This is a genomic window from Aurantiacibacter sp. D1-12 (genome assembly GCF_028858515.1).
In the GTDB taxonomy this organism is placed as follows: domain Bacteria; phylum Pseudomonadota; class Alphaproteobacteria; order Sphingomonadales; family Sphingomonadaceae; genus Alteraurantiacibacter.
Genome location: NZ_JAPJZJ010000002.1, coordinates 1 through 55,450, shown reverse-complemented (window position 1 = coordinate 55,450; position 55,450 = coordinate 1). Strand labels below are relative to the sequence as shown.

Annotated in this window: 60 protein-coding genes (1 of these 60 cut by a window edge); 42 read left to right on the top strand and 18 right to left on the bottom strand. The window is 60.2% G+C overall.

Annotated features, from left to right (window positions below):
- The 3 genes from OOZ52_RS04390 to OOZ52_RS04380 form a co-directional block, all read right to left on the bottom strand.
- Positions 1-140 carry the beginning of a S9 family peptidase gene (locus OOZ52_RS04390; protein ID WP_274697289.1) on the bottom strand. 1,816 nt of this gene lie to the left of the window's left edge, so the window shows 140 of its 1,956 coding nt (coding positions 1-140); it begins with the start codon at positions 138-140; the stop codon falls past the left edge of the window.
- A 156-nt stretch (positions 141-296) separates the two neighbouring features.
- Complete coding sequence (locus tag OOZ52_RS04385) at positions 297-530, bottom strand: hypothetical protein (protein ID WP_274697288.1); 234 nt, start codon at positions 528-530, stop codon at positions 297-299.
- A gap of 112 nt (positions 531-642) precedes the next feature.
- Positions 643-1,260, bottom strand: coding sequence for a DNA-3-methyladenine glycosylase family protein (locus OOZ52_RS04380; protein WP_274697287.1), 618 nt, complete (start codon positions 1,258-1,260; stop codon positions 643-645).
- A 75-nt stretch (positions 1,261-1,335) separates the two neighbouring features.
- On the opposite strand from OOZ52_RS04380, the gene OOZ52_RS04375 reads away from it, so the two are divergent.
- The 30 genes from OOZ52_RS04375 to OOZ52_RS04230 all read left to right on the top strand — a co-directional run bounded on the left by OOZ52_RS04375 (position 1,336) and on the right by OOZ52_RS04230 (position 33,533).
- Positions 1,336-1,653: a 2Fe-2S iron-sulfur cluster-binding protein gene (locus OOZ52_RS04375; protein ID WP_274697286.1), complete on the top strand. Its 318-nt coding sequence runs from the start codon at positions 1,336-1,338 to the stop codon at positions 1,651-1,653.
- 63 nt (positions 1,654-1,716) lie between these two features.
- Positions 1,717-2,730, top strand: coding sequence for a cysteine synthase A (locus OOZ52_RS04370; protein ID WP_274697285.1), 1,014 nt, complete (start codon positions 1,717-1,719; stop codon positions 2,728-2,730).
- An 18-nt stretch (positions 2,731-2,748) separates the two neighbouring features.
- Positions 2,749-3,114 carry a hypothetical protein gene (locus OOZ52_RS04365; RefSeq protein ID WP_274697284.1) on the top strand — a complete coding sequence of 122 codons (366 nt, stop codon included), beginning with the start codon at positions 2,749-2,751 and terminating at the stop codon, positions 3,112-3,114.
- Positions 3,098-3,943, top strand: coding sequence for a Gldg family protein (locus tag OOZ52_RS04360; protein WP_274697283.1), 846 nt, complete (start codon positions 3,098-3,100; stop codon positions 3,941-3,943). Before OOZ52_RS04365 ends, OOZ52_RS04360 begins: the two co-directional genes overlap by 17 nt.
- A 210-nt stretch (positions 3,944-4,153) precedes the next feature.
- Positions 4,154-4,663 carry a division/cell wall cluster transcriptional repressor MraZ gene (locus OOZ52_RS04355; RefSeq protein WP_274697282.1) on the top strand — a complete coding sequence of 170 codons (510 nt, stop codon included), beginning with the start codon at positions 4,154-4,156 and terminating at the stop codon, positions 4,661-4,663.
- Positions 4,660-5,610 (top strand): 16S rRNA (cytosine(1402)-N(4))-methyltransferase RsmH, encoded by a 951-nt coding sequence (gene rsmH / locus OOZ52_RS04350; RefSeq protein ID WP_274697281.1) that lies wholly within the window; start codon positions 4,660-4,662, stop codon positions 5,608-5,610. The genes OOZ52_RS04355 and rsmH overlap by 4 nt, the downstream gene beginning before the upstream one ends.
- Positions 5,607-6,131, top strand: coding sequence for a hypothetical protein (locus tag OOZ52_RS04345; RefSeq protein ID WP_274697280.1), 525 nt, complete (start codon positions 5,607-5,609; stop codon positions 6,129-6,131). The genes rsmH and OOZ52_RS04345 overlap by 4 nt, the downstream gene beginning before the upstream one ends.
- The gene (locus tag OOZ52_RS04340; RefSeq protein WP_274697279.1) at positions 6,128-7,897 is read left to right on the top strand and encodes a peptidoglycan D,D-transpeptidase FtsI family protein; all 1,770 of its coding nucleotides are present in this window, start codon (positions 6,128-6,130) and stop codon (positions 7,895-7,897) included. Before OOZ52_RS04345 ends, OOZ52_RS04340 begins: the two co-directional genes overlap by 4 nt.
- A complete protein-coding gene (locus OOZ52_RS04335; RefSeq protein WP_274697278.1) occupies positions 7,897-9,369 on the top strand; it encodes a UDP-N-acetylmuramoyl-L-alanyl-D-glutamate--2,6-diaminopimelate ligase in 1,473 nt (490 codons plus the stop codon). Before OOZ52_RS04340 ends, OOZ52_RS04335 begins: the two co-directional genes overlap by 1 nt.
- Positions 9,366-10,826 carry a UDP-N-acetylmuramoyl-tripeptide--D-alanyl-D-alanine ligase gene (locus OOZ52_RS04330; protein ID WP_274697277.1) on the top strand — a complete coding sequence of 487 codons (1,461 nt, stop codon included), beginning with the start codon at positions 9,366-9,368 and terminating at the stop codon, positions 10,824-10,826. Before OOZ52_RS04335 ends, OOZ52_RS04330 begins: the two co-directional genes overlap by 4 nt.
- 12 nt (positions 10,827-10,838) lie before the next feature.
- Positions 10,839-11,909 (top strand): phospho-N-acetylmuramoyl-pentapeptide-transferase, encoded by a 1,071-nt coding sequence (mraY, locus tag OOZ52_RS04325; protein WP_274697276.1) that lies wholly within the window; start codon positions 10,839-10,841, stop codon positions 11,907-11,909.
- On the top strand, positions 11,906-13,273 hold the full coding sequence (murD, locus tag OOZ52_RS04320) for a UDP-N-acetylmuramoyl-L-alanine--D-glutamate ligase (RefSeq protein WP_274697275.1): 1,368 nt from the start codon (positions 11,906-11,908) through the stop codon (positions 13,271-13,273). Before mraY ends, murD begins: the two co-directional genes overlap by 4 nt.
- Positions 13,270-14,502 (top strand): FtsW/RodA/SpoVE family cell cycle protein, encoded by a 1,233-nt coding sequence (locus tag OOZ52_RS04315; protein ID WP_446698109.1) that lies wholly within the window; start codon positions 13,270-13,272, stop codon positions 14,500-14,502. Before murD ends, OOZ52_RS04315 begins: the two co-directional genes overlap by 4 nt.
- Positions 14,499-15,695, top strand: coding sequence for an undecaprenyldiphospho-muramoylpentapeptide beta-N-acetylglucosaminyltransferase (murG, locus tag OOZ52_RS04310; RefSeq protein WP_274697274.1), 1,197 nt, complete (start codon positions 14,499-14,501; stop codon positions 15,693-15,695). The genes OOZ52_RS04315 and murG overlap by 4 nt, the downstream gene beginning before the upstream one ends.
- Positions 15,692-17,128 (top strand): UDP-N-acetylmuramate--L-alanine ligase, encoded by a 1,437-nt coding sequence (gene murC, locus OOZ52_RS04305; protein WP_274697273.1) that lies wholly within the window; start codon positions 15,692-15,694, stop codon positions 17,126-17,128. Before murG ends, murC begins: the two co-directional genes overlap by 4 nt.
- 14 nt (positions 17,129-17,142) lie before the next feature.
- Positions 17,143-18,090 (top strand): UDP-N-acetylmuramate dehydrogenase, encoded by a 948-nt coding sequence (murB, locus tag OOZ52_RS04300; protein ID WP_274697272.1) that lies wholly within the window; start codon positions 17,143-17,145, stop codon positions 18,088-18,090.
- 4 nt (positions 18,091-18,094) lie between these two features.
- On the top strand, positions 18,095-19,054 hold the full coding sequence (locus OOZ52_RS04295; RefSeq protein ID WP_274697271.1) for a D-alanine--D-alanine ligase: 960 nt from the start codon (positions 18,095-18,097) through the stop codon (positions 19,052-19,054).
- Positions 19,054-19,965, top strand: coding sequence for a cell division protein FtsQ/DivIB (locus tag OOZ52_RS04290; RefSeq protein ID WP_274697270.1), 912 nt, complete (start codon positions 19,054-19,056; stop codon positions 19,963-19,965). The genes OOZ52_RS04295 and OOZ52_RS04290 overlap by 1 nt, the downstream gene beginning before the upstream one ends.
- On the top strand, positions 19,965-21,260 hold the full coding sequence (gene ftsA / locus OOZ52_RS04285; protein WP_274697269.1) for a cell division protein FtsA: 1,296 nt from the start codon (positions 19,965-19,967) through the stop codon (positions 21,258-21,260). Before OOZ52_RS04290 ends, ftsA begins: the two co-directional genes overlap by 1 nt.
- 108 nt (positions 21,261-21,368) lie before the next feature.
- Entirely contained in the window at positions 21,369-23,102 is a 1,734-nt protein-coding gene (gene ftsZ / locus OOZ52_RS04280) for a cell division protein FtsZ (RefSeq protein ID WP_274697268.1), read from the top strand.
- Positions 23,103-23,170: 68 nt separating this feature from the next.
- The gene (locus OOZ52_RS04275; RefSeq protein ID WP_274697267.1) at positions 23,171-24,787 is read left to right on the top strand and encodes a tetratricopeptide repeat protein; all 1,617 of its coding nucleotides are present in this window, start codon (positions 23,171-23,173) and stop codon (positions 24,785-24,787) included.
- Between the two features lie 157 nt (positions 24,788-24,944).
- Complete coding sequence (locus tag OOZ52_RS04270) at positions 24,945-25,451, top strand: YbjN domain-containing protein (protein WP_274697266.1); 507 nt, start codon at positions 24,945-24,947, stop codon at positions 25,449-25,451.
- A gap of 60 nt (positions 25,452-25,511) precedes the next feature.
- Entirely contained in the window at positions 25,512-26,327 is an 816-nt protein-coding gene (locus OOZ52_RS04265) for a pyrroline-5-carboxylate reductase family protein (protein ID WP_274697265.1), read from the top strand.
- A 143-nt stretch (positions 26,328-26,470) separates the two neighbouring features.
- On the top strand, positions 26,471-27,250 hold the full coding sequence (locus tag OOZ52_RS04260) for a Bax inhibitor-1/YccA family protein (RefSeq protein WP_274697264.1): 780 nt from the start codon (positions 26,471-26,473) through the stop codon (positions 27,248-27,250).
- A 161-nt stretch (positions 27,251-27,411) separates the two neighbouring features.
- Complete coding sequence (locus OOZ52_RS04255) at positions 27,412-28,368, top strand: hypothetical protein (RefSeq protein ID WP_274697263.1); 957 nt, start codon at positions 27,412-27,414, stop codon at positions 28,366-28,368.
- A gap of 48 nt (positions 28,369-28,416) precedes the next feature.
- Positions 28,417-29,493 carry an Obg family GTPase CgtA gene (cgtA, locus tag OOZ52_RS04250; protein WP_274697262.1) on the top strand — a complete coding sequence of 359 codons (1,077 nt, stop codon included), beginning with the start codon at positions 28,417-28,419 and terminating at the stop codon, positions 29,491-29,493.
- Between the two features lie 47 nt (positions 29,494-29,540).
- On the top strand, positions 29,541-30,674 hold the full coding sequence (gene proB, locus OOZ52_RS04245; RefSeq protein ID WP_274697261.1) for a glutamate 5-kinase: 1,134 nt from the start codon (positions 29,541-29,543) through the stop codon (positions 30,672-30,674).
- The gene (locus tag OOZ52_RS04240; RefSeq protein WP_274697260.1) at positions 30,671-31,579 is read left to right on the top strand and encodes an NAD-dependent epimerase/dehydratase family protein; all 909 of its coding nucleotides are present in this window, start codon (positions 30,671-30,673) and stop codon (positions 31,577-31,579) included. Before proB ends, OOZ52_RS04240 begins: the two co-directional genes overlap by 4 nt.
- Before the next feature lie 105 nt (positions 31,580-31,684).
- Entirely contained in the window at positions 31,685-32,248 is a 564-nt protein-coding gene (locus OOZ52_RS04235; protein ID WP_274697259.1) for a hypothetical protein, read from the top strand.
- A gap of 88 nt (positions 32,249-32,336) precedes the next feature.
- A complete protein-coding gene (locus tag OOZ52_RS04230) occupies positions 32,337-33,533 on the top strand; it encodes a cupin domain-containing protein (protein WP_274697258.1) in 1,197 nt (398 codons plus the stop codon).
- A 3-nt stretch (positions 33,534-33,536) separates the two neighbouring features.
- On the opposite strand, the gene OOZ52_RS04225 is transcribed toward OOZ52_RS04230, so the two are convergent.
- The 9 genes from OOZ52_RS04225 to OOZ52_RS04185 all read right to left on the bottom strand — a co-directional run bounded on the left by OOZ52_RS04225 (position 33,537) and on the right by OOZ52_RS04185 (position 41,396).
- A complete protein-coding gene (locus OOZ52_RS04225; RefSeq protein WP_274697257.1) occupies positions 33,537-34,322 on the bottom strand; it encodes a phosphoadenylyl-sulfate reductase in 786 nt (261 codons plus the stop codon).
- Positions 34,315-34,770, bottom strand: a complete 456-nt coding sequence (locus OOZ52_RS04220; RefSeq protein WP_274697256.1) for a DUF934 domain-containing protein — start codon at positions 34,768-34,770, stop codon at positions 34,315-34,317. The genes OOZ52_RS04225 and OOZ52_RS04220 overlap by 8 nt, the downstream gene beginning before the upstream one ends.
- Positions 34,763-36,397 (bottom strand): nitrite/sulfite reductase, encoded by a 1,635-nt coding sequence (locus tag OOZ52_RS04215; protein WP_274697255.1) that lies wholly within the window; start codon positions 36,395-36,397, stop codon positions 34,763-34,765. The genes OOZ52_RS04220 and OOZ52_RS04215 overlap by 8 nt, the downstream gene beginning before the upstream one ends.
- Positions 36,397-36,693 carry a DUF2849 domain-containing protein gene (locus tag OOZ52_RS04210; protein WP_274697254.1) on the bottom strand — a complete coding sequence of 99 codons (297 nt, stop codon included), beginning with the start codon at positions 36,691-36,693 and terminating at the stop codon, positions 36,397-36,399. Before OOZ52_RS04210 ends, OOZ52_RS04215 begins: the two co-directional genes overlap by 1 nt.
- On the bottom strand, positions 36,690-37,445 hold the full coding sequence (gene cobA / locus OOZ52_RS04205) for a uroporphyrinogen-III C-methyltransferase (protein ID WP_274697253.1): 756 nt from the start codon (positions 37,443-37,445) through the stop codon (positions 36,690-36,692). Before cobA ends, OOZ52_RS04210 begins: the two co-directional genes overlap by 4 nt.
- 95 nt (positions 37,446-37,540) lie before the next feature.
- Entirely contained in the window at positions 37,541-38,761 is a 1,221-nt protein-coding gene (locus OOZ52_RS04200) for a mechanosensitive ion channel family protein (protein WP_274697252.1), read from the bottom strand.
- Positions 38,758-39,972 carry a cystathionine beta-lyase gene (gene metC / locus OOZ52_RS04195; protein WP_274697251.1) on the bottom strand — a complete coding sequence of 405 codons (1,215 nt, stop codon included), beginning with the start codon at positions 39,970-39,972 and terminating at the stop codon, positions 38,758-38,760. Before metC ends, OOZ52_RS04200 begins: the two co-directional genes overlap by 4 nt.
- Positions 39,969-40,811, bottom strand: a complete 843-nt coding sequence (locus tag OOZ52_RS04190; RefSeq protein ID WP_274697250.1) for a sulfurtransferase — start codon at positions 40,809-40,811, stop codon at positions 39,969-39,971. Before OOZ52_RS04190 ends, metC begins: the two co-directional genes overlap by 4 nt.
- Positions 40,812-40,850: 39 nt before the next feature.
- Positions 40,851-41,396, bottom strand: coding sequence for a hypothetical protein (locus OOZ52_RS04185; RefSeq protein ID WP_274697249.1), 546 nt, complete (start codon positions 41,394-41,396; stop codon positions 40,851-40,853).
- Between the two features lie 78 nt (positions 41,397-41,474).
- Between OOZ52_RS04185 and queF the strand changes: the two genes are divergently transcribed.
- From queF to OOZ52_RS04155, 6 genes are all read left to right on the top strand, one after another.
- Complete coding sequence (gene queF, locus OOZ52_RS04180) at positions 41,475-41,942, top strand: preQ(1) synthase (RefSeq protein ID WP_274697248.1); 468 nt, start codon at positions 41,475-41,477, stop codon at positions 41,940-41,942.
- Positions 41,943-42,053: 111 nt separating this feature from the next.
- Positions 42,054-43,367, top strand: a complete 1,314-nt coding sequence (locus tag OOZ52_RS04175; RefSeq protein WP_274697247.1) for a UDP-glucose dehydrogenase family protein — start codon at positions 42,054-42,056, stop codon at positions 43,365-43,367.
- A gap of 193 nt (positions 43,368-43,560) precedes the next feature.
- A complete protein-coding gene (locus OOZ52_RS04170; protein WP_274697246.1) occupies positions 43,561-43,920 on the top strand; it encodes a plasmid mobilization protein in 360 nt (119 codons plus the stop codon).
- The gene (locus tag OOZ52_RS04165; protein WP_274697245.1) at positions 43,917-44,354 is read left to right on the top strand and encodes a relaxase/mobilization nuclease domain-containing protein; all 438 of its coding nucleotides are present in this window, start codon (positions 43,917-43,919) and stop codon (positions 44,352-44,354) included. The genes OOZ52_RS04170 and OOZ52_RS04165 overlap by 4 nt, the downstream gene beginning before the upstream one ends.
- 199 nt (positions 44,355-44,553) lie before the next feature.
- Positions 44,554-45,018 (top strand): hypothetical protein, encoded by a 465-nt coding sequence (locus OOZ52_RS04160; protein ID WP_274697244.1) that lies wholly within the window; start codon positions 44,554-44,556, stop codon positions 45,016-45,018.
- A 9-nt stretch (positions 45,019-45,027) separates the two neighbouring features.
- Positions 45,028-45,492, top strand: coding sequence for a hypothetical protein (locus tag OOZ52_RS04155; protein WP_274697243.1), 465 nt, complete (start codon positions 45,028-45,030; stop codon positions 45,490-45,492).
- Between the two features lie 363 nt (positions 45,493-45,855).
- Here the strand turns inward: OOZ52_RS04155 and OOZ52_RS04150 are convergent, their stop codons facing one another.
- On the bottom strand, positions 45,856-46,068 hold the full coding sequence (locus OOZ52_RS04150; RefSeq protein ID WP_274697242.1) for a hypothetical protein: 213 nt from the start codon (positions 46,066-46,068) through the stop codon (positions 45,856-45,858).
- Positions 46,069-46,306: 238 nt separating this feature from the next.
- On the opposite strand from OOZ52_RS04150, the gene OOZ52_RS04145 reads away from it, so the two are divergent.
- A complete protein-coding gene (locus OOZ52_RS04145; protein WP_274697241.1) occupies positions 46,307-46,762 on the top strand; it encodes a hypothetical protein in 456 nt (151 codons plus the stop codon).
- A gap of 1 nt (position 46,763) precedes the next feature.
- Here the strand turns inward: OOZ52_RS04145 and OOZ52_RS04140 are convergent, their stop codons facing one another.
- Positions 46,764-47,264 (bottom strand): hypothetical protein, encoded by a 501-nt coding sequence (locus tag OOZ52_RS04140; protein ID WP_274697240.1) that lies wholly within the window; start codon positions 47,262-47,264, stop codon positions 46,764-46,766.
- Positions 47,265-47,732: 468 nt separating this feature from the next.
- On the opposite strand from OOZ52_RS04140, the gene OOZ52_RS04135 reads away from it, so the two are divergent.
- The gene (locus tag OOZ52_RS04135) at positions 47,733-47,897 is read left to right on the top strand and encodes a hypothetical protein (protein ID WP_274697239.1); all 165 of its coding nucleotides are present in this window, start codon (positions 47,733-47,735) and stop codon (positions 47,895-47,897) included.
- 4 nt (positions 47,898-47,901) lie between these two features.
- On the opposite strand, the gene OOZ52_RS04130 is transcribed toward OOZ52_RS04135, so the two are convergent.
- The 4 genes from OOZ52_RS04130 to OOZ52_RS04115 form a co-directional block, all read right to left on the bottom strand.
- On the bottom strand, positions 47,902-48,264 hold the full coding sequence (locus OOZ52_RS04130; RefSeq protein WP_274697238.1) for a hypothetical protein: 363 nt from the start codon (positions 48,262-48,264) through the stop codon (positions 47,902-47,904).
- A 75-nt stretch (positions 48,265-48,339) separates the two neighbouring features.
- On the bottom strand, positions 48,340-49,332 hold the full coding sequence (locus tag OOZ52_RS04125) for a DUF2971 domain-containing protein (protein WP_274697237.1): 993 nt from the start codon (positions 49,330-49,332) through the stop codon (positions 48,340-48,342).
- Positions 49,329-49,919, bottom strand: a complete 591-nt coding sequence (locus OOZ52_RS04120; protein WP_274697236.1) for a mobile mystery protein B — start codon at positions 49,917-49,919, stop codon at positions 49,329-49,331. The genes OOZ52_RS04125 and OOZ52_RS04120 overlap by 4 nt, the downstream gene beginning before the upstream one ends.
- On the bottom strand, positions 49,916-50,380 hold the full coding sequence (locus tag OOZ52_RS04115; RefSeq protein WP_274697235.1) for a mobile mystery protein A: 465 nt from the start codon (positions 50,378-50,380) through the stop codon (positions 49,916-49,918). Before OOZ52_RS04115 ends, OOZ52_RS04120 begins: the two co-directional genes overlap by 4 nt.
- Before the next feature lie 739 nt (positions 50,381-51,119).
- Here OOZ52_RS04115 and OOZ52_RS04110 point away from each other — a divergent pair.
- The 4 genes from OOZ52_RS04110 to OOZ52_RS04095 form a co-directional block, all read left to right on the top strand.
- Positions 51,120-51,368, top strand: coding sequence for a hypothetical protein (locus tag OOZ52_RS04110; RefSeq protein ID WP_274697234.1), 249 nt, complete (start codon positions 51,120-51,122; stop codon positions 51,366-51,368).
- Positions 51,369-51,422: 54 nt separating this feature from the next.
- The gene (locus OOZ52_RS04105) at positions 51,423-52,016 is read left to right on the top strand and encodes an Ig-like domain-containing protein (protein ID WP_274697233.1); all 594 of its coding nucleotides are present in this window, start codon (positions 51,423-51,425) and stop codon (positions 52,014-52,016) included.
- A 47-nt stretch (positions 52,017-52,063) separates the two neighbouring features.
- Entirely contained in the window at positions 52,064-52,705 is a 642-nt protein-coding gene (locus OOZ52_RS04100) for a hypothetical protein (RefSeq protein WP_274697232.1), read from the top strand.
- The coding region (locus OOZ52_RS04095; RefSeq protein WP_446698108.1) for an RHS repeat domain-containing protein at positions 52,702-55,450 on the top strand (2,749 nt) is incomplete at its 3' end. The genes OOZ52_RS04100 and OOZ52_RS04095, both read left to right, overlap by 4 nt.

Sequence of the window (55,450 nt, the reverse complement as noted above, 5' to 3'; positions counted from 1 at the left end):
CCTTCCCATGGGGCCATCCAGCTGACCCAGTTGCCATCGGGGCTGATACGTCCGCCCGAACGGGTGGGATTGCCGAACAGGTGATCGCGCGGGATCATCGGTGTGTCGGAGATGCGGTCGGCGGCGGTGGTGTTGGACATGTTGGCTCCCTGTTGGTCCCGTCAGGGGCAGGTAGGGAGCCGTAGACGTGTTGCCAACCTAAAGCTCTTCAATGGGTGATGCTCGGCAACAATTATTCCACGCACAAAAAAGGGCGCCTTGAGGCGCCCTTTTTCTAATAGCATGCCGGAGCCTAATTACGGGCTTGTCGGCTGGTCGTCAGCATCGTCATCGTCAGAAACGATAATCGCAGTCGTTACAATAATGGCAATTACAGCGAGCATAGCGAGCAAACCGGTAGAATTCTCGCCTTCGAGGCCTTCGCCCTGAGTGATGGCAGCAGCGCTGCGTTCAATGGAGGCTTCCTGCGCGGCAACAGGTGCAGCGACAAGACTGATAGCCGCAACGCCGGCCAGTACTTTCCCAAACATATTAAATCCCTTATATTTCAAATTCGTTTTGATAGCCAAGCTGGTAGATGTCTGTTTGGGCAATGGCAATAGGGTAGTAAAGATTTCCTTAAAACTTGTAGCCTTGAACAATCTACAACGCCGGATTGTTGTAACAGTGCCAGGTGAAGATCGCCGTCGCACCTCGGTGAGGGCGCCACGGTTCGGCCAGCGCGCGGGTGGCCTTTTCGTCCGGGCGTTCCTCCATCCCGAGGATTTTGCCGATCCCGGCCATCACCGCGAGATCCCCCGCGGGCCAGATATCGGGGCGGCCCTCGGCGAAGAGCAGGTAGATTTCGGCTGACCAGCGGCCGATGCCCTTGATCCTGGTGAGTTCCTCGATGGCCTCTTCGTCATCTTCCGGAAGGTTGTCGAAATCGACTTCGCCTGCGCTCACCAGTTCGCACAAGGACCGCGCATAGCCCTGCTTCTGGCGCGAAAGGCCGCAGGCACGCAGCGTGTCGAAATCGCGTTCGAGCAGGCAGGTCGGAGTGAAGTCTTCGCCCAGCTCGGCCTCCAGCTTGTTCCACATCGATGTAGCCGCAGCGACGCTCACCTGCTGGCCGACGATGGTGCGCAGCAGGGTCTTGTATCCGGTCGGGCGGATGCGTGTTTCGGGATAGCCCGCCTTTTCCAGCGCGGCACCAATCGCCGGTTCGCGGCTGGCAACCTCGTCCAGCGCGTGTTTGATCTGCTGAGCGGTCAGCCCCATTGTTCGTCCATCCTTGCCAATACCGGCATGATTGCCTAGCTCCGCCTCGCTTCAAACAAGAGGAATTGCAAGTCCATGCCCAAGCTTACTGTCGTCAACCGTGCAGGTGAAGAGACCACTATCGAGGTCGAAGACGGCCTGACCGTGATGGAAGCGATCCGCGATAACGGCTTTGACGAGCTGCTGGCTCTGTGCGGCGGCTGCTGTTCCTGCGCGACGTGCCATGTGCATGTCGATCCGGCGTTCAAGGACAAGCTTCCGGCGCTGGACGTGGACGAGGATGACCTTCTCGATTCCAGCGATCACCGCGATGAGAATTCGCGCCTCTCGTGCCAGATCCCGCTCACGAGTGAGTTGGATGGCATGAAGGTCACCATTGCCGAAGAAGATTAGGTTTAGCGGGGCCCAGAACCTATCGCGTTGCGCAAATGCGGCGCGAGGCCTACCTCTTCCGGCATGACAATAGCACCCGTTCGTACCGACACTCTTGATCTCATCGGCAATACGCCGCTCGTCCTGCTTTCCGGCCCGAGCGAGGCCGCCGGATGCGAGATTTATGGCAAGTGCGAATTCGCCAATCCCGGCGCTTCGGTGAAGGATCGCGCGGCGCTCGGTATCATCCGTGATGCAGAGGCACGGGGCGAGCTGAAGCCCGGCGGGACGGTTGTCGAAGGGACCGCCGGCAATACCGGCATCGGTATCGCGCTGGTCGCCAATGCGCTTGGCTACAAGACGATCATCGTCATGCCGGACAACCAGTCGCGCGAGAAGATGGATACGCTGCGCGCGCTGGGCGCGGAGCTGGTGACGGTTCCACCGACTAAGTTCGCCGACCCAAACCACTTCGTCCATACCAGCCGCCGTATTGCAGAGGATATGGACAATGCGATCTGGGCCAACCAGTTCGATAATGTCGCCAACCGCCGCGCGCATATTGAGGGCACCGCCGCTGAAATTTGGGACCAGCTGGAAGGCCGCGTTGATGGCTTCACCTGCGCTGTGGGCACGGGCGGTACGCTGGCGGGTGTCGGCATGGGGCTCAAAGAAAAGGACGAGAATGTCCGCATTGCGCTGACCGATCCGCACGGCGCGGCACTCTACAGCTATTTTGCTGAGGGCGAGCTGAGGTCGGAAGGCAATTCGGTGGCAGAGGGCATCGGGCAGGGGCGCATCACTGCCAATCTTGAACAGGCGCCGATCGACACGCAGTTCCGCATTTCCGACGAAGAAGGACTGGAATGGGTCGCAAGGCTGCTGCGCGAAGAGGGGCTGTGTCTTGGCCTTTCCAGTGGCATCAATGTGGCAGGGGCAATTGCGCTCGGTCGTCAATTGGTGGCGGACGGCCGCGAGAATCCGCGCGTTGCTACCATCCTGTGCGATACCGGATTTCGCTATCTTTCAACGCTCTACAATGCCGAATGGCTGCGTTCCAAGGATCTGCCCGTTTTCGACTGGCTAGGTTCATCTTAAGCCGCTAGAATCGCCCGTATGGCTGTTGATCCGCGCGCATTTCAGAAGAACCGGGACGCCGAGGCTGCGCCGTCGATCCCGCTGGGCGGTTCGCGTGCAGAGCGGGTGCAGCGGTTGCAGATCGGGCTGGCGGGCATCGTCGCGGTCGTTCTAATGATCGGCCTTGCCGACATTGTGATCACGCGCGCGCAGCTTGCCGAGGATATGACGGTTCCCGATGCTGCGCCAACGGTTGAGCCGACCGAGACCGCTACTCCACGCGACCCGCTTTCGGATGTAGGCGTGGTGCCGGAGGTTCCGGCCGAACAGGTGGATGAAAACACGTCTTCGCCTGAACCCGAACCGACCGAAGATCTGCCACCGGCCAATGCGCAGCTTCAGTAAAGGTCTTGCTGCTCTGTCGGTCTTATTGGCCGAGCCGGCATTCGCGCAGGAGTATCCTGATCTGGGTCCTCCCGGTGACAAGCCGCCGATTGCCTTGATGGGTACAGTCCCGATCTATTGGGGTGAAGCTGCGGACATGGGAGAGCTCTTGCGCGGCGAAGCGCAACTGCATTGGGCGCGATTCCTTATTGAAACCGAGGCGCGGCCGGTTCCGCTCGACTATCTCGGTGCCGAAGCGCTCGCTCCGTTCGATATGTTGCTGATGGCGCAGCCGCGCGGGCTGACGGGTGAGGAGAACGTCGCCCTCGATGCCTGGGTGCGCGGGGGAGGGCGCCTGCTATTGTTCGCCGATCCGATGATGACGGGTGAAAGCCGCTTTGGCATTGGCGACCGTCGCCGCCCGCAGGACGTGGCGCTGCTGTCTCCGATCCTCGCGCACTGGGGGTTGGAGCTGCAATTCGACGAGTTGCAGGGCGAAGGCCTGACCACGGTTGAATTTATCGGAACAGGCGTGCCGGTGAACATGCGCGGGCGCATTGTTGCTAGAGAAGGTGCGACCGGCTGCCTCTTCCACGCCGACAATGTTATCGCGCAATGCAAGTTTGGCGCGGGCGAGGTTCTTGTCGTGGCGGATGCCGCACTGACCGATCTCGCCGGCCCCTATCCCGGCGCAGAGGAGGCTCTGCAGGCGCTGCTTGTGCAGGCTTTTCCCGAATTCGGGGATAATGCGGGAGAACAGCCCGTAACAAGAGCGGATTCGCTCGTGAATCGCGGGATATCACGTGAAATTGCGGCAAATGGGGGTGTTCAGCCCCCTTCTGAGGAGTGAATCTGAGTCAATAAAATCAGTTAGTTACACTCTTCTCCCACAATTTCCCGTAATTTCCCCTTCCATCCCGCGCTAACCCGCGTTATTCCGTGATTCTATCGGACAACAAGCCCGTGATGTGCCTCTTGTGGAGGTCGCTGGGTCGTGCTCGTGCGCGGCCTGGTGCGGGGAAGGTTTGTCTGCGGGGAACAAGAACCGGGGTTTTGGGACGTGGCACAGCGGCCAACAGGATACAGAGGACAGGGCTTTTCGCTTCGCGGCGAAAAGGATCGCTTCGTCCTGCCTCCGCTGTTTCGCAAGGTCTTTGCCGAACTCGGTGACGAGGGCACGCTGTGCGTCGCCAAGGATCCTGACTTCCCCTGCCTGCGCGTCTTCGGTCTCTCCCGCACCGACATGTTCGAGGATATCCTCGACAAGGAAGAAGAGAACGCGGTGCGCCGCAATCTCGATTACAACCGCACTGTGCGTTCCACCAAGATGTGGGTCTTCACCGAAGTCCCCTACGACAAGAGCGGCCGCTTCACGCTGCCGCCAAAATTCTGCAAGGTTGGCGGCATCAGCGACAACATCTGTTTCCTCGGCGGCGGCAACTTCATTACCCTGTGGGACCTCGATGCTCTGAAGGGCGCGGGTGAAGACTGGGAAGACCAGTACGAGCTGTGCCTTGCCGAAGCCGAAGAAGCGCGCACCAAGGCTGCGGCAAAGGCGGCGCGGAAATGAGCACGTCTGCACCACATATTCCTGTCCTGCTCGACGAAGTGATCGAGGTGCTGAACCCGCAGCCGGGCGATGTCATCATCGACGCGACGTTCGGGGCAGGCGGCTACACCCGCGCCATTCTGGAGCGCGGCGCGACCGTGCACGCTTTCGACCGCGACCCCGATGCCATCGCTGCTGGCCAGAAATGGGAAGAGGCGCAGGGCGAAGCGCCGCGCCTCGTCCTCCACCCGCGCCGCTTTTCCGAAATGGCCCTGAGCATGACAGAGGCCGGCATCGCGCAGGTCGATGGCATTGCGATGGATATCGGCGTTTCCTCTATGCAGCTTGATCAGGCCGAACGCGGCTTTGCTTTCAGTGCCGACGGCCCGCTCGACATGACGATGAGCCAGTCCGGTCCCAACGCCGCCGACTTCGTCAATGGTGCGGACGAGAAAGACATTGCCGACGTGCTCTACCGCTTCGGCGAAGAGCGGCAGTCGCGCCGCGTTGCGCGTGCCATTGTTGCGGCACGTCCGCTCTCGACGACGGGTGAATTGGCCACTGTTGTGCGCAAGGCCCTGGGTCATCGCCCGGGTGACAAGAAAGACCCCGCGACCCGCAGCTTTCAGGCGATCCGTATCCATGTGAATGGAGAGCTGGACGAGCTCGAGCAGGGCCTGTCCGCAGCTGAAGCATTGCTGCGTAAAGGTGGCCGGCTGGCCGTTGTCAGCTTCCACAGCCTTGAAGACCGTATCGTGAAGAGTTTCTTCCGCGATGCCGCGAATATGAACCCCCGCGGCTCGCGTCACATGCCCGAAGCGCGAAACGTACCCCTCCCGCGCTTCGGGCAACTGACCAAGGCCATTCGTCCGTCCGCCGCCGAAATCGATCGCAACCCGCGCGCGCGGTCTTCCACCCTGCGCGGAGCCACCCGCACTGCCGCACCAGCACAGGAGTATGCAGCATGAGCACCACCTATCGCATTCGCCGGATGGGCTGGCTCGCGGCGCTGGGCATCTGCATCATCCTCTACATCCTGCTGCACCTGAAGGTGACGTCTGTGCATGCCGATGTGGTGCGCGCGGAGCAGCGCATCGTCTATCTTGAAGAACAGAAGCTGCTGCTCGAAACCGAAGTTATTACCCGCGCCAATCAGGTGCAACTCGCCGCGTGGAACCGCGTGGACTTTGGTTTTGCCGCTCCCAAGGCGGACCAGTTTATCGATAGCCCGCGCATGCTCGCATCCTATGGCGCTCCGCCGATGGAGGGTGCGCCGCCGCCCATCCGCCTTGCCGGCATGCGCTCTGCCGAGGACGTGCCCGATTTCCCGCAGCTGGTGTCTCCGCTGACCGGTCGCCGCATAGAGGCAAACCTGCTTGAAGAAGAGCCGGGTGATGACGGCCGCCTTGCTGTCACCATCGCGCCGGGGCCGATCCGCGCGCCGATTGCCGGTGTGAACGGCGTTGTAGCGGAGGCGACGATCCGGTGACCACTTTCGCTGCTCCGCGCACGATTATCGCAGGGCAACCCGGCCTGACAGACCACAGGCGCCGGTCGCTGCTGATTGCGCGGCTGCGGCTGCTGCTCGTCCTTGGCGTGTTTGTGGCGGTTGCGGCAGTCGCCTTGCTCAAGATTACCTATATTGGCGTGGCCCAACCCGGCCCCTCGCGCGCCAGTATGGCCGAGCAATTGCTGCCACCACGCGGCGAAATCACCGATCGCAACGGCGTTCCGCTGGCGCGGGCGTTCCCGGCATACGCGCTGTGGTTCAATCCCGCCGCGATGGACGAAGGCGGTGATGGTGGCCCGCCGCTGGTGGCTTCGCCCGCCGAAGTTGCGCGCGAACTTCACGCAATTTTCCCCGATCTGGACGTCTATGAGCTGACCGATCAGCTGGCGGAGGGTCGACCCGGCTACCTTCGCCGCCGCATCCTGCCCGAAGATGCCAACCGTGTCCGCGCGCTGGGCGAGCTCGCGCTGCAGCTGCCGCGCGAGGAGGATCGCCACTATCCGCATGGTGCGATGGCTGCGCACGTGCTCGGCTATGTCGGTGCGGACGGCAACGGCCGCACAGGCATGGAAGAAGTGCTCAATGATCGCCTGAACGATCCGGCTTCTCGCAACGAGCCGGTTGCTCTCAGTATCGATATGCGTGTGCAGGGTGCGCTTGAGGATGAACTGCGCAGCGGCATGCTGGCGGTGAACGCGCTGGGCGCGGCAGGCATCGTGCTCGACGTCGATACGGGCGAAGTCCTCGCGCTTGCTTCTCTGCCGGAATACAATCCCAATGCGGTGGAAACCGAAGACGTGGTGCTGCCGCAGGAGCGCATCGATGCCGGCGAAATGCCGCGCGCCTTTAACCGCGTGACCAACCAGGTTTACGAGCTCGGCTCCACCTTCAAGCCGTTGACCGTGGCGATGGCTATCGATGCCGGTGTCGTGACCGATCTGCGCCGTACATGGCAGGCCTCGCGCCCGGTCATTATCGGCGGCAATCCGGTGCGTGACAGCCACTTTATCGGCAATCACCTCAATGTTCCGCAAACGCTGATCCATTCGTCCAACATCACATCTGTCCAGATCGGGCAGGAAGTTGGTGGGGAACGGATGCGCGAATATCTTGACCAGCTTGGCATGCTGGAAGCGCCCTATATCGAGCTCTATGCTCGCGGTGCTCCGCTGGGTGTCAACGATAACTGGAACGATTCCAAGGCAGCCTATGTCGGCTTCGGGCACAGTCTTGCGGTGACGCCGCTGCATCTGGCGAGCGCCTATGCCGCAATGGTCAACGGCGGGATCTGGCGTCCGGCAACACTACAGCGGCTGGCACCCGGCGAAGCGCCGCGCGGTCGCCGCGTGTTCAAGGCCAGCACCAGCGCGCGGATGAACCAGCTGCTGCGCATGATCTCGGTCTACGGCACAGGCCGCAGCGCCGATGCGCCGGGTTTCCGCGTGGGCGGCAAGACAGGCAGTGCCGAAAAGCCGGGCGGCGCAGGCGGCTATCGCCGGACTTCGCTTGTCTCGACCTTCGCTGCGGCCTTCCCGATGGACCGTCCGCGATATGTGATCATCACCATGCTCGACGAGCCGCAGGGAACTGTCGCCAGCTCCTTCCAGCGTACGGCCGCGTGGAATGCTGCCCCGATCGTGGGTCGCCTCGTCCCGCGCATCGGTCCGCAACTGGGCATCTACCCCGATGCCGACCGCGATATCGACCTGACCGATCTGGAACCGTTGGTGGGAGGGCTCGACTGATGCGTCTGGCCGACCTTGCCGCAGCAGCAGGCATGGAAATCAACGAAGCCGGTGATGCAGCCATCACCGGCTTTGCCATTGATAACCGCAAGGTGGCTCCCGGAAACGTGTTCGGCGCGTTCCAGGGCTATTCGGTCAATGGGGAGGACTTCATCCCCGCTGCGATTGCGGGCGGCGCGATTGCCGTCGTTGCGCGGTCCGAAGCCAAGGTCGAAGGCGCGCTGCACATTGCCAGCGACACTCCGCGCAAGCTTTTCGCTGAACTCGCTGCACTCTATTTCCGCCCTACGCCCGAGACTGTGGTCGCGGTGACGGGCACGAACGGAAAGACCTCCTGCGTCGAGATGACCCGCCAGATCTGGCGCATGTGCGGTGAACGCGCAGCCAGCATCGGCACGCTTGGCGTGACCACGCCGGACGAAAGCGTTTCGACCGGCCTCACCACGCCGGATATCGTCACCTTCCTCGCCAACAATACAGGCCTAGCACGCGAAGGGGTGACGCATGTCGCCTACGAAGCGAGCAGCCACGGTCTCAGCCAGTATCGCAACGAAGGCCTGCCCGTGAGAGCGGGCGCCTTCACCAATCTCAGCCGCGATCATCTCGATTATCACAAGGATATGGAGGACTACTTCGCGGCCAAGATGCGGCTGTTTGCCGAAGTGGTCGATGCCGATGGTGCAGCGGTCATCTGGGCAGACGATGAATGGTCGGACTGCGCGGTTGCTGTTGCGAAAGAGCGCGGCTTGACCGTCTTCACGATTGGCGAGAAAGGCGCGGATATCCGCCTTACATCGCGCGAGGCCACGCAGCTGGGGCAAGAGTTGACGCTGGAGCATGGAGGCGAAGCGCGCAGCTTCCGCTTGCCGCTGATCGGTGCCTATCAGGTCGCCAATGCACTGACGGCAGCGGGGCTTGCGCTCGTCACTGGCAGTTCGGCACCGCAGGTGTTTGACGCCGTGGCGCGGTTGCAGCCGGTGCGCGGCCGGTTGGAGCGCGCGGTGATCAGTCAGAGCGGGGCACCGGTCTATATCGATTACGCTCACACACCCGATGCACTCAGCGCCGCCATCGCGGCTTTGCGTCCGCACGTGACGGGTCGCCTCATCACCGTGTTTGGCGCGGGCGGGGACCGCGACAAGGGTAAGCGTGCACCGATGGGGGCGGCCGCGATTGAGGGCTCGGACATGGTCATCGTGACAGACGACAATCCGCGCGGGGAAGATCCCGCTGCGATCCGCGCTGAAGTTATGGCTGGAGCTACGGGTGCCCGCGAGGTCGGTGGCAGGCGTGAAGCCATTGTTGCCGCCATCGCGGACGCGGGAAAAGACGACATCGTGCTGGTGGCCGGCAAGGGTCACGAACAGGGACAGATCATCGGGTCGGGAGAGAATATGCGGGTTTTGCCGTTCGACGACGTAACAGTCGCGCGTGAATGTGCCGCCGAGCTGGCTGCCGGAGGCGTAGCATGAGCGCGCTCGCCAAGGTCATCCGCTGGCCGCGCGCCAAAAGCGATGCCGCGCCGCTTGCCCTGTGGTCTGCTGCCGAAATCGCGACCGCTACAGGCGGGACTGCTTATGGTGAATTTCAGGTTAGCGGCGTCGAAATGGACAGCCGTGATGTGCAGACCGGAGACCTCTTCGTCGCGCTGAAGGGTGAGGCGATGGACGGCCACCGCTTCCTCGAAGCGGCGTTCAAGAACGGCGCGGCGGCAGCGATTGTCGATCGCGCGGTCGACTATCCGCATGTGCTGGTGGAAGATACCACCGCAGCTCTCCACGCGCTTGCCGCTGCTGCGCGCGTACGGGCTCAGGCGAAGGTGATCGGCGTTACCGGGTCGGTCGGCAAGACGGGCGTCAAGGAAGCGATCTTCACCGCGCTCGAACGCACCAGCCGCGGTGCGGCGCATCGTTCGGTCCGAAGCTACAACAACCATGTCGGCGTGCCGCTTAGCTTGTCGCGCATGCCCGCGCGCAGCCAGTTCGGCGTGTTCGAAATGGGCATGAACCACGCGGACGAAATCCGCGGTCTCACCGCGCAGGTCCGTCCGCATGTCGCCGTGATCACCACCATTGCTCCGGCGCACATCGAAAACCTCGGCAGCATGGAAGCGATTGCCGATGCCAAGGCGGAGATTTTTGAAGGGCTGGTAGAGGGCGGCACTGCCGTCATTCCTGCCGACAGCCCGCATTTCGAACAACTGCGCAGCGCAGCGGAGGCTCAGGGCGCCAATGTCGTGTCCTTCGGACGCGCGGCCCATGCTGACATGCGCCTGCTCGATGCCGTGCCCGATAGCGCTACAGGCGGCGCGCTTGTTACCGCTGCGCAGGGTGATGTGCGTTTGTGCTTCACAGTAGCAGAGCCGGGCGAACACTGGATCGATAACGCGCTCTGCGTGATGGCCGCCGCATATGCCGCCGGAGGTGATTTGGGTGCGGCGGGTCTCGCATTGGCAGAGATGGGCGGCCTCAAAGGCCGCGGTGCTCGCCTGCGCGCTTCGGTTCCGGGCGGCCATGCGCTGGTGATTGACGAGAGCTACAATGCCAACCCCGCCAGCATGCGCGCCACGCTTGCCCAGCTTGGCCAGACACCCGCGACGCGCCGCATTGCCGTGCTCGGAAGCATGAAGGAGCTGGGTGACTTCGCGCCGAAGTTCCACGCCCAGCTCGCTGGCCCGATTGCCGAAGCGAATATCGACTATGCGGTGCTGGTCGGCACCGAGATGACCGCCCTCGCGCGCGAGATGGGGAAACTGCCCCGCGATACGCTTGGCAATCCCTTCGCCTTTGCCCATTGCGAAAACGCGGGCGAAGCTATCGCGGCGCTACAGGAATTCGGCCTGACCGGCGGTGACGCTGTGTTGGTGAAAGGCTCCAATTCCGTGGGGCTTTCGTGCGTGGTCGATCACTTTGCCGCGAAGAAAGGCTGACGCGCCGGGACAATGTTCTATTTTCTTGCAGAACTGCTTGAATTTGAAGGTCTTCTGAACCTCATCCGTTACCAGACATTTCGTGCGGGTGCGGCAATGATGACCGCGTTGTTGATCGGTCTCGTCATTGGCCCGAAATTCATCAACATGCTTCGAGTGCGGCAAGGCAAAGGCCAGCCGATCCGTGATGACGGCCCGCAATCGCACCAGGCCAAGGTCGGCACGCCGACTATGGGCGGCCTGATGATCCTGATCGCGCTGACGGTTTCGATACTGCTGTGGATGGACCTTTCCAGCCCCTTCGTCTGGGCCTGCCTCGCGGTAACGATGGGCTTTGGCCTGATCGGCTTTCTTGATGATTACGACAAGGTCACCAAGCGCAGTCACCAGGGCGTGTCTGCCAGAGTGCGGCTGCTGGCCGAATTTATCGTCGCCGGGATTGCCAGCTATCTGATCGTCAGCCAGGTCAGCACCGATCTCTACGTGCCGTTCTTCTCCGGCGTTTCGATCCCGCTAGGCTGGTTCTATTATGTATTCGCTGCGGTGTTCATCGTCGGCTTCGGTAACGCGGTGAACCTGACCGACGGGCTGGACGGGCTGGCGACCATGCCCGTTGTTGTGGCGGCAGGTGCCTTTCTGGTCATCTGCTACCTGACGGGCCGCGTCGACTTTTCCGAATATCTCGGCATCCCGCACGTGGCGGGAGCGGGCGAGCTTGCCATCCTGTGCGCCGCGATCATGGGGGCGGGTCTTGCATTCCTCTGGTACAATGCGCCGCCTGCGGCGGTATTTATGGGTGACACCGGATCACTCGCGCTGGGCGGGGCACTCGGCGCGATTGCTGTTGCCAGTCACCACGAAATCGTCCTGCTGATCGTTGGCGGGCTGTTCGTGATCGAGACCGCATCGGTTGTCATCCAGGTTTTCTGGTTCAAGCGGACGGGCAAGCGCATCTTCCGCATGGCCCCGATCCACCACCACTTTGAGCAGCTCGGCTGGAGCGAGAGCAAGGTCGTGATCCGCTTCTGGATCATCGCCATCGTGCTCGCGGTTATCGGCCTTGCGACATTGAAGGTGCGATGATCACTGCAGAGGCCTTCCGCGGTAAACGCTACATGGTGCTGGGACTGGCGCGATCGGGCATGGCCACGGTCGAAAGCCTCCTTGCGAGCGGCGCGGATGTCACTGCCTGGGACCGACAGGACGGGCCCAAGCGAGAGCTGGAAGGCCGCGCGACAATTGCCGACCCGCTCGAAATCGATCTGTCGGGCTTTGACGCGATTGTCGTCTCTCCCGGTGTCCCGCTCAACACCCATCCGCTGACGCCGCGCGCGGCAGAGGCGGGCGTGCCGATCATCGGCGATATCGAATTGTTCGCCCAAGCGCGGGCCGAGCTGCCGCCGCACGAGGTCGTCGGGATCACCGGCACCAACGGCAAGTCCACCACGACCGCGCTGGTGCACCATATCCTGAAAACTGCTGGCGTGCCGACCACGATGGGCGGTAATATCGGCCTGCCTATTATGGCGCAGGAGCCTTTGCCCGAAGGCGGTGTCTATGTGCTCGAGCTTTCGAGCTACCAGATCGACCTGACGCAGAGCCTCGATTGTGACGTGGCGGTGCTGCTGAACATTACGCCCGATCATCTTGATAGATATGACAGCTTTGAAGCCTATGCGGCTGCAAAGGTTCGATTGTTCGAGATGCAGCGCGATGGCACTGGCATCCAGATGTCCGTGGCGGGCAATCAACCGCAGATGTGGCGCGACATTAAGGCGGGGGAATGGAGATCTGATCTCTCTGATCACAACATCGTTGATCTGAGCAACCAGAATGAATGGCCTTCGCTCGCTGGACCACACAATGCGCAAAATGCTGCTGCTGCGATCGCAGTTTGCGAAACCCTTGGTCTTGAAGGCGATCAAGTCCAAAATGGCCTGCGTACCTACCCCGGCCTGCCTCACCGGATGGAGCGCGTCTCCACTTGCGGTGGCAAGCTGTTCATCAACGACAGCAAGGCGACCAATCCTGCTTCCACCGCGCCTGCGTTAGCGGCTTACCCACCCGAAGAGGGCAAAAAGCGTATTCACTGGATTTGTGGCGGCCTCGCCAAGGAAGACAACCTCGACGATTGCGCGCCGCATTTCGGCAATGTTGCCTGCGCCTACACTATTGGCGAGGCTGGCCCGATGTTTGCCGACCTGCTCGAACCGCATATGCCCGTCGAACGGTGCGAAATGCTGGGCGAGGCCGTGCGCCGCGCGGTCGATAGTGCGCAGAAGGGCGATGTGGTCATGCTCAGCCCTGCATGCGCGAGCTTTGACCAGTTCCGCGACTACGAAACACGCGGAGAAGTGTTCAAGGAAGCCGTCGCCGAAATCGGCTGCGGAGGTGATCGCGGGGCCTGCGGGCTCGACGAGGAAAGCGAATGGGGAGCAGCCAAGTGAACACGCGCCCCATCTATATCCCGCGCCCCGGCGAGAAGCGCAGACCAAGCCCGGGCAATCCGCGCATCAACCCCGACTGGAAGCGCGAGCTGCGCATCTGGTGGCGAGAGGTTGATCGCGTGTTGCTGGGCCTTGTGCTCGCATTGATGGCCGTGGGCACACTGGCGGTCGCAGCGGCTTCTCCCGCCAGTGCGGACAGGCTTTCCACGGCGGATACAACATTGCCCGGGCTCTACTTCTTCTGGCAGCACGTGCGTATGCAGGTGCTGGGCTTGCTGGTTCTGATCGGGACATCGCTGCTGCCGGTAAAGCTGCTGCGTCGCGGAGCGATCGGGCTGGGCTGCGCGATGCTTTTCCTGATGCTTCTCGTCCCCTTTGTCGGTAGCGAGATCAATGGTGCAAGGCGCTGGATCAATGTCGGCATGTCGCTTCAGCCGAGCGAATTCCTGAAGCCCGCCTTTGCCATGATGATGGCGTGGATCCTCGCGTGGAAACTGCGCGATCCCAAGCTGCCGGTCATCGGCGTATCGGGAGCGCTTGTCGGGCTGGTCGTGGTCCTGCTGATGGCGCAGCCGAACCTTGGCGGCGCAATCCTGTTCGTTGGCACATGGTTCGTTATGGTGATGCTGGCTGGTTTGCCGCTCCAGCGCATCGGGATGCTGACCGGAGTGGGGATCGCGGCGATGATTGCGGCCTATCTGTTCTACGATAACGCCCGCCATCGCATCGACGCATTCTTCGGTGGGCCGACCCCGTTCGACCATGTCGATCTGGCGAGCCGGACCCTGCACGCAGGCGGCTGGACAGGCAGCGGTTTCTGGCTGGGCGACCAGAAGATGAACCTGCCCGAAGCGCATACCGACTACATTTTCTCCGTGATCGGAGAGGAATTCGGACTGCTCATCTGCGGTGTTGTGGTGCTGCTTTATCTCGCCATCGTGCTGCGCGTGCTGACTCGCATGGTGGATGAGGACCGGCTGTTCATCATCCTCGCCGCCAGCGGGCTTACCGCGATGTTCGGCGGTCAGGCCTTCATCAATATCCTCGTCAATCTGCAGCTGTTCCCGTCCAAGGGGATGACGCTGCCACTGATCAGCTATGGTGGTTCCTCCACCCTCGCAATCTGCTTCACCGTGGGACTGTTGCTGGCAGTGACTCGCCGCAATCCCTATCTCGCGCGAGAACCCTTCGACTGGAAAGGTTCGATCGAGAAAGAGGGTGACACATGACAACGTCTTCACGCCATTTCGTGTTGGCTGCCGGAGGAACGGGGGGGCACCTGACTCCGGCCTTTGCGCTAGCGCATGAGTTGGAGCGGCGTGGCCACCACGTTGCGCTGATTACTGATGAGCGCGGTGCGGCGATTCCCGGCAAGCCCGATTTCCTTACCGCGCATGTCCTTCCGGCAGGCCGCTTCGGGAAAAACCCGCTGCGTTGGCCAGGCGGTATTTCCGCCGTGCTCAAAGGCCGCGCGATGGCCAAGCGGTTGTTCGAGACTTTTCAGCCAAGTGCTGTGATCGGCTTTGGCGGATATCCCGCCATGCCCGCGCTACTCGGCGCGCAGGCGATGCACATCCCGACTGTCATCCATGACCAGAACGCTGTGCTGGGACGTGTGAACCGGCTGATGGCAGGGCGCGTGGATGCCATTGCGACCGCATATCCCGATGTGGATCGGCTCAAGCCGAAATATACAAACAAGGTTCACTTGGTTGGCAACCCCGTCAGGCCGGGCGTACTCGCTTTGCGTGAAGAGCCGTTTCCTGCCTTTACAGAGGATGGCCTGTTCCGCGTGTTGGTGACCGGCGGCAGCCAGGGCGCGCGCGTGCTGTCCGAAGTGGTGCCCGATGGCCTTTCCATGCTCCCGCCAGCCTTGCGCAATCGCCTGCAGGTGACGCAGCAATGCCGCCCGGAGGATCTGGAGGCGGTGCGCAAGCGCTATGCCGATCACGACATCCCGGCAGAACTTGCAACCTATTTCGAGGATATGGCAGCGACACTGGCGGACGCGCATCTGTTTATCGGACGTGCGGGGGCATCGACGATTGCCGAACTGACTGCTGTCGGTCGCCCGGCGATCCTCGTGCCGCTTCCCATAGCGACGGACGATCACCAGGCAGCGAACACGCGCGAGATGGTGAATGCCGGTGGCGCACGTTCCGTCCGCCAGACACGGTTCGAGGCGAAGGAACTGGCCAAGCAAATCCGCGCAATGGCGCAGAAGCCGGAAACACTCGCCAATGCCGCGCATGCTGCGTGGAATTGCGGTCGCCCCAAGGCCGCGAGTGATCTCGCCGATCTGGTCGAGGGCTTCGGTGGCGCAGATATGATGGACGTGATCCGCGTGGGTGAGAACAATGCGCGCGGTGCCTCCCAGGAAGCGCCCGCACCGACGGGTGCCTCGCGGGAGAGGCCTGAGTGAAAGCCATTGGAACCGATATCGGGACGATCCACTTTGTCGGCATCGGCGGTATCGGTATGTCCGGCATTGCCGAGGTGATGCACAATCTCGGTTATAGCGTGCAGGGTAGCGATCTGTCCGAAAGCGCGCGGGTAGAAGCTTTGCGCGCTGCAGGCATGACGATCCACATCGGCCATGACGCTGCCAACTTGGGCGATGCCGCAGTTGTCGTGACCTCGACGGCCGTGAAGCGGACCAACCCAGAAGTTGCCGCCGCGATTGAAAACCGCATACCCGTCGTACGTCGTGCAGAAATGCTCGCCGAACTGATGCGCCTCAAGCAGACCGTCGCGGTGGCTGGGACGCATGGCAAGACGACCACTACCAGCATGGTCGCGACGCTGCTCGATGCGGGAGGGGTGGATCCCACCGTGATCAACGGCGGCATTATCGAGAGTTACGGCTCCAACGCGCGGCTGGGTGACAGCGAGTGGATGGTTGTCGAGGCGGACGAGAGCGACGGTTCTTTCCTGCGGCTCGACGGGACCATCGCGGTGGTCACCAATATCGATCCCGAGCATCTCGACCACTACGGCGATTTTGATGCGGTGAAAGACGCCTTCGTCCAGTTTATCGAGAACGTGCCTTTTTACGGCGCGGCGGTGCTGTGCCTCGATCATGACGAGGTGCGGAACGTTATCGCCAAGGTCCGCGACCGCCGCGTGATCACCTACGGCTTCTCCGCACACGCCGATGTGCGGGCAGAGAACGTGCAACCTGATGGCGCGGTAACCCGATTTGATGCGGTGCAGACCGACCGCGACGGAACCGAACATCGTATCGATGGCATCGAGCTGCCCATGCCCGGTCGCCACAACGTGCAGAACGCTTGCGCGGCCATTGCGGTCGCGCTGGAAATGGGTTGCTCGGCAGACTCGATCCGCGAAGGCTTCTCCCGCTTCGGCGGTGTGAAGCGGCGTTTCAGTCATGTTGGCGATATTGCGCTGGACGATGGCAGGAATGTTCGCGTGATTGACGATTACGCGCACCATCCGGTGGAAATTCGGGCCGTGCTTTCGGCAGCGAAGGATGCAGCATCTGGCCGTGTGATCGCGGTTGCGCAGCCGCATCGTTTCACCCGCCTGCGGGATCTTCTCGAAGACTTTCAGGGTGCCTTCACAGACGCTGACCTGATTTACGTGGCTCCCGTCTATACAGCCGGCGAAGACCCGATTCCGGGCGTTGATGAGCACGCGCTCGTCGCCGGATTGAAGGCGCGGGGCCACCGCCATGCCGAAGCTGTGGATGGCCCTGCCGATCTTGCGGAAAAGTTGGGCGCGGTGCTTGCGCCGGGCGACATGGTCGTGTGCCTCGGCGCGGGCGATATCACCAAGTGGGCTGCAGGCCTTGCCGGTGACGTTGCCAGCCATTTGGCCGGGGAGGCGCGCGGGTGAATTACGAGTTGCAAATGGGTGAAAGGCGCTTTGTCAGCGGAGCACCCGGCGGCGGGGAAGAGCCTGGCGGCTCAACCTCCGTGCCTGCAAATGTCGAAGGCGTGCTCAAGCAGGGCGCACCGCTCGCCAAACTCGTTTGGTTCAAGAGCGGCGGCAATGCTGACTGGCTGTTCGAACCGGCCAATCTGGAAGACCTCACCTCGTTCCTTGGCGGACTGGAGCCGGGTACTCCGGTGATGGCGCTTGGCCTTGGTTCCAACCTCATTATCCGCGACGGCGGTGTTCCGGGCGTCGTGGTGAGGCTGGGCAAGCCGTTCTCCACGGTGGAGGTGAAGCGGGACCACGTCGTTGAATGCGGCGGCGGTGCTCCCGGCATTCTGGTGGCTTCCGCTGCCCGCGATGCGGGGATTGCAGGCATGGAATTCCTACGCGGCATCCCCGGCACTGTCGGCGGTTTCGTGCGGATGAACGGCGGTGCCTACGGGCGCGAAGTGGCTGACATTCTGGTCGATTGCGATGTCGTAATGCCCGATGGCACCTGCGTCACCCTGCCGGTGCAGGATCTGGAATATTCCTATCGCCACTCGCGACTGACTGATGGCGCCATTGTGGTTGCGGCGCGTTTCAAGGGTGTCGAGGGCAACCCGGAGGCAATCGGCGCGGAAATGGACCGCATCGCCGCTGAGCGCGAGAATTCGCAGCCGCTTCGCACCAAGACAGGCGGATCGACATTCAAGAACCCCGAAGGCCAAAAGGCATGGCAATTGGTCGATGAAGCCGGATGCCGCGGGCTGACAATGGGCGGAGCGCAAGTGAGCGAAAAGCACTGCAATTTCCTGATCAATACCGGCGATGCCACCAGCTCGGATATCGAGAACCTGGGCGAGGAAGTGCGCCGCCGTGTGAGCGAGAAAACGGGCGTGTCTCTCGAATGGGAAATCAAGCGGGTGGGGAGGCCGTAACGCGATGGCACGTCTTTCTCCCTTGCACATCCTCGTCCTGATGGGCGGCTGGGCAAATGAACGCGAAGTTTCGCTCATGACCGGCAATGGTGTGGCCGATGCGCTGGAAAGCGCGGGGCATCAGGTAACGCGTCTCGACATGGATCGCGACGTGGCCGCGAAAATCCGCGAAGCCGCGCCCGATGTCGTGTTCAACGCGCTGCATGGCGTGCCCGGAGAAGACGGAACGGTGCAGGGCATGCTTGATCTGATGGGGGTGCCGTACACGCACTCGGGTCTCGCGACTTCGGTTGTCGCCATCGATAAAGAGCTGACCAAGCAGGCACTCGTGCCGCAGGGTATCCCGATGCCCGGTGGGCGGATCGTACAGTCCGAAGAGCTGTTCGAAGGTGACCCGATTGCGCGGCCCTATGTGCTGAAGCCCGTGAACGAAGGCTCCTCTGTCGGCGTGGCGATTGTCACGGACGAAAGCAATTACGGTAACCCGATCGCGCGTGACGCGGCGGGGCCGTGGCAGCAGTTCAGCAGCCTTTTGGCAGAGCCTTATATCCGCGGTCGGGAGCTGACGACGGCGGTGATCGATACCGAAGGCGGCACGAGATCGCTGGGGGTCACCGAGCTAATCGTCGCAAACGGTTTCTACGACTTCGATAACAAGTATACAGACGGGCGCACGACCCACGTTTTCCCGGCTGAGATTCCCGAGAATATCGCCGCTCTATGCCATCGGTATGCCGAGCGTGCGCACAAGGTGCTGGGTTGCCATGGCGCGAGCCGAACCGACTTCCGCTGGGATGACGAGCGCGGCGAGGACGGGCTGTTTGTGCTCGAGACGAACACGCAGCCAGGCATGACACCGCTCAGCCTCGTGCCCGAGCAGGCACGATATTGCGACATCGACTATCCGACCCTGTGCGAAATGATCGTAGAGGACGCGCTGCGGCGTGCTGGGAAGCTCGACTAATGGCGCGCAAGGTCACCCGCAAGACCAAGGGCGTCCGCCGTCAGGCCCGCGCACAGGGCACCAGCCGCCGCGTGCGTACCGCGCGCAACAAGGGGCAGTCGATCATCGGTCGTTTGCTCTCGATGCTCCCCTTCACTGAGGAGCAACTGCACAAGGCTTTCACTTTCCTGATCCTTGCTGGCGGGCTCGCCGGCCTGATCTTTGTCGCCAACATCTCGGGCGCTTCCGCCGTTGCGTCTGAGCGTATTGCCCATGTGGCGTCCAACGCCGGGTACGAAGTGCGCCGTATCCAGCCCCAAGGCGTGGAGCGGATGAACGTGCAGACGGTCTACGAACGCGCGCTCAGCCAGCAAAACCTCGCGATGACGCAGGTCGATCTGCACGGTCTGCGTGAAGAACTGGTGGAGCTGCCCTGGGTGCGTGATGCCCGCGTTTCGCGTCAGCTGCCCGATACGCTGGTGATCGACATTATCGAGCGTGAACCGCACGCCGTACTCCAACGCCCGGATCGCCTGATGCTGATCGATGCGAGCGGCGTGGAGCTGGAGCCGATCAGCCGCGCCAATGCTGCCGACTATCTGCTGATTGCAGGGCCCGGTGCGCAGGATCAGGTGGAAGAGCTCACCGAACTTCTCGATGCCGCGCCCGCGCTGCAGAACCAGATCAAGGCCGCCGAATGGATCGGCAATCGCCGCTGGGATCTGACGTTCAACACCGATCAGGAACTGGCCCTGCCGGAAGGGCAGGAGCGTGCCGCTGCAGCGCTGATCAGCTTTGCGCAGGCCGATGGTGTGCATCGCCTGATCGGCGGACAGGCCGCGAGCTTTGACATGCGCAATGCACCGCGCATGTACATGAATGTGCCCGGCCGTTCGGAGCGGGAAGAAGTCACTATGGGGGAGGAAAGCTGATGGCAGGTCAGCAGCATATCGCGCGGGTTATCGGTGCGGTAAATATCGGATCTTTCCGCATTTCCGCGATGATCGCCGCGATCACTGAGAACGGCGAGATGCAGGTGCTTGGCAGTGGGCACCGCGCCAGCCAGGGCATCAGCCGCGGCTATGTCGTCGATATGGCGGCGGCAACCTATGCCGTGCGCGATGCGCTGGAGCGGGCAGAGAAGCTCGCCGGAACCAGCGTGGACAGTGTCTGGATCGGATGTTCGGGCGCAGGCCTCGCCAGTGAAATCCGCCCGGTGGAAATCGCCATTGGTGGGCGCCGGATCGAAGAAGAGGATATCGAGGCGCTGCTGATCGCCGCGCGCGAGACGCTCCAACCTGATGGTCGCAGCGTTCTCCACGCGCAGCCGGCCTGCTATTTCCTCGATGGCGCGCACGGGGTTGCCAATCCCAAGGATCTGCATGCTGACAGGCTGGGTGTCGATGTACACGTAATGCTCGCCGATGGCGCTCCCATTCGCAATGTCACCGAAGCGGTGCAGAACGCGCACCTCGATGTTGAAGGCGTGGTGGCCTCGCCGCTCGCCACGGGGTTTGCCTGTCTGACCGCGGAAGAGCGTGATCTGGGGGTCGCCATGGTCGAATTCGGGGGCGAGGTAACCAACGTCTCTGTCTATGCTGGTGGAATGCTGGTGGGCCTCACAGCGATTCCGCGCGGCTCGAACGACATTACCGATGCCATTGCCAGCGCCTTTTCGATCCGCCGTTTTCAGGCAGAGCGGCTGAAATGCGTCAACGGCTCGGCTATCGCCAGCCCGCACGATCACCGCGAAATGGTCTCCGTTACGGCGCCGGGAGAAGAAGGTCGCGGCCCCGTTGCGCGCGGCGCGGATGATCGCAACCAGGTTCCACGTGCAGAGCTGATCGCTGTCATCACCGGAGAGCTCGACCAGCTCATGCGCGAAGTGGGTAAAGCATTGGATGGCATGGGCTTTACCGGCGGGCACTCCGGATCCAGTGCGCGGCAGGTTGTTCTGACCGGCGGCGGCGCTGAACTGGCAGGCCTTGCAGACTATGCGCAAAGCGTTCTCGGTGTGCCTTCGCGCATCGGCAAGCCCGTGGCGCTACGCGGATTGCCGGAGGCGCATTCGGTGCCCGGTTTTGCTACGCTGGCGGGACTGGTGCTCTATGCGGCGGAGGACCCGGTCGACATTCGCTCCATCGGATCACGCTTCACCAGCACCAGCTCTTATGGCCCTGTGGCCTCCATCATGCGCGTGTGGGCTGCGATGCGGGAGTACTTTTGAGCGAAATGCGTAGCTGTGGAAACAATTTACATGCTTCTCACCCTGCGAATCGCTTTGTGGCACACTATATTGTGACGAATAACTATCTCTCCCCGGGGGAATTTTAAGATGAGTATCAATATCGGCCCGCCCTCTGTCGAGGAACTGCGTCCGCGGATCACTGTGATCGGCGTGGGCGGCGCGGGCGGCAACGCCATCGCCAACATGATCGAAAGCGAGATTGAAGGCGTCGATTTTATCGTGGCCAACACCGATGCGCAGGCGCTGAACACCTCGGCTGCCGAGCATCGCATCCAGCTGGGGCCGGATATCACGCAAGGCCTGGGTGCAGGTTCACGCCCTGAAGTCGGTCGGGCTGCTGCCGAAGAAACCGTTGAGGAGATCGAGCGCGCGCTGGAAGGCGTAAACATGGTCTTCATCGCGGCCGGTATGGGCGGCGGTACGGGTACTGGCGCTGCTCCGGTTATTGCCAAGGTCGCGCGCGACCGGGGCATTCTGACCGTTGGCGTCGTCACCAAGCCGTTCCTGTTCGAAGGCACGCGCCGCATGCGCAGCGCCGAAAGCGGGATTGAAGAGCTGCAGAAGAATGTCGATACGCTGATCGTCATTCCCAACCAGAACCTGTTCCTTGTCGCGAAGGCGGAAACGACCTTCAAGGAAGCCTTCCTGCTGGCCGACGAAGTGCTGCAGCAGGGCGTACGCTCGATCACCGACCTGATGGTGATGCCGGGCCTCATTAACCTCGACTTTGCCGACGTTCGCTCCGTGATGGGCGAAATGGGTAAGGCCATGATGGGCACGGGCGAGGGCGAGGGTGACAACCGCGCACTCGAAGCTGCCGAACGCGCTATTGCCAACCCGTTGCTCGATGGTGTCTCCATGCAGGGGGCCAAGGGCGTGATCATTTCGATCATCGGCGGCGAAGACATGAAGCTGCTTGAGGTAGACGAAGCCGCAAACCACATTCGCGAGCTGGTCGATCCCGAAGCAAACATCATTTGGGGCAGTGCCTTTAATCCGGAGCTGGACGGCAAGATCCGTGTCAGTGTGGTGGCGACCGGCATCGAGCAGGGTGCAGAGGGCATGGGCGAAGTGTCTCGCCCGGTTGATCTGTCCGCGTCGCGCGGGCCGAGCCGCCCGGCCATTCCGATTCCCACTGACGACGGTATCGAGGATGAAGAGGACGACACTCTGGATCTCGGTGTGATGGACGAGCCCGAGGAAGAGGCTCCTGCCATTCCTGAGCCTGTTGCTGAAGAGCCCGCACAAGAACCTCTGCCTGAACCTGCAGACGATACTGCTTACGGGGCCGATGCTTCCGATGGCTATGGCATGGGTGGCGATGCGGACGGGGGCGATGATGCGCTCGATTTGACCGCAGACGCGGAAACACCAGCCGAACCTGCAATACCTACGGGCATGGGTGAAGAAGAGGTGGAACCCGAAGCCGAGCCTGTCGCTGAAGAAGATGCTTCGACCGGCAGCGAAGAAGGTGAAGGCGGAGACGAACTGCTTCTCGATGCATCGCGCCTTGCCGAAGCTGATGAAGATGTCGATCCGAACGCAACGGGCGGCGGTCGCCGTGCCCGCATGTTGGGTGCAGCTCGTGAAGCTTCGGGCGGTGAAGGTGCAGAGGGCGGAGAAAGCGGTGGCGGCGAGGCTGCACCGGAATCAGGTGGCGGATCGTCTGGCGGAGGTGGCAGCACGCTGTTCGAGCGGATGGCCAACCTGTCCCGTCAGGGCTCGTCCTCCGATGAAGAGGACGATGAAGATGAGGATGATGAAGATGGCGGCGGCGCCATGCGCATCCCGCGTTTCCTCGGTCGCCAGAACAACCAATAGCCAATACCGGGCAGATCGTCGATTTTCGTTCTTTCCGGGTTCAGTCAAACATGTATAGGGCGCGGCCAATGAAACGGTCGCGTTCCTATTTTTGTGTCCTTCTGACTGGCGCTGCCAGCCTTGCTATCACCAGCGTTGGCGCAGGTGCCGTGCAAGCCCAGGAAGTCGTGCAGGCCTTGCCTAGCGAAGCGCAGGGAGACCTTTCCAACGCGCTCCAGCGCCTCTCGCGCAATCCCACCAACCTGCGTGCACTCGTCGATGCAGGGAATGCCTCCCTGGAGTTGGGCGATTATGACGGTGCACTCGGCTTCTTCAATCGGGCGCAGCGTGTGGATCCCAATGACGGCGGAATGCTGCTTGGCCTCGCGCAAGTCGCGGTGAGGCGCGGCGAGGGGGCCACTGCCGTTCAACTATTCACCAATGCAGAGAACGCAGGCGAGCGGATGAACCGCGTCGCGGCTGAACGGGGGCTCGCCTATGACCTGGTTGGCAACCATGCCCGTGCCCAGCGTTACTATCGCCAGGCGCTGAGCCAGCGCGAAAGCAACGAAGTCATCCGCCGTCTAGCGCTTAGCTATGCTATTGCCGGTGATGCTGCCGCATCGGAAGCGACCCTGTTACCATTGCTGCAACGGCAGGATCGAGCCGCCTACCGCACCCGCGCTTTTGCGCTTGCCATTCTGGGCCGCGATGAAGAGGCGATTGCGATCACCGAAACGATGCTCCCGGCGCGCCTGTCAGGGAGGCTGGAGCCCTATTTGCGTTACATGCCGCGGTTGACCAGCGCGCAGCAGGCGGCAGCTGCCAATCTCGGGCGCTTTCCGCAGGCCTCGCAGATCGGGCGCGATACGCCGCAAGTCGCTGCTTTGGCCAATTCACGGGCGTCCACGCCTCCAACAGCAACTCCGGCGCAGGCGAACAACGATCGCCTGACGCCGAGCGGGGAGCCGCTTGGACCGCGTTCTGCTGCCACACTGGACGAGAATGGCGAGCTGCCGGCACTTGCAGCCGCAGATACTCCGGCGGTTGAGCAGGCAAACCTCGACGAGCCGACAGGTTTGCCGGATGTGGCGGTGAGCGAAGTCGGGCAATCGCCTTCGCCTGCCGCGAGCGAGCCGGAGGCGGTCGTCGTCGCGGTGCTCGACGAAGAGGCCGATTTTCCGCCGGAAGAGCAGGCACGTCCATCATTCTCCATCAGCGAGCCGGTCGTGCAAACACCCGCCGATCCCTCAGTGGAGGAGGTCATTGCTGCAACCGAAGAACGGACTGCCGAGCAACTCGGTCTGGAAGAAGCCTTCGCCGATTTCGTGCTGCCCGCTGGCAACACCGTCGCTCCGAGTGCTGGCGCGGTGGACATCACGACTATCGAACCGGCGCGCGAAGAGCCTGAACCCGTCGAGCCGCCGCCGCCAGCACACCCCAGCCGCCATTGGGTGCAGGTTGCCACCGGTCAGGATATTTCCGCCTTTCGCTTCGACTGGCGCCGCCTGCAGCGCAATTCGGACGGCCTGCTGGAGGACCGCGACGCTTTCACCGCACCGTGGAACGCAACCAACCGACTGGTGACCGGGCCATTCGATTCGGCCCGCGCCGCACAGAATTTCGTCTCCGAACTGGCCGAAGCGGGCATCGATGCCTTCCGATTCACCAGTTCAGAGGGTGAAGAGGTCCGTCCGCTCGATTGATCGCGCATATCGCGCTCCCCTAGGGCAGCGATGATTTGTGCACATCTTGTAAACAAGCGAGACGAGTTTTGCCCGACCGTTTTGGTCGATTCGATTGCGCAAAATATACCTTACGACGCATTAAGCTTGGCATGGTCATCGCAAGAAAAACCGCCCAATGAATACCGATCGCGCAACGATGGAGCAGGCCGACGATGCGGCTCCCGTCGAAATGCTCACAGCGCTGTTTGAAGCGCATGGCTGGGCTTTCGAGCAAGTCAGCGAAGATGAAGTTACGGTAGAGATTCCAGGTAGTTGGACGACATATCAACTGCGAGCGATCTGGCGGCGTGACGACTGTGTGCTGCAGCTTCTGTGTCTGCCGGAAATTCGCGTGAACGACGGCAAGCGCGCGGTCGCCTATGAGTTGCTGGCGATGATCAACGAGCAGTTGTGGCTCGGCCATTTCGATATCTGGACGCAGGGCGGAATGCTGCTTTACCGGCACGGGTTGATGCTGGGTGACGATGGCATGCTCAGCCTCGACATGGCGCAGATGGCGATCGAATCTGCAGTGGCAGAATGTGATCGCTTCTATCCCGCATTCCAGTTCGTGCTGTGGGGTGACAAGGGCCCGCGCGAGGCATTGGATGCTGCGCTGGTCGACGCCGCCGGAGAAGCTTGAGCTTCAAGGCTTGAGACTTCGCGCCAGTCCCCTACATCCGCTGCAACAGCGGAGACAATCATGAGCACATCAACAGGCCTTGCGGCAAAGATCCTTCTGGTCGGCTGCGGCAATATGACCGGAGCCATGCTGGAAGGCTGGTTGGTTGCGGGATTGCCCAAAGACAGTTTCACCGTGGTGACGCCGACGCGTGAAAGTGTGCCAGGCGATGTCGAACTGCTGCGCGAAGTGCCGGAGGATCGCCAGTTCGATGCCGTGCTCCTCGGTTTCAAACCCTATATGCTCGGCGATATCGCTCCCACGCTGCAAGGCGTAACCGGACCGGGTACAATCGTGCTCTCTGTGCTCGCCGGTGTGCAGCTGGATGTGCTCCGCAAGCATTTCCCTGACGCACAGGCGGTCGTGAGGGTCATGCCCAATCTCGCCTGCGCGCTCGGCAAGTCGCCCGTTGCACTGGCCGAAGAAGGGCTGGAAGACGAAGGGCGCGATGCGATCTTTGCTTTCCATGAACCGCTGGGAACGCCGAGCTGGGTGGGAGAGGATCGCTTCGATCTGGTCACCGCGCTTGCCGGTAGTGGCCCTGCATTCGTCTACCGTTTCATTGATGCACTAAGCGTTGCAGCCGTGCGACTGGGGCTGCCCGATGATCAGGCCCGTGAACTGGCGGTTGCCATGACGGAGGGTGCGGCTGCGCTCGCACAACAATCCGACCATGCTCCGGGCAAGCTTGCGGACATGGTTGCCAGCCCCGGCGGCGTGACGCGCAAAGGCATGGACGTGCTTGATGATGGCGAAGCATTGACCCAGCTGATGACCAAAACCCTGCGCGCCGCGCGCGACCGCAGCGTCGAAATGGCGAAAGAAGCACAAGACTAATCAAGCTCTTGCACGGGTTTTGCTGGTTAATGCGCGGCTTACCGCATTTCCCGCGGTTTCCCTTGAAAATTGGCGCATTTGTGCCGATATTACTCCTGATCCGGCCCACTATGGGGTGGCCGGGTAAAAGGAGTTTTGGATACATGGCAGAATGGAACGACAACCAGACCCGGCAGGGTTTCGGCACCGCTCCGGGCCAAGCGGGTGATGTGCAGAGCCGCACCAGCTTTGACGCTGGCCTGCGCAAACACATGCTCTCGATTTACAACTACATGGCTTCGGGCGTGTTGTTGACGGGTCTTGTCGCTATGCTTCTGGCGCGCGCCGGAATGGTTTCGGGCGCAGTTCTCATGATCGGCTCTCTCGGGTCGCTGGGAATTGTCTTCGCCATGAGCTTTGGCCGGGACCGTTTCTCGACAGGTACTTTGCAGGCAATGTTCTGGGCTTACGCGGTGTTGATGGGGATGGCGATTTCGTACATTTTCATCGTCTACACCGGTCCTTCGATTGCGATGACTTTCTTCGCGGCTGCTGGCGCTTTCGCCGGACTGAGCCTGTGGGGCTATACCACTCAGAAGGACATTTCTGGCTGGGGCAGCTTCTTGATTATGGGTGTGATCGGCCTGATTCTTGCTTCACTCCTCAACATCGGCTGGGCGTTCTTTACAGGCGCACCGATCTCGGGATTGGATCTCGCAATTTCGGCGCTCGGCGTGCTGGTCTTTGCTGGTCTGACCGCATATGACACGCAGCGCCTCAAGCATGAATACTTGGCGATTTCGCAGATGAAGATGACCAACCCAGCGGTGGCAGAAGCCTATCCGATGGGCAAATTGGTCATCATGGGTGCGCTCACCCTCTATCTCGATTTCATCAACATGTTCCTGTTCCTGCTGCGCTTCATGGGCGCTGCTCGCGAGTAGGACCTGATGCGGCTCCACTGGTCGCGTCAAAGATTCACTTGATCGTGCCCGGGGTGCATATTTGCACTCCGGGCATTTTCTTTGCCCGCCGCACGCGATAGTCAGACCAGCTTAAGGGACGAGTGGGAACATTGGCCCCACACAAGGGATTATCGCGAATTATGGAAACGCCTCCGGTCACCATCCGATCGATTGAACGCCAGACTCCGGGTAATGGGCGTCTGGCTGCCAAGACCGTCGTGGTTTGTGCAAGTGCTGCTTTGCTGGCGGCCTGTGCAACACCGCCACCGCCGCCACCGCCGCCTCCTCCACCGCCTCCGCCGCCGGTGGTGGAAACCATCCCTTATCGCCCCGTCCCGCCCCAGCTTGCTTCCTATCGCATGGAAATTCCGCGCAAGGATGCGTTTGGCAACCGGATGACGATCAACAGCGCACTCGGCCAGGATGAAGCCGTGTGGCACTTCCGTTCGGGCTGGAACGTGGCAGCACTCAATTGCACGCAGGCGCAGTATCAGCCGGTGCTCGATACCTATGCGACCATGTTGCGTTCGCAGGCGAGCGTTCTGAACGGTGTGAATAGCCGGCTGGAATCACGCTTCCGCTCCGATGCGGGGGGCAACCGTCGTGCAGCAATTCGCCTGCGGGAATCGCATTCGACAGAGTTGTACAACTATTTCGCGCTGCCTGCCGCGCGTCGTGAGTTCTGCAATGTCGCGCTGACCCTCGCCAATGAATACAACACTGCGCCGCCTGCCGATTTTGCGACCTTCGCGGTGAATGGTCTTGCCCTGTATGAAGTGGCGTTTGAACGGTTCTATACCGCCTATGAAACCTACGAGGTTGACTCGGCCGCTTGGGATGCCCGCTACGGTGCGGAATACGGCCCGTCGCAGCCTGGCTGGGTCGCGTTGTACGGAACGCCCGCACAACAGGCTGCTGCCGGCGTACAGAACTTCAATACGACGCCGGTCGAAACCGTGGTTGTACCCGACACGGAAACCGGTGCTGCAATCCCTGTAATTCCCGTCGATGAGAGCGATACCGGCACGCCCGTGGTCCAGCCTCTGCCCGACGAGGAGATCGTGCTGCCGCCGGAAGAGGACGGCGCCGCACAATAGCGCAATCGAACAGGTGCATATGGCCGCATTCTGCTCTAAGGGGCGGCCATGCATTTTCTGGATCAAGCCAAGATTTTCATGAAGTCCGGCGCGGGCGGCCCCGGAGCTGTCAGCTTTCGGCGTGAAAAGTACATCGAATTCGGCGGACCTGACGGCGGCAACGGTGGCAAGGGCGGCGATGTCATCATGACGGCGGTGCCCGGCCTCAATACCCTGATCGACTTCCGCTACGCCCAGCATTTCAAGGCCAAACGTGGCGGCCACGGCATGGGTAAGGACCGCTATGGCGCAGGTGCCGACGATCTGGTGATCGAAGTGCCTGTCGGCACGCAAGTCCTGTCCGAAGACAAGGAAGAGGTGATCGCCGATTTTACCCACGAAGGGCAGAGCATTGTTATGCTCGAAGGCGGAATGGGTGGCCGCGGCAATGCTTCCTACAAAACTTCGACCAACCGCGCTCCGCGTCAGCACCAGCCGGGTGAACCGGGTGAGGAAATGTGGGTCTGGCTGCGGCTGAAGCTGCTGGCGGACGTGGGTCTTGTAGGCCTTCCCAATGCAGGAAAATCGACCTTTATCAATGCAGTATCGAATGCTGGTGCGAAAGTGGGTGACTATGCCTTCACCACGCTGATCCCCAAGCTGGGCGTTGTCCGCCATAAGGGGCGCGAATTTGTGCTCGCCGATATTCCGGGCCTGATCGAAGGCGCAGCAGAGGGGGCCGGGATCGGCGACCGGTTTTTGGGCCATATCGAACGGTGCCGGGTGCTGATCCACCTGATCGACATATCAGGCCTGGGCGAGACCGACCCGGTCGAGGCTATGCGCATCGTTGATGGTGAACTGGAAGCCTACGGCGAGGCGCTGGAGGAAAAGCCCACACTTGTCGTCCTCAACAAGATCGATCTGGCGGATGCCGAGCTTGCGGAAGGATTTGCCCAGGAACTGAAGGCCGCAGGCGCCGAGAGGGTCTTTGCGGTGTCCGGCGCGACAGGCGAGGGTATCGAGGAACTCATGGACGCGGTGCTGGGTTACTTGCCCGGACGCACCATGACCGAACAGCCCGACAGCATGCCCGATGAAGGCGGCGAAGAGGGTGACGACGAGGGGGGCTGGTCCCCCATCTAGTGGCAGGTGTCGCCATCGATTGACCAGGAAAACAGCCTTTCCAACCCATGCCTATTCAAAGCCTCCTCGATTTCCGTGATCCGGACGTTTGCAAGCGGATGGTGATCAAGATCGGCAGCGCGCTGCTGGTCGACAACAGCGGGCGCGTAGAGGTCGAGTGGCTGCGCACGATCGTCAACGAGATCTGGACCGCGCGCGAAATGGGCATGGATGTGGTCGTGGTCAGCTCCGGCTCGATTGCCATCGGCGCCAAGCAGCTTGATTTCGAGCAGGGCGGACGGCGAACGCTGGCAGAGGCACAGGCGTCTGCTTCGGTCGGACAGATCGAACTGGCCAGCGTGTGGCGGCAGTTGCTCGCCGAACGCGGGTTGGTCGCGGCGCAAATGCTCCTGACGCTCGATGATTTCGAAAATCGCCGCCGTTACCTCAATATTTCGGCCACGCTCAGGCGCCTGCTTCGAAGCGGCGTGGTGCCGGTGGTGAACGAGAATGACACGATTGCCACGGGCGAGATCCGCTTTGGTGACAATGATCGGCTGGCCGCACGTGTGGCCCAGGCGTGCGAAGCCGATGGTGTGATCCTGCTAACCGATGTCGATGGCCTGTATGACAAGCATCCTGACGAGCCCGATGCAGAGCGGTTGGACGAAGTGGATGGCGTGACGCAGGAAATCCACGACATGGCCGATGGCGGCTCGAGTTCGGGACTGGGCTCGGGCGGCATGACAGCCAAGCTGCTTGCCGCAGAGATTGCGGAACGGGCGGGCATCGCGCTCGCCATTCTCAACGGCAAACCGGAAAACCCCATCGCCCGCGCGATGGCCGCGCAGGCTGGTACGCTCTTCCTTCCGCAAAGAGACGAGACAGGTCGCAGGGGATGGATCGGCGGACGCATGCGCTTTGCCGGATCGATCAAGGTAGACGATGGCTGCGTGCAGGCCCTTCGGAACGGTAAAAGCGTGCTCGCGGCGGGCATTATCAATGCCGAGGGTGATTTCGACCGTGGCGATATCATCCCTGTCTATGACATCGCCGGGAATCTGGTCGCCAAAGGACTGGTAGAGTATGACGTCTCCGATGTGGAGGCGATCATGGGCAAGCAGAGCAACGAGCAGGAAGCTATTCTCGGCCATGCACCGCGCTCTGCCGTGATGCATCGAGACCATCTGGTGCTGATGTGATCATTGCCGTTACCGGAGGCACGGGCTTTGTTGGCCAAAGCGTTCTGGAAGAAGCGGTAAGACGCGGCATCGCTGTTCGTGCGCTGACGCGCAGATCCCAAACGCCAACTGACGGCATCACGTGGGTCTCAGGCGATCTGCAAGATAAGGCAGCATTGTCGGAACTGGTGCGGGGCGTTGATGCTGTTTTGCACATTGCAGGCGTGGTCAACGCGCCGGACAAGGCCGGCTTTATGGCGGGCAATGTTGAAGGCACCCGCAATGTCTGTGATGCTGCTCGCGATGCGGGCGTCTCGCGGATTGCCCACGTGTCCTCGCTCGCCGCACGCGAACCGGGCCTGTCGAACTATGGCTATTCCAAGCGAATGGCGGAGGAAGTTGTGCAGGTCAGCGGGCTTGACTGGACGATTGTCCGCCCGCCCGCCGTCTACGGCCCGCGCGACACCGAGATTTTCGAGGTGTTCAAGGCTGCGCGCTGGCGCTTTGTGCCCATGCCGCCGTCGGGACGGGCATCGATCATCCATGTCACCGACCTTGCCCGCTTGCTGCTTGCCGTCCTAGATCCGGCAAGCGATACCTTCGGCCGGATTTTCGAACCCGATGATGGAACACAAAACGGCTGGGCACATACAGACTTTGCGCGCGCGATCGGCCGTTCTATGGACAAGAATGTCTGGGCGCCCAATGTGCCGTCCTTCCTGTTGCGCGCGGCAGCGAAAGCGGACCGGCTTTTGCGCGGAAGTAAAGCCAAGCTAACGCCCGACCGCGCCAGTTATATGGCGCATCCCGACTGGGTGAGTGCTCCTGAAAGGGCCGTTCCGAAGGCGCTTTGGCAGCCTGAAGTTACGGCGCGGGAGGGGCTTGCGCAGACCGCCAAGTGGTACGCTGACAATGGCTGGCTGTAAGCAGTCGAGAGATAATTGACGTGAAGCCTTGTCATCACCCGTTCATTTGGTAGGGTCAATGCACGGTTTCGGAACATGAGTTCCGCAGATCATTAGGGGGAAAAAATGGCAAAAAGAGCAAAACCTGTCTCGCGTCGTTCTTTCGTGGGCCTGGTGACCGGTGCAGCAGCGGCATCACTTGTCAGCTCGCCTGCTTCGGCACAGCGCCGCAGCGGAGTGACCGACAGCGACACGGGTACCTATGCTGATCCGGCTGGAAACGGTCGTGGTCAAACCGGTGTTACCGATAGCGATACGGGTTCAAGCGCAGATCCGGCTGGCAATGGCCGTGGCAGCTATCGCAGTGGTGTGACCGACAGTGACAGCGGCTCCAATGCCGATCCGGCTGGCAACGGTCGCGGCAGCCGCAGTGGCCTGACGGACAGCGATTCAGGTTCCAATGCGGACCCTGCAGGCAATGGCCGTGGCAGTGGATCGTCCGGCGTGACAGACAGCGATACGGGCTCCAACCGCGATTGTGCGGGTAATGGCCGTGGCAATCGCACCGGTGCGACAGACAGCGACAGCGGCGGTTCGTCTGATCCGGGTGGCAATGGCCGTACTGGCCGCACCGATAGCGATCCAACCGACTCTGTCGGCTATGGCCGCGGTCGGGGCACCTGCTCCTAAGCAGCAGACACAGTCCTATTGTAATAGGGCGGGAGCGGGCATCGCCTTCTCCCGCCCTTGTTCGTTTTGAAGAGGCAAAACCGAATTCATGACCTCCAGCCTTTCTACCAAGGCGGCGCTTGAGCTCCTGATCGCGCCGCTCTCGCCCGAAGAATTCTTCTCCGAATATTACGAGCGCAAGGTGCATCACAGCCGCCTGAAGCACGGCGAAGTGGCTGATCTGCTGAGCCTCGAACGGATTGACGAGATCATAGCCGATACGGAACTTCCCGCGACGGCCATCAATATGGCGAAGTCGGGTGAGGGGCTTGCGAACAGCGAGTACACCTTCCCCAATGGCGCGGTGGATCGCGGGGCAGTGCTCGACAATTTCCGCGACGGGGCCACGATCATTCTGCCGCAGCTGCATTTTGCCGATCCCAAGTTGTACGCGCTGTGTCTTGCGCTGGAGCAGCAGTTCGGTTCGCGCGTGCAGACGAATGTCTATCTCACCCCGCCATCCGCGCATGGCTTTGGCATTCACTACGACAATCACGATGTCTTCGTGATCCAGATCGCAGGGGCCAAGGAATGGGAGATCTACGGCGACCGCGATGGCCTGCCATTGCGCGGGGAGGGTTTTCAGAAGGGCGTCGATGAAACAGGCCCGCTAAAAGAGAAATTCGTGCTGGAGGCGGGCGAGTGCGTCTACGTGCCGCGCGGTACCGCGCACCGCGCCCCCAATCACGGTGACGAGCCGAGCCTGCATATCACCGTCGGCATCCTGACCCAGACATGGGCCGAATTCATGCTGGAGGCGGTGGCAGAGGCGAGCCTGCGCATACCTGAAATGCGCCATTCCTTGCCGCGCGACCTGTATTTCTCCGATGAGCAAGCGCGCGAGGGGCATGCGACCCAGTTCGCGCAGCTGATAGGTGAAATCGCGCGCAAGGCCAGCTTCGATGCGACCCGCTCCGCCTTTTCTGGCAACTTCGTGCGCGCGCAGGGCCCGCAATTGCGCGGTGCCTTGCTGGCGCTTTGCTCGGGAATAGATGCAGACACGGTGCTGCGCGTGCGCGAACATATCCTCTACAGCATGGAGACTGTGCCCGGCGAAGAGGGGGACGAGCACCAGATCGTCCTGTCCGGCGCGAGCATCCCGCTATCGGCAGAGCTTGCTGCTCAGCTACCCGAGAAGATTAGCGCGGGCGCTATGCGCAAGACGGATTTCACGGTCTCTGATGCCGAGGAGTTGGACGATGTGCTCGCCACGCTCGTGGCGTATGGACTGTTGTTGCCCGAATAGGGCTTATAGGAACGGTTCGTAGCCCGGCGGCAGGCTGTCGCTCTTCCCATTAGGGTCGTTCGGCGAGTGAATTCCGCACTCGGTCTTGTCCCAGCCACGCCAGCGCCCAGCGCGCGGGTCTTCACCGGGCTTAACCGGCGACGTGCACGGCGCGCAACCGACCGAGAGGAAGCCCTGCGCCTCCAGCGGGTGGCGCGGCAAGTCATGCTCTGCGAAGTAGGCTTCGAGATCGTCCTTCACCCAATCACCCAGCGGATTGACCTTGAGGCGACCCTCTTCGACTTCAAAGCGGGCGATGTTCTCGCGGGTTGATGACTGGAACGCCTTGCGTCCCGAAATCCACGCATCGAGCCCGGCCTTGGCCCGCGCCAGTGGTTCGACCTTGCGGATCGCGCAGCAGCCATCGGGATCGTAGGACCAGCGAAGACCTGTCTCATCCTTGGCGGCGAGGACTGCCTCGTCCGGCGTAACAACCTGGCTGTTGGTGAAGCCAAACCGCGCAATCAGCTCTTCACGATAGGCAAGTGTTTCGGGAAACATCTTCAGCGTATCGACGAAAATCACCGGAATGCTCGCGTCGGCCTTGGCCACCAGATCGAGCAACACAGCGCTTTCGGTCCCGAAGCTTGAGACGACGGCGACACGCCCCAGCGTGCCTTCGGCAAACAGCGCGCGCAGCATTGTCAACGCGTCGACACCATCGAAACGCGCGTTTAGCGCATCGGCATCTGCCTGCGTGAATGCAGGGCCGGTGTCGATCACATCGAGGTTGCGCACGGCTTCACCCATGACGCAGCTTCCAGATCGGCTCCCGACCGTCAACGGTGGGCTGATAGACGTTTTCCCAGCGCGCGAAAGCAGCCTCGGCGTCCGCTTCATCCAGCGCCTTCTCTGGTGCGAATGCGTCGAAACCGCAGCGGCGCATATAGGCGATCTGGTCGATCAGAATGTCACCCACCGCGCGCAATTCGCCGGTGTATCCATGCTCGCGAAGCAGGCGCGCAGACGAATAGCCGCGGCCGTCACCAAAGACCGGAAAATTCATTTCAATCAGCTTGATACGCGCCAGATGTGGCAGCAATTCTCGCGCATCATCGCCAGGCTCGATGCGCACGGCACTGGCGTCTGCCTGCGCCAGGAAGGCATCGACGGTTACCTGCGCGCTGTCGCTCGGCTCATCTTCGCGGAAGCGGAATTGCACCTCATCGCGGCCGGTTCCCAAATCGGTATCAGCCATAAAGCGCCTCCTTGAATGTATCCATGCCGACACGGCGATAGGTATCGAGGAAACGCTCGCCATCCTCGCGTTGGGCGAGGTATGTGTCGGCAACTTTCTCGACTGCGTCGACAATGCCCGTCTCGTCAAAACCGGGGCCGGTGATCTTGGCGAGCGAGACGTCTTCCGCTTCGCTTCCACCGAGCAGGAGCTGGTAATTCTCGACACCCTTCCGATCGACGCCAAGGATACCGATATGGCCCGCATGGTGGTGGCCGCATGCATTGATGCAGCCCGAAATCTTGAGCTTCAGTTCGCCCAGTGCATCGCCCTTTCCAGACGCGGCAAACCGCTCCGAAATCTGCTGTGCGATGGGGATCGAACGCGCGTTGGCAAGCGAGCAGTAATCAAGGCCGGGGCAGGCGATGATATCGTCAATCTGATCCAGATTGGGTGTGCCGAGACCAGCCGCCTCCAACTTCTTCCAAAGTTCATAGAGTCGCCCGATCTCGACATGCGGCAGCACCACGTTCTGCGTGTGCATCACGCGCAGTTCGTCGAAGCTGTATTCCTTGGCGAGGTCCGCCATCAGGTGCATCTGCTCTGCTGTCGCATCGCCGGGGATTCCGCCAACGGGCTTCAGGCTGATTACTGCCGAGACATAACCAGCAACTTTGTGCGGAGTGCAATTGCGATCGATCCACAGGGCGAAGTCCGGGTCTGAACGATCGGCACGATCCGTCAGGTCGGTCTTGAAATCCGGGTCCGCGAAGCAGCCTTTGATGCGCTCAAGCTCTGCCAGCGGCGGTTCCACGCCCTGATTGAGCAGATGCGCGAATTCTTCCTCAACCTGCCGCGCATATTCTTCCGCGCCCATTTCGTGGACGAGGATCTTGATGCGCGCCTTGTACTTGTTGTCGCGACGGCCGTAGCGGTTGTAGACCCGCAGGCACGCCTCGGAATAGGTCACCAGTTGGTCGAGCGGTACGAATTCGCGGATCAGCGGGGCGATCATCGGAGTGCGGCCCATGCCGCCGCCGACGTAGAATGCCGCGCCCAATTCGCCCGCACCATCGCGAACCAGACTGATGCCAATATCGTGCAGGCGCATGGCCGCACGGTCTTTTTCAGACGCGATAACCGCGATCTTGAACTTGCGTGGAAGGTAGCTGAATTCTGGATGGAAGCTCGACCACTGTCGCAGCAATTCGGCGTAAGGTCTTGGATCGACGATTTCATCCGCAGCGGCACCGGCAAAATGGTCGGACGAGATATTGCGGATGCAGTTTCCGCTCGTCTGAATCGCGTGCATTTCCACCTTGGCGAGGTCCGCCAGAATGTCCGCCGCATCTTCCAGCTTGATCCAGTTGTACTGGATGTTCTGCCGCGTGGTGAAGTGGCCGTAGCCCTTGTCATACTTGTCCGCGATATCCGCCAGCGCGTGCATCTGACGCGAATTGAGCGTGCCGTAGGGAATGGCAACGCGCAGCATGTAGGCGTGGAGCTGCAGGTACAGCCCGTTCATCAACCGCAGCGGCTTGAACTGGTCTTCGCTGATTTTGCCTTCGAGGCGACGACGCGCCTGATCGCGGAACTCTTCCACGCGCGCATCGACCATCGCCTGATCGTATCGATCGTACTGATACATCAGATCACCCAATCCCAGCCGCGCTGTTCGGCTGCTTTGTATCCAAGGTCTGGCCGCACCGTCGGGCCGAGCGCGCGGACGCGGTCCTTGATGTGCGCGGGGCGGGGGCCGTCTTCAGTTTGCACGGCGTCGATGGCGTATGGCGCGTTGACACGGCGAGCTGCTTCCTCGCGCGCAATGATTGCTTCGGCTTCGTCCGCCGCATCAGCTGCATCGGTGATGTGGAGCGACCAGTTCTGACCATCCCACCACACGACAGCGCCGCTTTTCAGGTCATTTCCGGTGAGAATCTTCATGCTACAAACTCCGCAAGCATCTCTGCGACGGAAGCGTTGGGCCGCGCAGTAACGTCGCCAATGATGATAAGGGCAGGGCTCTTTACCGCCTCCACCTCAACCAGATCGGGAAGCGCGGCGAGAGGCCCGCGCAGGACGCGCATTTCCGGACGGCAGGCGTTTTCAACGACGGCGAGTGGCATGTCCGGTGCGAGGCCATCGGCCATCAGCTTTTCGGCAATCTGCGGTGCAGTCTTCACGCCCATGTAGATCACCAGAGTGCGGCCAACGCCGGCTAGGCCTGACCAGTCCTGATCGGACAGGCCCTTGCACTGACCTGCAACGAAACTGACGACGCTTGCGGCGTCGCGATGTGTGAGCGGGATGCCCGACGCGGCCGCTGCGCCGTTGGCCGCCGAGATACCCGGAACGATTTCAACGCGCACACCGGCGGCATGGGCCTCTTCCATTTCTTCACCGCCGCGGCCGAATACAAAGGGGTCGCCGCCTTTCAGCCGCACGACATCGTGGCCTGCCTTTGCCTCGCGGATCAGCAGCGCGTTGATGTCATCTTGCTGAAGGGTGTGTCGGGCACGCTTCTTGGCCACCGAGACGAGCTTGGCTTCGGGCCTGGCCATGTCGAGGATCGCCGGATCGACGAGCCCGTCATGCACGATAAGGCGTGCCGATTCGATCAGCCGCGCCGCGCGGAGGGTGAGCAAGTCAGGATCGCCCGGGCCTGCGCCGACCAGATAGATTGTGCCGTTTTCCATGACCGCGGAAATGCGCGTTGCGACGCAGCATAACCAGCGAGAATGGATTGGGCGGAGTGTAGCTCTGCTTTAGAAGCTGCCAAAAACGCCGGAAATCAGCCGTTCTTCTTGGTCTCGACCCGCTGGGCAATTGCCTCGATCAATTGCTGCATCTGATCGCCGCCGCGCAAATTCAGGTCGCGCTGCGGGAACGGAATCTCTACCTCATGCTCTTTAAAAAGTTGCCAGATCCGAGTGTAAACGTCGGACCGGATGTTCGCCATCCCCTCTTCCGGGTCCTTGATCCAGAAACGCAATTCAAAGTCGACCGAGCTATCGCCAAAGCCCATCAGGTTGACCCGGGGTTTGGGTGATTTCAACACCCGCGGCACCTCGTTTACGGCCTGGTACAGTAGCTCCTGCACCAGATCCAGATCTGCGCCATAGGAGACGCCGACGGGCGCTTTTACCCGCACATCCTTGGAACTGTAGGACCAGTTGACCACCTGATTGATCATCAGGTTTTCGTTCGGGATCAGGTATTCGGTCTGGTCTCTAGTCACCACCGAAATGGCGCGAATGCCGATCTTGCGGATCTGCCCGAAGCTGTCGTTCCCTGCTTGATCGGTGACAGAGATCACGTCGCCCGGTTTGATCGACTTATCCATCAGCAGGATAATGCCGGAGATCAGGTTACCGAAGGTCTTTTGCAGGCCAAAACCGATGGCAAGACCGAAGGCACCGGAGAATACGGCGAGCGCAGTCAGATCAATGCCAAGAACGTCAATACCGATGAGGAACGCGGCGACCCAGATTATGATCGTAGCGATCTTCTCAACGAGCACGCGCTGCGATTCGTCCAGCTTCGTGACGCGCTTCAACCCGCCGCGCAGCGCTTTGGTAATCATCCATGCGATGGTGAGGACCAGCACGATGACGAAGAAAACGACGAAGACGTCCCACAGCGAAATCCGCATGGAGCCGACTTCCAGGGCCATGCCCTGCATGCTGTTGACCATGCCGCCGATGGTTTCGCTTCGCTCGCTCACAGCGTCGCCCAGTTCGGCTGCGGTCGAAATGGCTTCGGTCGCTTCGGGGTCGGGCACTTCGTCCGAATTTTCCGGTATGGCCAGCAGTGGCTCCCCGGTTTCGGGATCGACCATGGGTTCGCCAGTTTCCGGATCGAGCACGGGTACGGGATCGGGAGCGGGGACACCTACCAATTGATCACCCGTCTCGGGATCGATCAGCGGATCTCCGGTCGCCGGATCGCGCAATGGCACTGCATCGGCGTCGCTTACGGCCGCTGATGCGGTGGGCGTGGTGCTCGCGGTCATGCATTCTCCATTGCGGCAAATCCGCATTCGAGATCGCGGATCAGATCGGATGGGTCTTCTAGACCGATGGCAAGGCGAACGCCAAGCCCGCTTCCATGATCAACACCTGCAGGCCACGCCTGATGGTCACGGATGCGATCGGGATCAACCGGAATGGCAAGGCTTTCATAACCGCCCCAGCTGAAGCCGATGCCAAACAGGTCGAGCGCGTCAATAAAGCGTTCGCGTGCCTTCTTATCAGCGTTACGGAAGACAAAGCTGAACAGGCCGCAGCCGCCCGTGAAATCGCGCTTCCAGAGATCGTGTCCGGGTGCACCGGGTAGCATGGGGCAAAGCACGGCGGAAACTTCATCGCGCCATTCCAGCCACTTGGAAATCTCAAGTGCACTTGAGGTCGTTTTCTCCAATCGCAGGCCCATTGTTCGCAATCCGCGAAGCGCAAGGGCAGCGTCATCGGGAGATACGACTTGTCCCATGTATTGCGACTGCAGCCGAATGCGCTCGATAACCGGTTTAGCAGCAGAGGCGCTTCCCATCATCAGATCCGAATGGCCGCCGACGTGTTTGGTAAGGCTCATCACGCTGACATCGCAGCCGTGTTGCAGCGATGCGAAGCCGAGTGGGGAGGCCCAGGTGTTGTCGACCATGCTGAGCACACCGTGCTCCCGCGCGATGGCGGTGAGGATTGGAATATCGCAGACCTCCATGGTCAGGCTGCCGGGGCTTTCCAGCATGACGACCTTTGTCTTCTCGCCAATCGCATCCGCGAAGCCTTTGGGATCGAGCGGATCGAAGCTCCGCGCAGAGATGCCCATTCGCTTCAGCATGCCAAGCGCGATCATGCGCGTGGGCTCATAGGCATTATCGGTGAAGAGTAGCTCATCCCCGGGCTCAAGCAATGCCAGCAGCGTGCAGGCAATCGCGGCGACACCGCTGGGAAACAGCTCGGTGCCGTCGGCGCCCGGCTCCAGCCCGGTCAGCGCATCTGCAAGTGCCCATTGCGTTGGGCCGCCGCGCCGCCCGTAATAGAAATGCCCGTCGGCATTGGGGCGTCCTTTTGCCAGATCGGCCACGTCTTCATACAGGTGTGTACTGCTGCGCCAGACGGGCGGATTGACGACACCACCTGGCTTTCCGGGGGCCGTAGTCCATTCTTTGCGCCGCCCCGCCTCTACAAGGCGTGTGGCCGGTTTGTGATCGTCTTTGCTCATACGGCTGGCCCTGTTTCCACTGGCATGTCGGGGTCGCTTCCCCATTCGCTCCAGCTGCCATCGTAGAGCGCACCCTCGCGCCCCGCCAGATGCATTGCGAATAGGAGGACAGAGGCGGTGATGCCGCTGCCGCATGTTGTGGTCACCGGCTGGTCGATATCCACGCCTGCTTCGGTGAAGGCCGCGCGGATGCCTGCCACGTGCTTGTACGTGCCATCGTCATTGAAAACGGCGCCGAACGGCAGATTACGCGAGCCGGGAATATGGCCGTTGGAAACGCCGGGGCGAAAGTCGCCCTCCTCTCCGGTGAAGCGCGCTGCCCCACGTGCATCGACAACCTGCTCCTTGCGGCTTTCGATATTGGCGAGCATGTCTGCCTTGTAGCGTATGCTACCCCTGCCGCCGCTGCTAACAAGAGCGCTTGGTGAAGGCTCGACAGCGCCTGTTTCAATCGCGCGCCCTTCGGCGATCCACTTTTGCAGCCCGCCATCGAGGATTGCGATCTCTTCAAGCCCGAACAGACGCAGCACGAACCATCCGCGCGCTGCACTGCGCAGGTCACTGTTATCGTAGAGGACGATGCGCTGGCCTTCGCGTAGCCCAAGCGCGGCCATATGGGCATCGAACTGCGCACGGGTAGGCGGGGCTGACGGGACCGGGTCATCGGGATTGGTCATGCTCTTGAGAGCCAGAAAGCGGGCGCCGGGGATGTGGCCGTCTACGAATTCCTGCGCCGCATCACGGTTGGCTGTCGGCAGGTGTGCAGAGGCATCGAGCATCAGCAAATCAGGTGCGCCAAGCTCGGCCTCAAGCCACCGGGTGGAAACGAGTGGTTGCATAGGCTCGCGACCTAGCTGCTTCGTCTGGCGGCGTAAATGTCAGGTGAGTTGCACTGCGGCGAGCTCGCTGAAGATTTGCATCTGGTCGTCGAACAGCAGTGGTCGGGGCAGGGCACCTTCCTCTTCGCCAGGTGATCCCACCGCGAAATTGACGAAGGTAGGTTCGATCCCGGCGCCTATCAGCCGAATGCGGGCGACTGGCAAAACGCGCGGTTCGCTGAAATTTCGCACTGGGCCTTGTTTGACGGGGATCGCTTCCTCCCGCGGCATTTGCCATTCGCCCGAGTATTCTGCGTGTACACCCGGTGCAAGAAAGTCTTCCCTGTGCAGCTTGGCACGGTCCATGTCCGGCTTGCCGGCTTCATCGTGATGGATTGCTGCACATGCTGCAGATGTCATGTCGCTCCAGATGCGCAAGGCAACGATGTGCGTCTCGCTCGCATTCCGTAGTTCCAGCCGCCAGTTTATGATCACCGTCTTTGCGCTGAGTGTCAGGCGGGTTGGGGTGAGTTTTAACTCAAGCGGCGAGGCAGGCGCGGTTTCCGCGTCTTCTTCCAGAGCCTCAGGAACATCTGCCTCATCCATCGTGCGATCCCTAATCACGCTCCGGTGCGATGCAAAGTGCGCTTGTGCATAAGGCGGGGACACGCCATGTGACTGGGTATGAGTGACAGCAACGATACCTCGCCACCCAAATTCCTGGGCCAGCAAAGCCCGCTTCCCGCCAGCCCGGAAGAAGCGCAGCTTGATTACGTGCCCAATCCGCGGCCCGGATCGACATATCTGGTAAGGTTTGCGGCACCCGAATTCACTTCGCTTTGCCCCGTAACCGGTGCGCCCGATTTCGCGCATCTGGTGATCGACTATGCGCCGGGGGAAACCATCGTTGAATCCAAAAGCCTGAAACTCTTCCTCGGTTCTTTCCGCAATCACAACGGCTTTCACGAAGATGTGACGGTCGGGATCGGAGAGCGTCTGTTCGCCGAGATGCAGCCCAAATGGTTGCGCATCGGCGGATACTGGTATCCGCGCGGCGGTATTCCGATCGACGTGTTCTGGCAAAGCGGAGCTCCACCGGCTGATCTTTGGCTGCCCGATCAGGGCGTTGCCTCCTACCGCGGGCGGGGTTGAGCTTTCTGGTCCGACTTGCCTTGTTAACCCCCCTTGGATTAGGAGCGCGACCACATTGCGGGCGGCTCTGCCCGGCGGCGCTCGCTGGAACAATTATAAGGACAATAACCCATGCGTATCGTGATGATTGGCACCGGATATGTCGGACTCGTGTCCGGTGCGTGCTTTGCCGACTTTGGCCACACGGTGACCTGTGTCGATAAGGACCAGTCAAAAATTGATGCGCTGCTGAATGGTGAAATCCCTATCTTCGAGCCCGGGCTGGATGAGCTCGTCGCCAACAACGTAGCCGCCGGGCGGTTGTCGTTCACACTCAACGTTGAGGAGGTCGTGCCCGAAGCAGACGCCGTGTTTATCGCTGTGGGCACCCCGACCCGTCGCGGCGATGGCCATGCCGATCTGACCTATGTCTACGCCGCGGCCCGGGAAATGGCCCCGCTGCTGCGTGATGGCGCGGTTGTTGTCGACAAGTCGACGGTGCCGGTGGGCACGGGTGACGAGGTTGAACGCATCATCTCGGAAACCGCACCCGACCTACACTTTTCGGTCGCTTCCAACCCGGAATTCCTGCGCGAGGGTGCAGCGATTGACGACTTCGCCAAACCGGACCGGATTGTGGTTGGTGTGAATGATGATCATGCTCGTAGCGTTATGGAGGCGATCTATCGTCCGCTCACCAGCAATGGCGCGCCACTGATCGTTATGAACCGCCGCGCAGCCGAACTGACGAAGTACGCGGCCAATGCATTCCTTGCTACGAAGATCAGCTTTATCAATGAAATGGCCGACCTGTGCGAGAAGGTGGGCGCCGATGTGCGCGATGTGGCGCACGGTATCGGCACCGACACGCGTATTGGCGGCCGATTCTTGATGCCGGGCCCCGGCTATGGCGGATCATGCTTCCCCAAGGATACCGTTGCGCTGCTCAAGACTGCCGAACAGTTCGATACCGAGGTTTCCATCGTCGATGCAGTGGTAAAGGCGAATGATGCGCGCAAGGCGGCCATGGGTGACAAGGTGATCGCTGCTCTCGAAGGCGATGCGACCGGCAAGACCGTTGCCGTGCTCGGCCTCACCTTCAAGGCCGATACCGATGATATGCGCGATTCGCCCGCAATTGATATCGTCCGCAAGCTGACCTCCGCCGGTGTAACCGTGCGTGCCTACGATCCGGAAGGGATGGAGCAGGCCAAGAAGATCGATGGTCTCGGCGCGAACGACATCACTTATTGCGAAGATGCATATTCAGCGATGGATGGTGCCGACGCGATGGTCATTGTTACCGAATGGAAGCCATTCCGCGCGCTCGATCTAGATCAGGTCAAGCAGCATCTCGCAACGCCCACAATGGTGGACCTGCGCAACCTCTACAGCCGTACGGATGTTGAGGGTCACGGGTTCAAATATGTGGCTGTGGGTCGGTGAAAAATGGTGCACGCTATAGGTGCATCCGCGAACCTTCTGGAGATGCTGAAAGACTGGAATGTCCAGCTCCAGCATACCTCTCTCGGTCAGGGAAACAGCCGTAAGCCTAAGAATAGCGAGGATGGCCGCTCTTCGCGCCGTCGCGCTCCTGTGACTGCACGGAGACGGCGCAGAGCGTGAGAGCGGGGTCGGTATGGCGCGAAAGCCCTATGACCCGCCCTTTTCGCTTCGGCTCTCATTTGAAGAGCGCGCTCGGCTTGAAGAGCAAGCCGAGGGCATGCCGCTCGGTGCATACATTCGCGAACGATTGCTCAATGATCCACCTCGCAGGAAACGTGTAAGCCAGATTGATCGGGATGCGCTGCTGCGCGTCCTCGGCAAGCTCGGCCAATCGCGCCTTGCCAACAACATGAACCAGATTGCCAAACAGGCCAATCAGGGAACGCTGCCGGTCACGCCTGAAACCGAAGATGCCCTGCTGTCGGCCTCCGAAGACATCGCAGAAATCCGCAAAGCCCTCATCACGGCTCTGGGCATGGAGCCTAACCCATGATCTTCAAAGCCTCACAGCGCAGCGGCTCTGCGCAGTTGGGTCGTCACCTGCTGAACGCTCAAGACAATGAGCATGTCGAGGTGCATGAAGTGCGTGGGTTCATGGCCGAGGATGTTATGGGTGCGATGAAAGAGGCCGAAGCCTTGGCGAAGGGAACACGCTGCAAACAGCATCTGTTTTCAGTGTCGCTTAACCCGCCCGAAAATGAAGATGTGCCTGCCGAGGTGTTCGAGGGTGCGATTGCAACCATCGAAGAGAAAGTCGGCCTGACCGATCAGCCGCGCATGGTGATCTTTCACGAAAAGGAAAGCCGCCGCCATGCGCATGTGGTCTGGTCGCGGATCGATGCCGAGACTATGACCGCAAAACAGCTATCCTTCTTCAAGACCAAGCTGCAAGAGGTCTCGAAGCAGCTCTATCTGGAAAATGCCTGAAGGCTTGGCCGACAAGTCCAAACGCGCGTTAGCGATCGTCACCCGAACGGGCCGAGACTACGGGCTCGGAGGCCCAAAGCCTTAGAGCGCGGTCGGCCCAAGGCCGAAACGCCTAAATAAAACCAAGTGATCCTTCAAAAACCGCGTCTCTCTAAGATCGCCAATTCACAAACACTTGCTCTTCCAATTAATTCGAGCAATGGGTTCTTTGGCAACGGAGGGATCAATGGCTCGAAGCCGAAAAGGCAAACGTTCTGAACAGCTCACCAAGAAAGCGAAAAAGCGAGCTGATTTGAAGAAAAAAGTCACAAAGGGATGGCTCTTTTTCTTTGACCGTCAAGGCGTGTATCATACAGGCCTCAACCAAACGGGAAGAATAAATGCAGAGAAAGAGGGCAACTGCACCATTGATTTTGATTGTCCTGACACGCAAATCACCATTGCTCTCGAAAGCCTGAAAGATCCAAAAACCGACGTGTTCAGGCTCACCTACAAGAAGAGCTGGACGCAAGGGAATTTCGTCTACCACATCAAAGCTTGGTATGCGCTTGGAGCAAGGAAAATCCGACTGCGGCAAGGCTATATTCGAAAGGACGGTCACGCGACCTCCACATTCCCCCACGTTTTGATCGTAAACGGCCATACCATACACGATTACCGATAGGAGCGTGGTATGGTCGACCTGAGCGAACAGACACGGTTTTTCATCAAGCAGACCTACACGTTCTCTTTGGTCTCGATTGCGCTTAGGTATCTTCCACCAAGTGTGCTTTATCCGAGAGGTGGGCCTGGGACCGACGACATACCCGCTATCCTCGCCGCAATGGCATTCCTTTCGGGGATACTCGCATTCGCTTGCTTGCCGAGTGCATTGCGTGACTTTATGAAGCACAGGCAATCGGTCCTCCTCGAAGTCATTACGAAGGCAAGGTCGAGCGAACATGAAGTTGATCTCGCACGCAACGCTCCTCTCCCGGAAGAAAAGAAGCTGCTCGGGCTCATTTCGCGCTACGGCTTCGTGGACAACACGGCAACCTTCTTCGAGGTCGTGGTGCCTATAATGCTAGGATTTACGATATTTTTCTTGAACTTAGGCGATATTTTTAGTCTAATTGCTTCAATGATCGGGGGGTCATGAGTTTATTAGCAACCATATTTCGCCGCACTGAGCCAGCGAATGAAGGTTGGCACCGGCATATGAATCCGGACGGCTCCATCGGAGGCTTCGTTTCCGACCAAGCGCAGTTGGGAAAAAATGTGTATGTTGAATACTCTGGCATAGTGACGGCAGGTGCGACCGTAGAGGATGGCGCTCGCGTGCGTTGTGGCGATTTTGTCCAAGCCGATGGAACGACACGGCGACTAGCACCTTACCCTTCTGACTTCGAATACCAGCCAGTTTTTCCCGAGTAACAATAGCGCCTATCACTGCCACATTGTTTCGGCTCTGATGAAAGGGCCGCCGACGGGCGTAAAAACCTCGACGACGGCCTTGCGGCGATCAGTTCTTCGAGGCAGTCTCATTCACAAAGAGCACACCCTGATGGCGGGTCAGCTCGACAGGAATGTGATCGAGGCGAAGAATGCCGCCCTTGCCGTTCTCGCGCGGCCATATTGCTCCGATCTCGCGAGCCGAACCGAGCTTGTTTGCTCCGTCCTCGTCTGTGCCGATGATACGCGCAAATGAGATGCGATGGGTTGGTTTGTTGGACATGGGGATTTCCTTTCTCAAGTTTTCGGCGCGAGCGGAATTGCCGTGCCTTGCAACCGAGAACGCTGGTGAATGAGGGGCGCTAAGGTCAAATCACGCAACCACGTCCCGTGTTGACCGGCGACACGCACCTGCAAGGTTCAAGCAAGGTGGAAATGGCAATCAACTTACTGCCCGAAAACTTGTGAGTGAAAGGACATTGATCCCGCTGACCAATGCCGACCCGTGATATCCTGATTCTATGCGCGTGGAGATCACCGAGGAGATCAGGAAGCAACTTGAAAGCGAGGCAGAGCGAACGGGTGTCGGAGCCTCGAAACTGATGCGCGGCAGACGCACGGACATGCCGCAAGGGCTGACCAGTTCGATGATGAATGGGTGGAAGAACGGTGCAATCGGATCAGCAAAGAAGGCGCATCTCGATTGGGTGCTCAAAGCCTATGCGGAATGGACGCAGCCGGCGAAGCCCGACATTCCTAAGAAGATCATGCTCACCGACGAGCACCGTGCTTTCATTCAAAGCGAAGCCGAGCGCACGGGCCTTGGCGCGGTGGCGATCCTACGCCATGCGACAACCAACCTTCCCGAGGGGCTCAACCACCAGAAGGTGCAGCGCTGGATTTCAGGACAAACAAAGAGCGCTAAAAAGGCGCATTGGGATCTGGTCATACGCCTTTATGCGATGATCGAGACCTAAATCACTCTTCGTAACGATAGAGGAAGGTGCGTCCGGCAATTTCGGTCTCGGTATACTCTTCTCTTATATCGCGCTCGATTGCATCATGATCGATTTGCGCATGGAGATACCTGCCGACCTCGCTGATCAGTGCTTCTTCGACAAAGTTTCTGGCCAAATCACGATAACTGTCGGTCTCGAAGGCGGTAACGCCGAAGTTGTCAGGGTTAGCAGTAGGATCGCAACCGCATTCCCGAACGCCGATAATATACTCGGCTTTGTCGTGGTCGGATGCATTTCGGGTAAAGTTGATAAACTCGGATATGTTTTCCGGTCTGATGCCGAAGAGAATGGCAATCTCGCAATCGATGGATTCACCCTCGATAAGCTGGATTGCATAGCTGTCGACTGGCTGGCCCGATTGATCCATGAGCTTTTCAGCTCGCAGTTGAAATTCATCAGCCGCTTCAAAATGGAATCCGGTTTCATCGGGATCGTGGGGTTGTGCAAAAAATCTGGTCATGTCCTGCCTCCTTTCTTTCTCGTTGAGGACGCGAAGATGAAAGGCGGCTTCCCAAAAAGGGAACGTCACCCGCGCAGTAAGGGCGGGGAAACGGACAACACGGTTCGTCTAAAGGCGAAGTGGTGCGGACAGGCCGTTGACCGTCACGACCAAGCGGTCAGTCTCGTCCCTGACTTACTACAGGTCTGCGCATAGCGAGGCTCCTGAAAGCGCCGTTTTCCGGAATCACCGAATGGCGGTTGAACATCGAATCAAATTTGGCTCCACCCATTTTCCGTCTTAGCGGTATCGCTTGTCGATAGGTTCAAGTCGGCTACCCGATCTCCTGCACTGGCCATCAAATCCACCTCAAGGCGGATTGCTCCACTGACGTTGCGCTGTCTCCGAATGACGGCGGCGTGAGGTTCGGGGCTGTTCCTCTCACCAACAATCACCCCCGCCAATGCGGGGCAAAGGGAGGAGAAAGTCATGATCGATATATTCAACACCGCATCGCTGGCAAAGCTATCACGCCAAGAGCTGCTATCGCTGCTCGCCAACCTTCAAGCGCAGTTCAACGCTGCGTCCGGAGAAGCCGAGCGAGGCGTCGCTCATGCCAGAATGGAAGCCGTGAAACGTGCGTTGGTTCTATGAGCGCCTAGAATGGAATGTCGTCATCAAACTCGCTGGGATCGCCCCCCTGCGGAAACGGAATGACATTAGCCGTGGCCTCGCGCTCTTTGTCGGTTAGTGCGTTGTTTCGCAGCGCGTAGGTTCGCGGCGGCGGCTCCTTGGGCGTCGTCACATGGTCGGGGTTCTTCCAACCCAAACCCTCCATCCCTTGAAAGAATCCCATATAGAGCAAGTCAAAATCGGGGATCATCAAACGATCTTCCAGTTCCTCGATCCACGCCCAATCTTTGGCAGGCATTTCGATCTGAACCGCGACACGCCCCTTATATAGTCCCCTTCTACGAATGATCTTGATGCTGCGCCAATTGCCTTGCGGGTCGCGTTTCATGTTTCGCTCCTATGATTGCTAAGGTGATCGCAACCGCTAGGCGAGCCGCCAAGGCCGTTCGGGAAAATGACGCTACTATTTTGAGTGGTCCGCGAGCGAAACGGTCATATCCTCGGTCGATAGAAGCGCCTGTTGCAGCGGGATTTTACGTTCCTCACAAAAGGCTCTCGCATATTTCAGATCATCATCGCTAACGGAGGCTCCTGCAATTAGAGCACTTGGCTTCGGCATATCGTATGAACGGTTGGCATGATCAGGACCGATAGCGTGAACGATCCGCCATTCTTTCTCATACTGCCAATCACTGCTTTTGATGAGGCTAAGATAATTGCCGACAAGATTGTTGTAGTCATCCCGAGGTTGAGCAAGGTAGCGGCTGATGTCAGCCCTCTTGTTCCGGTAGAATACAGGGAAGCACAGACGCTTACGAAGGTCGCTGTAGGGAAGAGAGCCGAAATCATATTCGATACAAAATCCGGTGTGCGACGCGCCATAATGCGACCACATCAGATTGGAGGTTGGGTTTGCCGAAAGCGAAAGAACGCTGAAACCCGAGCGTAGGAACGTCGATATGGAGTCGATCATCTCAGCGTTCATTTTTCGTTTCCAAGATTGAATGAACTCCCGCATGGGTTGGCGCTGCTCCGCAGGCAATTTCTCAATAAGCGGCTCGGCAATCATGGCGTGCCATTTCTGCGCACAGACTGGGTCGGTAATCTTCGGCGGAACCCACTTCTCACCTGAGGCCTCGGCGTTCTTGATCTTTTCAATTTCTGCGAGGCACTCTTCCAAGGTTTGTCGTTGCTGAGGCAATCGGTCCGTTTGGAATTTTGTCACGGTGTCGAATGGATCATTGAAGTTGTTTGGGCTTGAAAACCATTGCTGATCCGCTTCCAATCCATCGCGGTGATACGGATTGGAAAAGTCACGATACTTATAGAGTTTCGCAGGCACGTGCGGATGCTTCACCATAAATGCCTGTTCAATGCGCAAGCGCTTCGCCGAGTAAGGAAACAGACACCGAACCATCGTGCGCTGCCAGGATTCGAGAGGCATTTTCTCCGTCATGATCGCGCAAACGCAATCAGCGCGTCGAAGTCATGATTGTCGGCCGCTTTGAGCGCCGCGACATAGGCTTTCCGCGTCTCGTTCGGGTCAACCAGATTCGCGCGTCCCCATGTGAACGGCGCTTCGCCTAGTTTCTGCGCAAGCAGATCTCCGACAAGGCGCGAGAAACGGCCATTCCCATTGGGGAACGGATGGATCGCCACCAATCGGTGCGAGAAGCGTATCGCGATCTCGTCTGGCGAGTAGGTTTCGTTCTCCACCCAATAGCGCGCATCATCAATCGCCTGCACGACCTCCGTGCCGATGCGATAGGCCTCTACGCCGATATTGCGCGCAGTGGTGCGATAGTCGCCCGCCCATTTCCAGACCTGGCCGAACATCTCCTTGTGCAACCGCCGCAAGAATTTCTCGTCGAGAATATCCCCGCGCTGCGATGACAGCCATTTCATGGCGCTGGCGATGTTGACCTGTTCCGCCTCGTTCAGCTCGCGCCGCAAGGTGATGTAGGACGGAATGAGAGCCTCGCGTTCCTCCGCCTCAAGCGGAGTGTTGGCATCATCGTCTTCGGCGAACAGGTCATCGCTCATGCGTCGTCCCACAGCTTGCGCGGGCTTCCGTTGAGGATGTCCTGCCGCAAGCGCTCGCGCTCGTCGGCGAGGTCGGACTGGTCGGGCGTCTGGTTCTCAAGGCGCATGGTATGCTCAAGGCGCGTCAGCCGCTCGTCTGCCTTACGCTGGGCGCGCTTCTGCACGATATTATCGAGCGACCCATTGGGCACAAAGGCATAGACCAATGTGCAGTCCATCGCCTCTGCCGCCTGCCGCAATGACTTGAGTGTGGTCGCGCCTGTCTTCTCCGCTCTTTCGAGTTCATGGATGCGTGGCCGAGCAACGCCCATGCGTTTCGCAAGCTGCGTTGGAGTCATTCCCAATGCCTCGCGTATCGCGCGTATCCATCCGAAAGGCGGCCAAGCGACTGCTTCGCGATCAAGTTTACTCAATCGACGGTCGAGATTCTTGCGGGCCAAACGTGTTTGATCGGTGTTCATTTTCCCATCCTCATGGTTAAGATTGACAGAAATATCTTACTTTGTCAATATTATTGGTAAGATATACCTTACTTTTATGAGCATATAATGAAAGATATGTCTTACGATCAATTCGGAAAATAAACATCGGCAGGGAGTCCATGAGGGGACAAAAAACCCTCTGTTCGTCTCCATGCGCGAAAGCGTGGCGGCATCCAAACGGCGGACGGTTGGTCGAGGGTGTCCAGAGGGGCGGCGATTGCGCCTCTTGGCCTTGGGAGCGCTTGGGGGAGCACGGAGGCTCTCCTGGCTGGCGATGCAACGGCCACACGTTGCCTCCGGTGCCTGACTGGCCCTGATGCTCAGCTCACGATCCGAATACGCCTTCGTATTCCTCGTGAAAGAGCAGCATGGGCTAAGGACAAGCACCGGACTGCCGGAGGGGATGCAACGGGGAACGCGCGAGCGGGTTCCCCTTGCCAAGATAGGCGTTTGGCGAAAGCGGCCATAGGCACGATTTTGTAATACAAACGCACATCTTGCGGTCAGTGCTAACGCCGAAAATAGCTCAAGAGCTGCCTTGGTAAGTGCTCAAACCAACCCCAGCCCTTTACAACGAAACGTAACGTATCGCTCAGGTCAGTCATCCAACCCCAACACTTCCCTCCTTGTTCCATCTTAGACCACCGGCACCAGAACGCTCTTTCCCCCAATCGATGTCCTCCCCGCTGCCAATGTTGCGCGTGAAAGGAGGGCAATTATGGCTCAGCCCACAAAACTCCCCACAAGCGTTCGCGGCCTTCTCACGATGAATATGGTGCTCCATGCGATCTCAGGCGTGTTCGCCGGAGTATGGATTTCCGAACTGGTCGCGCCTTCAGGACAGATGGACACGCTCGCATGGGTCAAAACAATCCTGTCGATGATCGCGATTGCCGCAGGCCTGACCTACGGCTCCTATATCGCGCTACGGCATAAGTACTCCAAGTTTTTCTTCCCTTCCTATTGACTCCAAGATATTGATAGGAAAGACATTGCCGCTCAAATTAGTTGGGGGCACTGGATGAAGAAGCAGCTGTTTCGCTTTTCAGCACTATCGGCAACATTGCTTTGTGGCGTTGCAGCGAGCGCGCTGGCGCAGGACCCCAAGACCTACACCTATGATGCGCTTGGACGCATGGTCGAGCGAGAGACAACGGCTGGCACGAACAATGGTGAGGTGATCTCGCTTTGCTACGATGCAGCAGGCAATCGCACAGATTTCGTCACAAACTCGGCGGGAACATCGAACCATTGCGATACAGGGGTGCCGAGCGGGACGCCTACGCCCACTCCTACGCCAACGCCTACTCCTTCCAACAGCGGCCCCACCACGACCAATGATGCCGTTTCGGGCGAGTGCTTAGGGCTGGCATTCAAAAATGTGGTGGCGAACGACAGTGATCCCGAAGGCAACACGCCGATCACGCTAACTGCCGTCAGTCAGAATAGCGGCAATGCGACCGCATCGGTACATTCTTCAACCCAGGTGTTGGTTGAGTTCGGGCCAGCATGGGACGTTTCATACTTCACTTACACGGTGCAGGATTCTTTGGGCAACAGCTCAACGGGGCAACTTACCGTTTCTACAAGCTCTTGCGATAGCGGCGGTTTTTAGGCGTTCGCTGCTAAATGGGGCGCCAAGACGAAGCGATCTGCGCGCGCATGATTGGAAGAGACGAATTGAAGGGACTGGATAAAGTGCATTTAAAGAAGAACAGGGGCACTGCCTTCATCAAGCGTATGATAGTTGGCGCTGCTACCGTAGCGATTGCGACACTTGTCCCGCAGGCAAGCCTGATGGCGCAGGAGAGCGCGGGGCACACCGGCGGCAACGTGGTCGAACCGGTTTGTAGCTTGGTGATGCGCGATCTGGATGGTCGTTCGGTTTCTTCTGAGGAAACACTTCCCGGTGGCGGGATCGTGACCGCGAATTGCCAGGGTCAGGGCTTTGTTCTGGGTGAGGCTGACGGCTTTGTCACGATGCCGCACCGCGCTACCGGGGCTGTTATCGCAGTGGTCGATAGGGAAAGTGAAAGCCGCGTCTGGCTGTTTTCGCGCAGCGATGATGGAAGCATTGTTCTCGAAGAGCTCAGCTACGAACTGGCGCGCGCCGCCGGGCGAGCTCCGACCTCTGGACTTGTTGATGTGCGGATAAACCTCGCACGCTTCCGGGCGACCGGGGTGGTCAGCGCGGTGCCATCCGGACGTGAGGGGGCAAGGCCAGCGCGTGCTGCGGACATTACGCTTGAAGGTAGGCTCGGCGTAGCGCAGGGGCGCGGCGAAGACAGAGAGGGCGGGCAATGATTAGTCGCACGCGCTCCATCCAGTTCCCGATGACGCATTTGTACCGCCAAGTCGCTGTTGCGGCGGCAATGATGCTTGCAGCCCTCATTGCCACTCCGGCCATAGCGCAGGTTGCAGCACCGCCTGAAAATCCCACGATCGATGGCCATCAGGTCAATCTTCCAACGGGCGATGTTATTATGCAGCGACCCGGCGTTTCCATCGGGCCGGCGGGACATCATGGTTTGAGCCTGTCGGAGTACTATGTTGGGAACGGGTGGCGTTATTCGGAGCTGCCGACGATCAGCGGAAGCTCGCAGACGGTCGTGATCTCGTTCATGGGAACGACATCGAGCTTCGCAAATGCCGGGTCGGGCTCCTATACGCCCACTTACGAGAATGGCGCGACGCTCAGCTATGCCAGCGGGAGCGGGACCTATAGCTACACGGGGCCGGACGGTACGCAGATCACCTTTGTCGAGGCACCCGGTGGAGCGAACTCTGAGCTGTATCTGCCAGGTGTCTCCGGGCTGGCCTCACCCACGCAGGTGACCTTCACCGATGGCGTTGTGTGGAACTATCACTTCAGGACGGATAGTTGGACAAGTCCACCCTGCAGCGGCCCCGAGTGCCTGCCGGGAGACGGGGGTGTGACCTTTCACTTCCGTCGTCTTGAATCGATCACCAGCAATACCGGTTTCCAGATCAAGCTCGATTACCAGACGGACTCGATCAGCAGTCAATTTGGGCCCGGTTGGCATACCATCACCAGCATCGATGGAATCAACAATGCGGTCGAATATTGCAACCCCACGGGCGATTGTTCCGGCCTGACGGGCAACTGGCCGAGTGCGACCTATGCCAATGGCGATGTGACCAACGATGCCGGGGATACGGTCGATTACGAGTATAACGGCCCCGGTGGCCGGATCTCGGCAATTACCCGCCCGGGCGGGGCAAATGACACCGTACAGATCACCTATGACAGCGCGAACCGTGTGGCGAGCGTGCTGACGGGCGGCGGCACCTGGACTTACACCTACACCAGCACCTCGACCACCACGACCAATCCCGAAGGTGGTACGACTGTCACCAGCTTCAACGCTGAAGGTCAGGTGGCCAGCCGCACGGTAGCCGGGCAGACAACGACCTTCGGCTATTGCGCGAGCGATACTGCGACCTGCCGCGAGGGGCTGCTGCAATCGGTCGAAACGCCCGAAGGGCAAACGACGACCTACGCATACGATCTGCGCGGTAATGTCGAGCAGGTAACATCGACCGACAAGAACGATGCCAACCCGATCACAACGCGCGCCAACTATGTCGGGAATTGCGCAAACCCTGTTACCTGCAACAAGCCGAACTGGACGCAGGATGCCGCAGGGCAGTACACGAACTATGATTATGATCCTGTCCATGGCGGTGTGACCCGTGTCAGAGCGCCCCGTGCCAACGCGAACGAGCAGCGTGCGACCACGCATATCGAGTATACGACCGCGCAGGCGCGTTACCTGACAGGACCGGGCAACTGGACTACGTCGGCACCGATTACGGTCCCCTTGCGCCAGCGCTCATGCCGCACGGGGGGCACGTGTACGGGCAGCGTGAACGAAGCGCGCACTACGCTCGCCTACCCTTCGTCCGGCACGCCCAACAACCTGCAGCCGGTCTCTGTCACCACCAGCCTTGGCGACGGGTCTCAAGCCGCAACCAGTACCTTCACCTATACCGATCTTGGCCAGCCCGAGAGCGTGGACGGGCCGCTTGCGGGCACAGGCGATACTTCGACGATCATCTATGACCAGTACAACCGGCGTATCGGTACGGTCAGCGGCGATCCCGACGGCACCGGGCCGCTCCCGCGCCTCGCTTCGCGTATCACCATCGCCAACGGCCTTGTTACCCGGCAGGAAAGCGGCACCACCACGACCACCGGCGCCACCGCGCTGACGAGTTCGTTCACACCCGATCAGCGGGCGGACATACAATATGACGATCTTGGCCGTCCGATCCGGCAGCGGCATCGCCAGGTGGGCACGGCAACGCAGTACAGCGTCGTGCAGACGAGCTACAATGCGATGGGCCTTGTCGAATGCGTTGCCCAGCGCATGAATGCCCCGCTGACCACGACCAGCCTGCCATCGCCGTGCACGGTCTCGGCTGCTGGCCTTGATGGATCGGACCGCATCAGCCGCACGGTCTATGACGATTATGGCCGCGTGATCGAGCGCCGCGCGGCAGTGGGCACCACGCTGGAGCAGGTTACGCAACGCTTCGCCTACCACACGGGCGCGGCGCAGAACGGCCAGCTCGACTGGGTCGAGGATGCCGAGGGCAACCGCACACAATATCTCTACGATGACTTTGGGCGGCATTACCGCACAAATTATCCGGACACCGCCACCGCGAACACTGCAAACCCCAATGACTATGACGAGGTCACCTTTGACAGCGCAGGCCGTATAGCGACCTTCATCAATCGCGCAGGCGTGGTGCAGACGTTCGCGCGCGATCTGATTGGCCGGATCACCAGCGTCACCGATCCGGGGCGCACTGATCTCGACTCAACCCATTCGCGCAACACCTATTACGGCTATGACCTGTTCGGGAACCTCGAATATGCCCGCTTCGATAGCCACACGGGCGAAGGCATTACCAACACGTGGAACGCGCTCGGGCAACTCGAAGACACCACCAACAATATGGACGGGGCCAGCCGCACGCTCAGCTATGGCTATGATGTGGCGGGCCGCCGTACCGGCCTGA

What these genes read in the sequence shown, in the direction of transcription:
- OOZ52_RS04385 (WP_274697288.1), bottom strand. Translation starts at nt 530, where the DNA reads ATGTTTGGGAAAGTACTGGCCGGCGTTGCGGCTATCAGTCTTGTCGCT.
- OOZ52_RS04380 (WP_274697287.1), bottom strand. Translation starts at nt 1,260, where the DNA reads ATGGGGCTGACCGCTCAGCAGATCAAACACGCGCTGGACGAGGTTGCC.
- OOZ52_RS04375 (WP_274697286.1), top strand. Translation starts at nt 1,336, where the DNA reads ATGCCCAAGCTTACTGTCGTCAACCGTGCAGGTGAAGAGACCACTATC.
- OOZ52_RS04370 (WP_274697285.1), top strand. Translation starts at nt 1,717, where the DNA reads ATGACAATAGCACCCGTTCGTACCGACACTCTTGATCTCATCGGCAAT.
- OOZ52_RS04365 (WP_274697284.1), top strand. Translation starts at nt 2,749, where the DNA reads ATGGCTGTTGATCCGCGCGCATTTCAGAAGAACCGGGACGCCGAGGCT.
- OOZ52_RS04360 (WP_274697283.1), top strand. Translation starts at nt 3,098, where the DNA reads ATGCGCAGCTTCAGTAAAGGTCTTGCTGCTCTGTCGGTCTTATTGGCC.
- rsmH (WP_274697281.1), top strand. Translation starts at nt 4,660, where the DNA reads ATGAGCACGTCTGCACCACATATTCCTGTCCTGCTCGACGAAGTGATC.
- OOZ52_RS04345 (WP_274697280.1), top strand. Translation starts at nt 5,607, where the DNA reads ATGAGCACCACCTATCGCATTCGCCGGATGGGCTGGCTCGCGGCGCTG.
- OOZ52_RS04335 (WP_274697278.1), top strand. Translation starts at nt 7,897, where the DNA reads ATGCGTCTGGCCGACCTTGCCGCAGCAGCAGGCATGGAAATCAACGAA.
- OOZ52_RS04330 (WP_274697277.1), top strand. Translation starts at nt 9,366, where the DNA reads ATGAGCGCGCTCGCCAAGGTCATCCGCTGGCCGCGCGCCAAAAGCGAT.
- mraY (WP_274697276.1), top strand. Translation starts at nt 10,839, where the DNA reads ATGTTCTATTTTCTTGCAGAACTGCTTGAATTTGAAGGTCTTCTGAAC.
- murD (WP_274697275.1), top strand. Translation starts at nt 11,906, where the DNA reads ATGATCACTGCAGAGGCCTTCCGCGGTAAACGCTACATGGTGCTGGGA.
- murG (WP_274697274.1), top strand. Translation starts at nt 14,499, where the DNA reads ATGACAACGTCTTCACGCCATTTCGTGTTGGCTGCCGGAGGAACGGGG.
- murB (WP_274697272.1), top strand. Translation starts at nt 17,143, where the DNA reads ATGGGTGAAAGGCGCTTTGTCAGCGGAGCACCCGGCGGCGGGGAAGAG.
- OOZ52_RS04295 (WP_274697271.1), top strand. Translation starts at nt 18,095, where the DNA reads ATGGCACGTCTTTCTCCCTTGCACATCCTCGTCCTGATGGGCGGCTGG.
- OOZ52_RS04290 (WP_274697270.1), top strand. Translation starts at nt 19,054, where the DNA reads ATGGCGCGCAAGGTCACCCGCAAGACCAAGGGCGTCCGCCGTCAGGCC.
- ftsA (WP_274697269.1), top strand. Translation starts at nt 19,965, where the DNA reads ATGGCAGGTCAGCAGCATATCGCGCGGGTTATCGGTGCGGTAAATATC.
- ftsZ (WP_274697268.1), top strand. Translation starts at nt 21,369, where the DNA reads ATGAGTATCAATATCGGCCCGCCCTCTGTCGAGGAACTGCGTCCGCGG.
- OOZ52_RS04275 (WP_274697267.1), top strand. Translation starts at nt 23,171, where the DNA reads ATGAAACGGTCGCGTTCCTATTTTTGTGTCCTTCTGACTGGCGCTGCC.
- OOZ52_RS04270 (WP_274697266.1), top strand. Translation starts at nt 24,945, where the DNA reads ATGAATACCGATCGCGCAACGATGGAGCAGGCCGACGATGCGGCTCCC.
- OOZ52_RS04265 (WP_274697265.1), top strand. Translation starts at nt 25,512, where the DNA reads ATGAGCACATCAACAGGCCTTGCGGCAAAGATCCTTCTGGTCGGCTGC.
- OOZ52_RS04260 (WP_274697264.1), top strand. Translation starts at nt 26,471, where the DNA reads ATGGCAGAATGGAACGACAACCAGACCCGGCAGGGTTTCGGCACCGCT.
- OOZ52_RS04255 (WP_274697263.1), top strand. Translation starts at nt 27,412, where the DNA reads ATGGAAACGCCTCCGGTCACCATCCGATCGATTGAACGCCAGACTCCG.
- cgtA (WP_274697262.1), top strand. Translation starts at nt 28,417, where the DNA reads ATGCATTTTCTGGATCAAGCCAAGATTTTCATGAAGTCCGGCGCGGGC.
- proB (WP_274697261.1), top strand. Translation starts at nt 29,541, where the DNA reads ATGCCTATTCAAAGCCTCCTCGATTTCCGTGATCCGGACGTTTGCAAG.
- OOZ52_RS04235 (WP_274697259.1), top strand. Translation starts at nt 31,685, where the DNA reads ATGGCAAAAAGAGCAAAACCTGTCTCGCGTCGTTCTTTCGTGGGCCTG.
- OOZ52_RS04230 (WP_274697258.1), top strand. Translation starts at nt 32,337, where the DNA reads ATGACCTCCAGCCTTTCTACCAAGGCGGCGCTTGAGCTCCTGATCGCG.
- OOZ52_RS04225 (WP_274697257.1), bottom strand. Translation starts at nt 34,322, where the DNA reads ATGGGTGAAGCCGTGCGCAACCTCGATGTGATCGACACCGGCCCTGCA.
- OOZ52_RS04220 (WP_274697256.1), bottom strand. Translation starts at nt 34,770, where the DNA reads ATGGCTGATACCGATTTGGGAACCGGCCGCGATGAGGTGCAATTCCGC.
- OOZ52_RS04215 (WP_274697255.1), bottom strand. Translation starts at nt 36,397, where the DNA reads ATGTATCAGTACGATCGATACGATCAGGCGATGGTCGATGCGCGCGTG.
- OOZ52_RS04210 (WP_274697254.1), bottom strand. Translation starts at nt 36,693, where the DNA reads ATGAAGATTCTCACCGGAAATGACCTGAAAAGCGGCGCTGTCGTGTGG.
- cobA (WP_274697253.1), bottom strand. Translation starts at nt 37,445, where the DNA reads ATGGAAAACGGCACAATCTATCTGGTCGGCGCAGGCCCGGGCGATCCT.
- OOZ52_RS04200 (WP_274697252.1), bottom strand. Translation starts at nt 38,761, where the DNA reads ATGACCGCGAGCACCACGCCCACCGCATCAGCGGCCGTAAGCGACGCC.
- metC (WP_274697251.1), bottom strand. Translation starts at nt 39,972, where the DNA reads ATGAGCAAAGACGATCACAAACCGGCCACACGCCTTGTAGAGGCGGGG.
- OOZ52_RS04190 (WP_274697250.1), bottom strand. Translation starts at nt 40,811, where the DNA reads ATGCAACCACTCGTTTCCACCCGGTGGCTTGAGGCCGAGCTTGGCGCA.
- OOZ52_RS04185 (WP_274697249.1), bottom strand. Translation starts at nt 41,396, where the DNA reads ATGGATGAGGCAGATGTTCCTGAGGCTCTGGAAGAAGACGCGGAAACC.
- queF (WP_274697248.1), top strand. Translation starts at nt 41,475, where the DNA reads ATGAGTGACAGCAACGATACCTCGCCACCCAAATTCCTGGGCCAGCAA.
- OOZ52_RS04175 (WP_274697247.1), top strand. Translation starts at nt 42,054, where the DNA reads ATGCGTATCGTGATGATTGGCACCGGATATGTCGGACTCGTGTCCGGT.
- OOZ52_RS04170 (WP_274697246.1), top strand. Translation starts at nt 43,561, where the DNA reads ATGGCGCGAAAGCCCTATGACCCGCCCTTTTCGCTTCGGCTCTCATTT.
- OOZ52_RS04165 (WP_274697245.1), top strand. Translation starts at nt 43,917, where the DNA reads ATGATCTTCAAAGCCTCACAGCGCAGCGGCTCTGCGCAGTTGGGTCGT.
- OOZ52_RS04160 (WP_274697244.1), top strand. Translation starts at nt 44,554, where the DNA reads ATGGGTTCTTTGGCAACGGAGGGATCAATGGCTCGAAGCCGAAAAGGC.
- OOZ52_RS04155 (WP_274697243.1), top strand. Translation starts at nt 45,028, where the DNA reads ATGGTCGACCTGAGCGAACAGACACGGTTTTTCATCAAGCAGACCTAC.
- OOZ52_RS04150 (WP_274697242.1), bottom strand. Translation starts at nt 46,068, where the DNA reads ATGTCCAACAAACCAACCCATCGCATCTCATTTGCGCGTATCATCGGC.
- OOZ52_RS04145 (WP_274697241.1), top strand. Translation starts at nt 46,307, where the DNA reads ATGCGCGTGGAGATCACCGAGGAGATCAGGAAGCAACTTGAAAGCGAG.
- OOZ52_RS04140 (WP_274697240.1), bottom strand. Translation starts at nt 47,264, where the DNA reads ATGACCAGATTTTTTGCACAACCCCACGATCCCGATGAAACCGGATTC.
- OOZ52_RS04135 (WP_274697239.1), top strand. Translation starts at nt 47,733, where the DNA reads ATGATCGATATATTCAACACCGCATCGCTGGCAAAGCTATCACGCCAA.
- OOZ52_RS04130 (WP_274697238.1), bottom strand. Translation starts at nt 48,264, where the DNA reads ATGAAACGCGACCCGCAAGGCAATTGGCGCAGCATCAAGATCATTCGT.
- OOZ52_RS04125 (WP_274697237.1), bottom strand. Translation starts at nt 49,332, where the DNA reads ATGACGGAGAAAATGCCTCTCGAATCCTGGCAGCGCACGATGGTTCGG.
- OOZ52_RS04120 (WP_274697236.1), bottom strand. Translation starts at nt 49,919, where the DNA reads ATGAGCGATGACCTGTTCGCCGAAGACGATGATGCCAACACTCCGCTT.
- OOZ52_RS04115 (WP_274697235.1), bottom strand. Translation starts at nt 50,380, where the DNA reads ATGAACACCGATCAAACACGTTTGGCCCGCAAGAATCTCGACCGTCGA.
- OOZ52_RS04110 (WP_274697234.1), top strand. Translation starts at nt 51,120, where the DNA reads ATGGCTCAGCCCACAAAACTCCCCACAAGCGTTCGCGGCCTTCTCACG.
- OOZ52_RS04105 (WP_274697233.1), top strand. Translation starts at nt 51,423, where the DNA reads ATGAAGAAGCAGCTGTTTCGCTTTTCAGCACTATCGGCAACATTGCTT.
- OOZ52_RS04100 (WP_274697232.1), top strand. Translation starts at nt 52,064, where the DNA reads ATGATTGGAAGAGACGAATTGAAGGGACTGGATAAAGTGCATTTAAAG.